The 56,162-nt window shown below is 69.0% G+C and carries 54 protein-coding genes and 1 pseudogene (2 of these 55 only partly in view); 38 read left to right on the plus strand and 17 right to left on the minus strand.

The window, feature by feature from the left end; all coding sequences use genetic code 11:
• Window positions 1-517 carry the beginning of a pyridoxal phosphate-dependent aminotransferase gene (locus OHB56_RS26860; RefSeq protein WP_326754474.1) on the minus strand. 695 nt of this gene lie to the left of the window's left edge, so 517 of the gene's 1,212 nt are visible here — the first part of the coding sequence; it begins with the start codon at window positions 515-517; its stop codon lies off the left edge, out of view.
• 370 nt (window positions 518-887) lie between these two features.
• On the opposite strand from OHB56_RS26860, the gene OHB56_RS26865 reads away from it, so the two are divergent.
• Window positions 888-1,856 (plus strand): trypsin-like serine peptidase, encoded by a 969-nt coding sequence (locus OHB56_RS26865; protein WP_406356078.1) that lies wholly within the window; start codon window positions 888-890, stop codon window positions 1,854-1,856.
• A 31-nt stretch (window positions 1,857-1,887) separates the two neighbouring features.
• Here OHB56_RS26865 and OHB56_RS26870 read toward each other — a convergent pair whose 3' ends face one another.
• Both OHB56_RS26870 and OHB56_RS26875 read right to left on the minus strand, forming a co-directional pair.
• Window positions 1,888-3,498, minus strand: coding sequence for an amidohydrolase family protein (locus tag OHB56_RS26870; protein WP_406356080.1), 1,611 nt, complete (start codon window positions 3,496-3,498; stop codon window positions 1,888-1,890).
• A gap of 10 nt (window positions 3,499-3,508) precedes the next feature.
• Window positions 3,509-4,786 carry an amino acid deaminase gene (locus tag OHB56_RS26875; RefSeq protein ID WP_406356082.1) on the minus strand — a complete coding sequence of 426 codons (1,278 nt, stop codon included), beginning with the start codon at window positions 4,784-4,786 and terminating at the stop codon, window positions 3,509-3,511.
• Window positions 4,787-5,022: 236 nt separating this feature from the next.
• On the opposite strand from OHB56_RS26875, the gene OHB56_RS26880 reads away from it, so the two are divergent.
• From OHB56_RS26880 to OHB56_RS26900, 5 genes and pseudogenes are all read left to right on the plus strand, one after another.
• Complete coding sequence (locus OHB56_RS26880; RefSeq protein ID WP_326754478.1) at window positions 5,023-6,114, plus strand: sugar kinase; 1,092 nt, start codon at window positions 5,023-5,025, stop codon at window positions 6,112-6,114.
• Entirely contained in the window at window positions 6,111-6,869 is a 759-nt protein-coding gene (locus OHB56_RS26885; RefSeq protein WP_055592401.1) for an IclR family transcriptional regulator, read from the plus strand. The genes OHB56_RS26880 and OHB56_RS26885 overlap by 4 nt, the downstream gene beginning before the upstream one ends.
• Window positions 6,870-6,891: 22 nt before the next feature.
• A complete protein-coding gene (locus OHB56_RS26890) occupies window positions 6,892-7,320 on the plus strand; it encodes a RidA family protein (RefSeq protein ID WP_326754479.1) in 429 nt (142 codons plus the stop codon).
• Window positions 7,321-7,470: 150 nt separating this feature from the next.
• Window positions 7,471-8,958 carry a gluconate:H+ symporter gene (locus OHB56_RS26895; protein WP_326754480.1) on the plus strand — a complete coding sequence of 496 codons (1,488 nt, stop codon included), beginning with the start codon at window positions 7,471-7,473 and terminating at the stop codon, window positions 8,956-8,958.
• 128 nt (window positions 8,959-9,086) lie between these two features.
• Window positions 9,087-9,797: pseudogene (locus OHB56_RS26900) on the plus strand (hypothetical protein); the annotation flags it as partial.
• 280 nt (window positions 9,798-10,077) lie between these two features.
• Here OHB56_RS26900 and OHB56_RS26905 read toward each other — a convergent pair.
• Entirely contained in the window at window positions 10,078-11,415 is a 1,338-nt protein-coding gene (locus OHB56_RS26905) for a M14 family metallopeptidase (protein WP_406356085.1), read from the minus strand.
• 205 nt (window positions 11,416-11,620) lie between these two features.
• Between OHB56_RS26905 and OHB56_RS26910 the strand changes: the two genes are divergently transcribed.
• Window positions 11,621-12,949: an Nramp family divalent metal transporter gene (locus OHB56_RS26910; protein WP_406356087.1), complete on the plus strand. Its 1,329-nt coding sequence runs from the start codon at window positions 11,621-11,623 to the stop codon at window positions 12,947-12,949.
• A gap of 25 nt (window positions 12,950-12,974) precedes the next feature.
• Here the strand turns inward: OHB56_RS26910 and OHB56_RS26915 are convergent, their stop codons facing one another.
• The 3 genes from OHB56_RS26915 to OHB56_RS26925 form a co-directional block, all read right to left on the minus strand.
• Window positions 12,975-14,234 (minus strand): hypothetical protein, encoded by a 1,260-nt coding sequence (locus OHB56_RS26915; protein ID WP_406356089.1) that lies wholly within the window; start codon window positions 14,232-14,234, stop codon window positions 12,975-12,977.
• An 85-nt stretch (window positions 14,235-14,319) separates the two neighbouring features.
• Window positions 14,320-14,829, minus strand: a complete 510-nt coding sequence (locus tag OHB56_RS26920) for a SigE family RNA polymerase sigma factor (protein WP_406356091.1) — start codon at window positions 14,827-14,829, stop codon at window positions 14,320-14,322.
• A 108-nt stretch (window positions 14,830-14,937) separates the two neighbouring features.
• A complete protein-coding gene (locus OHB56_RS26925) occupies window positions 14,938-15,708 on the minus strand; it encodes an SDR family oxidoreductase (RefSeq protein ID WP_406356093.1) in 771 nt (256 codons plus the stop codon).
• 78 nt (window positions 15,709-15,786) lie between these two features.
• Between OHB56_RS26925 and OHB56_RS26930 the strand changes: the two genes are divergently transcribed.
• Window positions 15,787-16,692: a helix-turn-helix transcriptional regulator gene (locus tag OHB56_RS26930; RefSeq protein WP_326757150.1), complete on the plus strand. Its 906-nt coding sequence runs from the start codon at window positions 15,787-15,789 to the stop codon at window positions 16,690-16,692.
• Here the strand turns inward: OHB56_RS26930 and OHB56_RS26935 are convergent.
• Together OHB56_RS26935 and OHB56_RS26940 are read right to left on the minus strand one after the other, a co-directional pair.
• Window positions 16,661-16,852: a hypothetical protein gene (locus tag OHB56_RS26935; RefSeq protein ID WP_326754486.1), complete on the minus strand. Its 192-nt coding sequence runs from the start codon at window positions 16,850-16,852 to the stop codon at window positions 16,661-16,663. The genes OHB56_RS26930 and OHB56_RS26935 overlap by 32 nt on opposite strands.
• Before the next feature lie 9 nt (window positions 16,853-16,861).
• Window positions 16,862-17,713 (minus strand): helix-turn-helix transcriptional regulator, encoded by an 852-nt coding sequence (locus OHB56_RS26940; protein ID WP_326754487.1) that lies wholly within the window; start codon window positions 17,711-17,713, stop codon window positions 16,862-16,864.
• Between the two features lie 258 nt (window positions 17,714-17,971).
• Here OHB56_RS26940 and OHB56_RS26945 point away from each other — a divergent pair, with 258 nt between their 5' ends.
• Window positions 17,972-18,475 carry an ATP-binding protein gene (locus OHB56_RS26945; RefSeq protein WP_326754488.1) on the plus strand — a complete coding sequence of 168 codons (504 nt, stop codon included), beginning with the start codon at window positions 17,972-17,974 and terminating at the stop codon, window positions 18,473-18,475.
• 143 nt (window positions 18,476-18,618) lie between these two features.
• Here OHB56_RS26945 and OHB56_RS26950 read toward each other — a convergent pair whose 3' ends face one another.
• Window positions 18,619-20,346: a chitinase gene (locus OHB56_RS26950; protein ID WP_406356095.1), complete on the minus strand. Its 1,728-nt coding sequence runs from the start codon at window positions 20,344-20,346 to the stop codon at window positions 18,619-18,621.
• A gap of 499 nt (window positions 20,347-20,845) precedes the next feature.
• Here OHB56_RS26950 and OHB56_RS26955 point away from each other — a divergent pair, with 499 nt between their 5' ends.
• From OHB56_RS26955 to OHB56_RS27025, 15 genes are all read left to right on the plus strand, one after another.
• Complete coding sequence (locus OHB56_RS26955; RefSeq protein WP_406359223.1) at window positions 20,846-21,751, plus strand: hypothetical protein; 906 nt, start codon at window positions 20,846-20,848, stop codon at window positions 21,749-21,751.
• A gap of 69 nt (window positions 21,752-21,820) precedes the next feature.
• Window positions 21,821-22,528 (plus strand): Flp pilus assembly protein CpaB, encoded by a 708-nt coding sequence (gene cpaB, locus OHB56_RS26960; protein ID WP_055596550.1) that lies wholly within the window; start codon window positions 21,821-21,823, stop codon window positions 22,526-22,528.
• A 9-nt stretch (window positions 22,529-22,537) separates the two neighbouring features.
• On the plus strand, window positions 22,538-23,806 hold the full coding sequence (locus OHB56_RS26965) for an AAA family ATPase (RefSeq protein WP_326754490.1): 1,269 nt from the start codon (window positions 22,538-22,540) through the stop codon (window positions 23,804-23,806).
• A 106-nt stretch (window positions 23,807-23,912) separates the two neighbouring features.
• Window positions 23,913-24,245 carry a pilus assembly protein gene (locus OHB56_RS26970; protein ID WP_326757152.1) on the plus strand — a complete coding sequence of 111 codons (333 nt, stop codon included), beginning with the start codon at window positions 23,913-23,915 and terminating at the stop codon, window positions 24,243-24,245.
• 1 nt (window position 24,246) lies between these two features.
• The gene (locus tag OHB56_RS26975) at window positions 24,247-24,696 is read left to right on the plus strand and encodes a TadE/TadG family type IV pilus assembly protein (RefSeq protein ID WP_406356097.1); all 450 of its coding nucleotides are present in this window, start codon (window positions 24,247-24,249) and stop codon (window positions 24,694-24,696) included.
• Between the two features lie 99 nt (window positions 24,697-24,795).
• On the plus strand, window positions 24,796-26,133 hold the full coding sequence (locus OHB56_RS26980) for a CpaF family protein (protein ID WP_406356099.1): 1,338 nt from the start codon (window positions 24,796-24,798) through the stop codon (window positions 26,131-26,133).
• A 10-nt stretch (window positions 26,134-26,143) separates the two neighbouring features.
• Window positions 26,144-27,088: a type II secretion system F family protein gene (locus tag OHB56_RS26985; protein WP_350848728.1), complete on the plus strand. Its 945-nt coding sequence runs from the start codon at window positions 26,144-26,146 to the stop codon at window positions 27,086-27,088.
• Window positions 27,089-27,136: 48 nt separating this feature from the next.
• On the plus strand, window positions 27,137-28,024 hold the full coding sequence (locus OHB56_RS26990) for a DUF5936 domain-containing protein (RefSeq protein WP_406356100.1): 888 nt from the start codon (window positions 27,137-27,139) through the stop codon (window positions 28,022-28,024).
• A 23-nt stretch (window positions 28,025-28,047) separates the two neighbouring features.
• The gene (locus OHB56_RS26995; protein ID WP_406356102.1) at window positions 28,048-29,649 is read left to right on the plus strand and encodes a histidine kinase; all 1,602 of its coding nucleotides are present in this window, start codon (window positions 28,048-28,050) and stop codon (window positions 29,647-29,649) included.
• 43 nt (window positions 29,650-29,692) lie between these two features.
• Complete coding sequence (locus OHB56_RS27000; RefSeq protein ID WP_406356104.1) at window positions 29,693-30,604, plus strand: response regulator; 912 nt, start codon at window positions 29,693-29,695, stop codon at window positions 30,602-30,604.
• Window positions 30,605-30,764: 160 nt separating this feature from the next.
• Complete coding sequence (locus tag OHB56_RS27005) at window positions 30,765-30,962, plus strand: Flp family type IVb pilin (RefSeq protein ID WP_388183505.1); 198 nt, start codon at window positions 30,765-30,767, stop codon at window positions 30,960-30,962.
• Window positions 30,959-31,561: a pilus assembly protein TadG-related protein gene (locus OHB56_RS27010; protein WP_406356105.1), complete on the plus strand. Its 603-nt coding sequence runs from the start codon at window positions 30,959-30,961 to the stop codon at window positions 31,559-31,561. The genes OHB56_RS27005 and OHB56_RS27010 overlap by 4 nt, the downstream gene beginning before the upstream one ends.
• 34 nt (window positions 31,562-31,595) lie before the next feature.
• Window positions 31,596-32,177 carry a hypothetical protein gene (locus tag OHB56_RS27015; protein ID WP_406356107.1) on the plus strand — a complete coding sequence of 194 codons (582 nt, stop codon included), beginning with the start codon at window positions 31,596-31,598 and terminating at the stop codon, window positions 32,175-32,177.
• 8 nt (window positions 32,178-32,185) lie between these two features.
• Window positions 32,186-32,833 carry an OmpA family protein gene (locus OHB56_RS27020; RefSeq protein ID WP_406356109.1) on the plus strand — a complete coding sequence of 216 codons (648 nt, stop codon included), beginning with the start codon at window positions 32,186-32,188 and terminating at the stop codon, window positions 32,831-32,833.
• Window positions 32,834-33,437: 604 nt separating this feature from the next.
• Window positions 33,438-34,151: a hypothetical protein gene (locus tag OHB56_RS27025; RefSeq protein WP_406356111.1), complete on the plus strand. Its 714-nt coding sequence runs from the start codon at window positions 33,438-33,440 to the stop codon at window positions 34,149-34,151.
• A 255-nt stretch (window positions 34,152-34,406) separates the two neighbouring features.
• Here the strand turns inward: OHB56_RS27025 and OHB56_RS27030 are convergent, their stop codons facing one another.
• The gene (locus tag OHB56_RS27030; protein WP_406356113.1) at window positions 34,407-35,939 is read right to left on the minus strand and encodes a S1 RNA-binding domain-containing protein; all 1,533 of its coding nucleotides are present in this window, start codon (window positions 35,937-35,939) and stop codon (window positions 34,407-34,409) included.
• Between the two features lie 134 nt (window positions 35,940-36,073).
• Between OHB56_RS27030 and OHB56_RS27035 the strand changes: the two genes are divergently transcribed.
• The 3 genes from OHB56_RS27035 (at window position 36,074) to OHB56_RS27045 (ending at window position 39,391) form a co-directional block, all read left to right on the plus strand.
• Complete coding sequence (locus OHB56_RS27035; protein WP_406359224.1) at window positions 36,074-36,376, plus strand: hypothetical protein; 303 nt, start codon at window positions 36,074-36,076, stop codon at window positions 36,374-36,376.
• Window positions 36,377-36,753: 377 nt separating this feature from the next.
• Entirely contained in the window at window positions 36,754-38,328 is a 1,575-nt protein-coding gene (locus OHB56_RS27040; protein ID WP_406356115.1) for a hypothetical protein, read from the plus strand.
• 559 nt (window positions 38,329-38,887) lie between these two features.
• Window positions 38,888-39,391: a hypothetical protein gene (locus OHB56_RS27045; protein ID WP_406356116.1), complete on the plus strand. Its 504-nt coding sequence runs from the start codon at window positions 38,888-38,890 to the stop codon at window positions 39,389-39,391.
• Here OHB56_RS27045 and OHB56_RS27050 read toward each other — a convergent pair.
• Both OHB56_RS27050 and OHB56_RS27055 read right to left on the minus strand, forming a co-directional pair.
• Window positions 39,292-40,149: an ABC transporter permease gene (locus OHB56_RS27050; RefSeq protein ID WP_406356118.1), complete on the minus strand. Its 858-nt coding sequence runs from the start codon at window positions 40,147-40,149 to the stop codon at window positions 39,292-39,294. The genes OHB56_RS27045 and OHB56_RS27050 overlap by 100 nt on opposite strands.
• The gene (locus tag OHB56_RS27055) at window positions 40,146-41,066 is read right to left on the minus strand and encodes an ABC transporter ATP-binding protein (RefSeq protein ID WP_406359225.1); all 921 of its coding nucleotides are present in this window, start codon (window positions 41,064-41,066) and stop codon (window positions 40,146-40,148) included. The genes OHB56_RS27050 and OHB56_RS27055 overlap by 4 nt, the downstream gene beginning before the upstream one ends.
• 133 nt (window positions 41,067-41,199) lie before the next feature.
• On the opposite strand from OHB56_RS27055, the gene OHB56_RS27060 reads away from it, so the two are divergent.
• Window positions 41,200-42,372 carry a sensor histidine kinase gene (locus OHB56_RS27060; RefSeq protein ID WP_406356120.1) on the plus strand — a complete coding sequence of 391 codons (1,173 nt, stop codon included), beginning with the start codon at window positions 41,200-41,202 and terminating at the stop codon, window positions 42,370-42,372.
• Window positions 42,369-43,025, plus strand: a complete 657-nt coding sequence (locus OHB56_RS27065; RefSeq protein ID WP_406356122.1) for a response regulator — start codon at window positions 42,369-42,371, stop codon at window positions 43,023-43,025. Before OHB56_RS27060 ends, OHB56_RS27065 begins: the two co-directional genes overlap by 4 nt.
• A gap of 361 nt (window positions 43,026-43,386) precedes the next feature.
• Here OHB56_RS27065 and OHB56_RS27070 read toward each other — a convergent pair whose 3' ends face one another.
• Complete coding sequence (locus tag OHB56_RS27070; RefSeq protein ID WP_388920149.1) at window positions 43,387-43,578, minus strand: hypothetical protein; 192 nt, start codon at window positions 43,576-43,578, stop codon at window positions 43,387-43,389.
• Window positions 43,579-43,588: 10 nt separating this feature from the next.
• On the minus strand, window positions 43,589-44,440 hold the full coding sequence (locus OHB56_RS27075; RefSeq protein WP_406356124.1) for a helix-turn-helix domain-containing protein: 852 nt from the start codon (window positions 44,438-44,440) through the stop codon (window positions 43,589-43,591).
• Between the two features lie 306 nt (window positions 44,441-44,746).
• Between OHB56_RS27075 and OHB56_RS27080 the strand changes: the two genes are divergently transcribed.
• Window positions 44,747-45,262 (plus strand): ATP-binding protein, encoded by a 516-nt coding sequence (locus OHB56_RS27080; RefSeq protein ID WP_406356126.1) that lies wholly within the window; start codon window positions 44,747-44,749, stop codon window positions 45,260-45,262.
• Window positions 45,263-45,319: 57 nt separating this feature from the next.
• Here the strand turns inward: OHB56_RS27080 and OHB56_RS27085 are convergent, their stop codons facing one another.
• Window positions 45,320-45,739: a DUF192 domain-containing protein gene (locus OHB56_RS27085; RefSeq protein WP_406359226.1), complete on the minus strand. Its 420-nt coding sequence runs from the start codon at window positions 45,737-45,739 to the stop codon at window positions 45,320-45,322.
• A gap of 33 nt (window positions 45,740-45,772) precedes the next feature.
• On the minus strand, window positions 45,773-47,317 hold the full coding sequence (locus OHB56_RS27090) for an alpha-1,2-mannosidase (protein WP_406356128.1): 1,545 nt from the start codon (window positions 47,315-47,317) through the stop codon (window positions 45,773-45,775).
• Between the two features lie 304 nt (window positions 47,318-47,621).
• On the opposite strand from OHB56_RS27090, the gene OHB56_RS27095 reads away from it, so the two are divergent.
• From OHB56_RS27095 to OHB56_RS27130, 8 genes are all read left to right on the plus strand, one after another.
• A complete protein-coding gene (locus OHB56_RS27095) occupies window positions 47,622-48,287 on the plus strand; it encodes a hypothetical protein (protein WP_406356129.1) in 666 nt (221 codons plus the stop codon).
• Window positions 48,275-49,312: a hypothetical protein gene (locus OHB56_RS27100; protein ID WP_406356131.1), complete on the plus strand. Its 1,038-nt coding sequence runs from the start codon at window positions 48,275-48,277 to the stop codon at window positions 49,310-49,312. The genes OHB56_RS27095 and OHB56_RS27100 overlap by 13 nt, the downstream gene beginning before the upstream one ends.
• Before the next feature lie 305 nt (window positions 49,313-49,617).
• Window positions 49,618-51,186, plus strand: coding sequence for an alpha/beta hydrolase (locus OHB56_RS27105; protein ID WP_406356133.1), 1,569 nt, complete (start codon window positions 49,618-49,620; stop codon window positions 51,184-51,186).
• 272 nt (window positions 51,187-51,458) lie between these two features.
• A complete protein-coding gene (locus tag OHB56_RS27110; protein ID WP_406356134.1) occupies window positions 51,459-52,124 on the plus strand; it encodes a hypothetical protein in 666 nt (221 codons plus the stop codon).
• Window positions 52,112-53,146 carry a hypothetical protein gene (locus tag OHB56_RS27115; protein ID WP_326754509.1) on the plus strand — a complete coding sequence of 345 codons (1,035 nt, stop codon included), beginning with the start codon at window positions 52,112-52,114 and terminating at the stop codon, window positions 53,144-53,146. Before OHB56_RS27110 ends, OHB56_RS27115 begins: the two co-directional genes overlap by 13 nt.
• Before the next feature lie 105 nt (window positions 53,147-53,251).
• Complete coding sequence (locus OHB56_RS27120) at window positions 53,252-53,575, plus strand: hypothetical protein (protein WP_055596751.1); 324 nt, start codon at window positions 53,252-53,254, stop codon at window positions 53,573-53,575.
• On the plus strand, window positions 53,572-54,927 hold the full coding sequence (locus tag OHB56_RS27125; protein WP_326754510.1) for a hypothetical protein: 1,356 nt from the start codon (window positions 53,572-53,574) through the stop codon (window positions 54,925-54,927). Before OHB56_RS27120 ends, OHB56_RS27125 begins: the two co-directional genes overlap by 4 nt.
• Window positions 54,928-55,664: 737 nt before the next feature.
• On the plus strand, window positions 55,665-56,162 hold the 5' portion of the coding sequence (locus OHB56_RS27130) for a hypothetical protein (RefSeq protein WP_406356136.1). 177 nt of this gene lie beyond the right edge of the window; only the first 498 of its 675 coding nucleotides appear in the window; its start codon is at window positions 55,665-55,667; its stop codon lies off the right edge, out of view.

Genomic DNA, 56,162 nt, shown 5'->3' on the forward strand with positions numbered 1-56,162 from the left:
TGATGACGATCGCCTTGGTGCGGTCGGTGACCTTGCGCTCCATGTCGGCGAGGTCCGGCATCCAGTCGGACTGCTCGTCGCAGCGGTAGTGCACCGCCGTGCCGCCGGCCAGCGAGACGGCCGCCGTCCACAGGGGATAGTCCGGCGACGGGACCAGTACCTCGTCCCCGTCGTCCAGCAGGGCCTGCATCGCCATCACGATCAGCTCGGAGACGCCGTTGCCGATGAAGACGTGCTCGACGTCGGTCTCGATGCCGAGGGTCTGGTTGTGCATCACGACCGCCCGACGCGCGGCCAGCAGCCCCTTCGCGTCGCCGTAGCCGTGCGCCGACGACACGTTGCGGAGGACGTCCTCCAGGATCTCGGGCGGGCACTCGAACCCGAACGCGGCCGGATTGCCGGTGTTGAGCTTGAGGATGCGGTGCCCTGCTGCCTCCAGCCGCATCGCCTCCTCGAGCACGGGGCCCCGGATCTCGTAACAGACGTTGGCGAGCTTGGTTGACTGGATCACCTGCATGAGGGGAGCTTACGGCCCGGTAATGCCGTTTGCGGCGTGTTATCCGCCACGTGAGGTGCTCCGGTTCGGGTGATATGTCCGGCGGCTTGCCCCGGAAGCGGCCCCGGGGCCGACATGGAGGCCGCCGTGGAAGCCTTCGTGGAGGCCGCTTCCATCGCCTCCGCACCGGGCCTCCCCGTCGCGGGCACCTCTCCCGCCGTCCGTGCGGGGAGGGTGGTCCGGGCGGCGGAATCTTCCGGCCGGAAGGCCGGAAACGGCGTCTTGTCCCCCGATTGCGACGCACTGACAATGTCCATGTCAATAAATCCTGTGGGTGGTCGGAGGAATCCCGCCGCTCTTCGCGGGATTCGTCGCAGGAGGGGACCCCCACATGAGAAAACCTCTCGTCGTCGCGCTCTGCGCCCTGGCCCTGGCCGGGGCGGGCGTGACCCCCGCGGTCGCCGCCGCGCCCACCCCCACGGGCGCGGACACGGCTACGGGTACCGGCGCGGGCGCGGGCGCGGGCGCGGGTTCGGGTTCGGGTTCGACCACGGTGCTCGACGCCGTCGACGGCGTCGCCGGCACCGCGGCGGACGCTCTGTCCGGTCTCACCGGGCCGAAGGCCGCCGCGGTGAACTTCGCGGGCACCGTCTCGCTGAGCAACTGCTCGGGCTCCGTCGTCCGCCTGCCCCGGTCGGCGGGCAGCGACCCCGCGCTGGTGCTCACCAACGGCCACTGCCTGGAGAGCGGCTTCCCCGCGGCCGGCGAGGTCCTCGTCGACCGGGCGTCCAGCCGTACCTTCGGACTGCTCAACTCCGCCGGCACCCGGGTCGCCACCCTGCGTGCCGACCGGCTCGTCTACGCGACCATGACCGACACCGACGCGGCGGTCTACCGGCTCAGCAGCACCTACGCACAGATCAAGAGCACGTACGGCATCGACGCGCTCACCCTCGACAGCGCCCGCCCGGCCGCCGGCACCGCCATCAGCGTGGTGTCCGGCTACTGGAAGCGGATCTACGGCTGCTCCGTCGACGGATTCGCGCACCGGCTGAAGGAGGGGAACTGGACCTGGAAGGACTCGGTCCGTTACACCCCCGCCTGCGACACCATCGGCGGCACCTCCGGCTCGCCGGTCGTCGACGACGCCACCGGCAAGGTGGTCGCCGTCAACAACACCGGCAACGAGGACGGTCAGCGCTGCACGGTCAACAACCCGTGCGAGGTCGACGCGAACGGCGTCGTCACGGTCCGGCAGGGCATCAACTACGCCCAGCAGACCTACCCGTTCACCGCCTGCTTCGGCACGGGCAGCAGGCTCGACCTCGGTGCGAGCGGCTGCACCCTGCCCAAGCCGTAGGCGAAGGACACGAGGCAGGCCGGACGGGCGGTCAGCGGGGAGACCTGCGGACCGCCCGCCCCGCCAGGACGTCGGTGCGCCGCCCGTCCTCGATCACGAACCGCCCGTCGACCAGCACGTACGGGATGCCCGTCGGCAGTGTCCGGGGCTGCTCGAAGGTGGAACCGGCGGCCACCGTCTCCGGATCGAAGAGGACCAGGTCCGCCCGGTAGCCCTCACGGACCAGCCCGCGGTCCGCGAGCCGCAGCCGGGCGGCCGGCCGGGACGTCAGATGCGCGACGCACTCCTCCAGCGACAGCACGCCCAACTCCCGTACGTACCGGCCGAGGTACTGCGGGAAGGTGCCGTACGCGCGCGGGTGCGGCTTGGCGCCCTGGAGGATGCCGTCCGAGCCGCCGGTGTGCACCCGGTGCCGCATGATCTCCCGCACGTTCTCCTCGTGGCCGACGTGCTGGAGGATCGACGGGGTCAGTCTGTCCTTGAGCAGTAGCTCGCGGGCGAGGGCCCACGGGCTCTCGCCGCGCAGCGCGGCCGACTCCTGGACCGTGCGGCCCACGTACTCCGCCAGCGCGGGGTCGCCGACACCGGAGATCTCGATGGTGTCCCACTCCATGGGCACGCCGTGGCAGCCGTCCGAGCCGGTGACCTCCAGGTGGTGCCGGATCCGTTCGGCCGTCGCGTCGTCCGCGAGCCGCCCGAGGGTCGCCTCGGGACCGCCCTCGCTCGCCCAGCTCGGCAGCACGGCGGCCAGCGTGGTGCTGCCCGGCGTGTACGGGTAGGTGTCGAGGCTGATGTCGGCGCCGGCGGCGAGCGCGTCGTCCAGCAGGGCCAGCAACTCGGGCGCCCTGCCCTTGTTCACGCCGAAGTTCATCGTGGCGTGCGCCAGGTGCAGCGGGCAGCCCGCCTCCCGGGTGAGCGTCACCATCTCCTCGTACGCCTGGAGCGCGCCCGCCCCGTAGGAGCGGTGGTGCGGGCAGTAGTAGCCGCCGTACCGGGCCACCACCCGGCACAGTTCGGTGAGTTCGGCGTCCTTGGCGTACATGCCGGGCGTGTACGTCAGCCCCGACGACATGCCGACCGCGCCCTGTTCCATGCCCTCCGCGACCAGCTGCCGCATCCGGTCCAGCTCGGCGGGGGTGGCCTCCCGGTCCTCCCAGCCGACGACGAGCGCGCGCACCGTGCCCTGCGGGATCAGGTACGCGGCGTTGACCGCGATGCCCCGGTCGAGCCGGTCCAGGTACTCGCCCACCGACCGCCAGTCGAAGTCGATGTCGTCCCCGCCGCCGTTCCATCCGGCGATCGCGCGGCGGACCTCGCCGAGCGTGCGGTCGTCGACGGGTGCGTACGACAGGCCGTCCTGGCCCAGCACTTCGAGGGTGACGCCCTGCGCGGCCTTGGCGCTGTGGTCGGGGTCGCGCAGCAGCGCCAGATCGCTGTGGGCGTGCATGTCGATGAAGCCGGGGGAGAGGACGAGCCCCTCGGCGTCCAGTTCGCGGCGGGCCTTCGGGCGCTGACAGCCCGCTGCCGCCGCCTCCTTCACGATCGAGACGATGCGGCCGCCGTTGACGACCACGTCCGCGCGGTACGCGCTGTCGCCGGAGCCGTCCACGACGTCGGCGTCCCGGATGACGAGTTCTTCCATGACAGGCCTCCTAGAAGAACGTACGGATGTAGTCGACCACCGTGCCGTCCGCCTCCGCCACGGGGATGAGCACCCATTTGTCGAAGGAGGTGCACGGGTGGGAGAGCCCGAGGCCCAGCCAGTCGCCGGTCTCCAGGTCGGCCTCCGGGTCGGTGCGCAGCCAGGCGTGCTGGTCGGAGAGGGAGACGACCGAGATCCCGGTGGCCGGGCGCTCCGTGCCGTCCCGGCGGACCACCTGGGCGAACGGCAGGTCGAGGTCGTAGGCCGCGTCCCGCTTGCCCGCGTTGGCGAAGGCCTGCCCCTCGGACGGCCGGGACACGATCTGCGTCCACAGCCGGAACGCCGGCTCCAGCGCGCCTTCCTCCGGTACCCGGTTGAACGGGGTCAGCTCGCGGTAGTGCCCGTCGTCGTGCGAGACGTACGCGCCCGAGCGCAGCACCTTCAGCGCCGGCAGGGAGAGTGCGGGGATCTCCGCGAAGACGTCGGCGACCGCGTCGAACCAGGCGCTGCCGCCCGCGCTCACCACGATCTCGTCGAGGCCCGCGAACCGTCCCGCCCGGTCGAAGTCCACCGTCAGGGCCACCAGGCGCCGCAGCCACGCCCGCACCCGCTCCGGGTCGGCGTCCGGCACCTCGCCCTCGTACCCGGCGACCCCGACCAGCCGCAGACCGCGCGCGCCCGCCACCGCGTCGGCGACGGCGGCGCACTCCGCCTCCGTCCGCACCCCGGTCCGGGCGCCCTCGCCCCCGGCGAGTTCGACCACGACGTCCACCGGGCGGGCGGCCCCGGCGAGGGCCGCGTCCATCAGCTCGACACCGCGCACGGAGTCGACGTAGCAGACGAACCGGAAGCCGGGGTCGGCGTCCAGCTCGCCGGAGATCCAGCGCAGGGCCGCCGGGTCCACCAGCTCGTTGGCGAGGAACACCTGCCGCACGCCGAACGCCCGCGCCACCCGCACCTGATGCGGCACGGCGAGCGTGATGCCCCAGGCGCCGTGCTCGATCTGGCGCCGGAAGAGCTGCGGGGCCATGGACGTCTTGCCGTGCGGGGCGAAGGCGAGGCCGTGCCGGGCCGCGTACGTCTCCATCAGCTTCAGGTTGTGCTCCAGCCGCTCCGCGGACAGCGCGAGCACCGGGGTGGTGAAACCGCCGGTGAACAGGTTCCGGCGCTGGGCGGCCAGCTCGCCGACGGTCAGCCCGTCGGCGTCCGGCGGGAGGCCCTTGAAACGGTGGTCGACGCGTTCCTCCGCGAGGAGCGTATAGGCGTCGGAACCGGGGTCGAGGACCATCAGAGCCTCCTGATCTGGCGTGTTGCACTCTCTGCAACACCCATTGCGTATGTCGCTTACCGCTGTCTAACATCTCGGCCACACGGGGTCAATGGAAACGGGTTCCGGCGGCCGACGAGGACAATGCGGGCAGACACCGACGATCCGCCCCCCTCCGGCCCCGCGCCACCCGTCCCGCCCCCCACCCGCCACCACCGACACCGCCCGACCCCGCCGCATCGAGGAGCCACTCCACCGTGACCGCCACCGGACCCCGCACCGCCCCCGACGTCGTGGAGACCGTCGATGTCGTCGCGCTGGGCGAGTCCATGGTGACGTTCCTGCCCTCCCGGCCGGGCCCCCTCGCCGACGTGCCCTCCTTCGAGCGGGCCATCGGCGGCGCGGAGTCCAACACCGCCTGCGTCCTCGCGGCGGCCGGCCACTCGACGCGCTGGGTCAGCGCGGTCGGCCGGGACGGCTTCGGCGACCACCTCCTGCGGGCGATCGGGGAGTACGGCGTCGACGTGTCGTCCGTCCGGCGCGACCCGCACCGCCCCACCGGCGTCTACTTCCGCACCGCCGGCGACCGCGCCACCGACGCCCACGAGGTCGCCTACTACCGGGCGGGCTCCGCGGCGTCCGCGATGACCGCCGCCGACGTCGACCTGGAGGCGGTGCGCGCCGGACGCGTCCTGCACCTGTCCGGCATCACGGCCGCGCTCTCCCCCGGCTGCCTGGAACTGATGCGGGAGCTCACCGCCCGTCGCCCCGGCCGCCCCCTCGTCTCCTTCGACGTCAACCACCGGCCCGGACTGTGGCGCGACAGCTACGCCCACGGCCCCGAGGTGCTGCTGGAACTGGCCCGCGGCGCCGACCTCGTCCTCGTCGGCGACGACGAGGCGCGCGAGGCCTGGGGCCTGCGGGACGCCGCCGCCGTGCGCGAGGCGCTGCCCGAGCCGGAGATCCTGGTCGTCAAGCACGGCAGCCGCGGCGCCACGGCCTACGGCCCGCACGGCGCCCGGACGTTCGTCCCCTCCCTCGGCGTCGACGTCGTCGCCGCCGTCGGAGCCGGGGACGCCTTCGCCGCCGGATTCCTCTCCGCCACCCTGCGCGCCCTGCCCGTACGGGACCGGCTCCGGCACGGCCACCTCATGGCCGCCGCCGCCCTCACCGTCCCCGGCGACCTCGCCGCACCCCCCGCCCGCGACCTGGCCGACCGGCTGGCCGCCCTGGACGACACGGCGTGGGGGAGACTGCGTCTCGGCCCCGGTTGGACCGAGACCGCCACCGCGGGCGCGCACACGGACGCGGGCGCGGACCGGGCCGAAGAGGAGGTACGTACCCCATGAGCCAGACCGTCGACCGCGCACTGAGCATCCTGCCGCTGCTCGCCGAAGGCCCCGCCGACCTCGGGCAGGTCGCCGACCGGCTCGGCGTGCACAAGTCCACGGCCCTGCGGCTGCTGCGCACCCTGCACGAGCACGGACTCGTCTACCGCCAGTCCGACCAGCACTACCGGCTCGGCGCCCGCCTCTTCGCCCTCGCCCAGGAGGCGATGGAGAACCTCGACGTCCGCGAGATCGCCCACGCCCACCTCGTCCGCCTCAACGAGCAGTGCGGCCACACCGTGCACCTCGCCGTCCACGAGGAGAACGAGGTCCTCTACATCGACAAGGTGGAGAGCCGCTACCCGGTCCGCATGTACTCGCGGATCGGCAAGCCCGTCGCCATCACCGTCGCCGCCGTGGCCAAGCTGCTCCTCGCCGACCTGCCCGAACACGAGCGCCGCGCCCTCGCGGAGAAGCTCGACTACCCCCTGTACACGTCCCGTTCGACGCCCAACCCGGCCGCGTTCCTGCGCGAGCTGGAGAAGGTGCGCGAACAGGGCTGGGCCACCGACCTCGGCGGCCACGAGGAGTCCATCAACTGCGTCGCCGCGCCGATCCGCGGCGCCGACGGCCGGGTGGTCGCCGCGATGTCGGTCTCCGCGCCGAACGTCGTCGTCACCGCCGACGAACTCCTCACCCTGCTCCCGCTGGTCCGCCGCACCGCGGACGCGATCAGCGGCGAGTACTCCGGCCGGACCCCGGCAGAACCCCAGTGACTCCAGCGAAGGACCGTCCCGCATGACCGAGAAGACAGAGAAGGCCGAGAAGGTCGCCCTCACCCCGAGCACGCACACCACCCCGCCCGCGAAGTTCTCCCACGGCGTGCGCAAGGGCAACATCCTCCAGGTCGCCGGCCAGGTCGGATTCCTCCCCGCCGAGGAGGGCCGGCCGCCCACGCCCGCCGGCCCCACCCTGCGCGAGCAGACCCTCCAGACCCTCGCCAACGTCAAGGCGATCCTCGAAGAGGGCGGCGCGACCTGGGACGACGTGATGATGATCCGCGTCTACCTCACCGACGTGGACCACTTCGCCGAGATGAACGACCTCTACAACACCTACTTCGAGGAGCAGGGCCTCACCCAGCCGCCCGCCGCGCGCACGACCGTCTACGTCGGCCTGCCCGCGGGGCTCCTCATCGAGATCGACGCACTGGCCGTACTGGGCTGACGCGCACTCACCCCGCACCCCGCACCCTTTCCGGCCACCACCCCGCACCCCGCACCCGTATGCCACGGCACGGCGTCCGCCACCCCTGTGACGCCGTGCCGCGATCCCCCATGCCCGAAAGCTTTATGCGCTCAAGCAGAGGACCTCCGCATGTCCCATCCGTCCCTTCCGCTCGCCGCCGACGCCGCGGCCGAGGCACCTCCGCACACCGGAGGACTGCTTCTGCTGATCGACGGCACCGCCGGTCTGCTGACCGTCGCCGCCATCGGTATCGCGCTGCTTCTCTTCCTGATCATCAAGGTGCGGCTCCAGCCGTTCGTCGCGCTGCTCGGCGTCTCCATAGCCGTCGGCCTGATGGCCGGCCTGTCGGTCACCGAACTCTTCGGCACGGTCCAGCGCTCGGACGCGGTGTCCACCATCGAGTCCGGCATGGGCGGCATCCTCGGCCACGTCGCGATCATCATCGGCCTCGGCACCATGCTCGGCGCGATCCTCGAGGTCAGCGGCGGCGCCGCGGTCCTGGCATCGCGGCTGCTCGGCCTGTTCGGCGAGAAGCGGGCCCCGCTCGCCATGGGCCTCACCGGCCTGATCTTCGGTATCCCGGTCTTCTTCGACGTCGGCATCTTCGTCCTCGCGCCGATCGTCTATGCCGCCGCCAAGCGCTCCGGCAAGTCGATCCTGCTCTACTGCCTGCCCCTGCTCGCCGGCCTGTCCGTCACCCACGCCTTCCTGCCCCCGCACCCCGGCCCGGTCGCCGCCGCCGGACTGCTCGACGTCGACCTCGGCTGGGTCATCCTCATGGGCGTCGTCACCGGCCTCCCGGCCGTCGTCGCCGCCTGGGTCTACTCCGCCTGGATCGGCAAGCGGATCTTCGTCGCCGTCCCGCAGGACATGGTCGAGGCCGCCGAGGAGTCCCGTCAGGCCGTCCTCGACGAGCAGCGCGCCGCAGGCGTGGCTCCGCGTGAGACGCCCGTGCCGCTCGGCACCGTCCTCGGCATCATCGGTACGCCCCTCATCCTGATCCTCGCCTCGACGTTCTCCTCGATCGCCCTGGACGAGTCCACGCTGCGCTCGGTCGTCGAGTTCTTCGGCCACCCGTTCGTCGCGCTCACCCTCGCCCTGTTCATGGCGTACTACCTGCTCGGCATCCGGCGCGGCTGGTCCCGCAAGTCCCTGGAGACCGTCTCGACGTCCTCGCTGAAGCCGGTCGGCAACATCCTGCTGGTCGTCGGCGCCGGCGGTGTCTTCGGCGCGGTCCTCAAGGGGAGCGGTGTCGCCCAGGCGCTGTCCGACACGTTCAACGACGTCGGCCTGCCGGTGATCGTCCTGTCCTACCTGATCTCCGTGGTGCTCCGGGTCGCGCAGGGCTCGGCGACGGTGGCGATCGTCACGACGGCGGGCATCGTCGCCCCGCTGCTGTCCGAGGGGAACCACTCCCAGGCGTTCGTGGCGCTGGTCATCATGGCCATCTCGGCGGGCTCCATCTTCGCCTCGCACGTCAACGACGGCGGGTTCTGGATGGTCGCCAAGTACTTCGGCATCAGCGAGCGGGACACGCTGAAGACATGGACGGTGCTGGAGAGCGTCCTGTCGGTGGCGGGCTTCGTGGTCGCGGCGGGACTCAGCCTGTTCGTCTGACGCCGGCCCGCGGTTCCGGTCGGATCATCGTCCGATTCGTACGAACGGTGGGACGCATGTAGGCGTCTGATAACGAAGTGAGGGGCTGGCTGTGCCTCACATGGGATCGTCGACCATACTCACCCGGTGTGGAGCAGCGCATAGGTTCGAACAGCCAGCCCCAGCCCCTCGAAGGCGCCGGATTCGACCCGGCCTTCATCCCCGGGCTCACCGCACCCGTGTCCGGCACGTCCGACCGCAAGGCGGACGTGAAGGACGTGAAGGGCGAGGAGGAGCCGGAGGACGCGGTGCCGGAGACGGACGCGGACGCGGACCCGGCCACGGAACCGGGGGCGACGACCTCGCTGGAGAAGCCCGGGACTTCCGAGGCCTCGGAAACTTCTGCGGCCTCCGAGTCCTCCGAGTCCTCCGAGGAGGAATCCGCTCCCGACGGCCCCATCTTCGAGGCGTCCGACCGCCGGGCCGAGATCGTCGCCGATCACAGCGGCGTACGGCTCCGGTTGGACGACCAGGCGTGCGAGTTCCGCTGGGACGAGATCGGCGCGGTGGAGACGGAGACCGCCCGCTTCGGCAAGCGGTACACCGTCACCGTCCACACCACGGAACGCCGTTGGTACCCGATCGAGATCGAGGCCGCGTCCCGCAGCCGCTTCGCCACGTGGGACACGGAACTGGACGCGGTCCTGGACGCCTACTTCGACGACGGGGCGCCCGAACCCGAGACGCCCGAGGCGGGCACTCCCGAGGCGGATGCCCTCGACACGGCCAAGCCCGAGACGGCCAAGCCCGAGACGGCCAAGCCTGAGACGGACGCCCCTGAGACGGACGCCCCCGAGGCGGGTAAGCCCGAGGAGGACGCCCCCGAGGCGGGCAAGTCCGAGGCGGACAAGCCTGAGACGGATGCCCCCGACACGGCCAAGCCCGAGACGGCCAAGCCTGAGACGGATGCCCCCGAGGCGGACAAGACCGACGCCGACTCGTCCGGCACGGACGCCGACGCCGGGAAGCCCGAGCCGGACGCCGACGTGGACTCGTCCGACGACCCGGACAAGCCCACGTCGGGCGCCGGCCCCGCGGCCTAGACGCCACGGGGACTCCTCGTGGCGGGCGGCGGCTCCGCTAACTGCAGTACTGCGCCGCCTTGCCGATGGAGCGGTACATGCAGTCCGCGTTCTCCAGGAGTTGCAGGACGGCGTCCCGGTTGCGGGACGTCTCCCGCTCGATGACCTCGTCGGGCGGGTAGAAACCGCCGCCCGACGAGGACCTCGGATACATCTCGTAGGTGTAGCCGAAGATCTTGTGCGTGCCCCACAGGTAGTCGTCGATCGAGCCGTCCGTGATGTACAGGTCGCTGGACTGCTGGGCCGTGTAGCCGTTGCTCGCGGCCATCTTCTGGCCGACCGTGCGGAAGGCGGCGTAATCGTCGGCCGTCATCCCGGTGGTGGTGTCGGAGTAGGTGTAGCCGAACGGCCACAGCACCAGCTCGCTGTACGTGTGGAAGTCGATGCCCGCCTTGATCTGCTGCACCCCGCCCACGACCCGGCTGCGCACGAAGTCGGCGACGACCTTCACCTCGGGCGCGGACTCGGGAGCCGAACCCCGGTAGGTCTCGGAGGACGTGGAGCCGGAGGAGCCGTTGCAGCAGCCCCAGCGGTAGTCCCAGTTGCGGTTCAGGTCGGTGCCGACGTACGACGAACCGGAGTTGGGCTGACGGTTCTTGCGCCATGAACGGTAGGAGCCGGTGGCGATGTCGTACTCGCCGCCGTCCGGGTTGAGGTCCGGGACGATCCAGAGCTCCCGGTTGTTGACGATGTTGGTGATCCGCGAGTCGCTGCCGTATCCCGCGCCGAGCTCGCGCAGCAGGTACAGCGCCATCTCCACGGTCAGGTGCTCACGCGCGTGCTGGTGGTGGGTGAACAGGACCTCGGGTTCGTTCTCGTCCGCCGTCACGTTGTCGCTGATCTTGATGGCGACGATGTCCCGGCCCTGGTAGGAGCGGCCGATCACCCGCTTGCTCATGATGTTCGGGTACGCCGACAGCCGCTGGTCGATCTCCGCGTTCATCTCGGCGTAGTTGTGGTAGCGGGAGTCGGCCGAGGGGAAGTCGAACAGACGCAGATCGTCGGCGGCGGACGAACGGTCGGGAGCGGAGCCCAACGGCTTCACTTCGTAACCCTGTTGGCGCAGGGTGCGAATCTGTTCCGCACGGCCGGAGACGACCACCGTCTCCTCGTCGGCCTCGTCCACGGTGACCCCGGACCGCTGGATCGCCGTACGGGTCACGGGAGTCGTGTGCTGATGGATCTCGTACTGGCGGATGTCGTCGGCCGAAGGCGCCGCCCGTTTGCCGCTGTCGGCGCCGGCCTCCGTGGCCGTCATCGACACGGGCGCGGCGAGGGCCAGGGCGAGGAGTGCGGCGAGCGCGGCGGAGCGTCTGCCGCGTAGGCGAAGTCGCATGAGTCTCCTTGTGGGAGGTGGAGGGTTGTTCGTGCGACGTACGAACTGCTGCATGCGTGCATGCGTGGTGCGGTGCCGCCATGGTCGACGTATGGCATGATCAGGTCAAGAAGGGGGAGTCGGCCGACCCTCGACCAGGTGTATCCGGTGAAGATCCCCGCACGCCCCCTTGTCCCGTCGGCACCCATCCGCTTTCTTGACCTTCATGGCGGACACCACGGGAAACACCCAGGACACCGGAGCGCCACCCCACGGCCCCGGCCCCCAGCCCCGCAAGTCCAGTTGGCGTTACATCGGCCCCGGCATCGTCGTCGCCGCGACCGGTGTGGGCGCCGGCGACCTGGTCGCCACCCTCATCGCCGGCAGCAGCTTCGGCTACACCCTCCTCTGGGCCGCGGTCATCGGATGCCTGGTGAAGATCTCCCTCGCCGAGGCGGCGGGCCGCTGGCATCTGGCCACCGGCCGCACCCTGTTCGACGGCTGGACGAGCCTGGGCCGCTGGACGACGTACTTCTTCGGCGTCTACGTCGTCATCTGGGGCTTCGTCTACGGCGCGGCGGCGATGTCGTCGAGCGCGCTGCCCCTGCAGGCCCTCTTCCCGGACGTGATGGACCTCGAAGGGTGGGGCATCGCCTGCGCCCTGGTGGGCCTCGCCTTCGTCTGGTTCAACAGGTACGCGGTCTTCGAGAAGGTCATGACGGTCTTGGTGGGCGTCATGTTCGTGGTGACCGTCTACCTGGCGGTCAGGGTGGCCCCGAACCTCGGGGACGCCTTCGCCGGACTGCTCCCGGTCCTCCCCGACGCGGACGACTCGGTCCTCTACACCCTGGGCCTGATCGGCGGCGTCGGCGGCACGATCACGCTGGCCGCGTACGGCTACTGGGTCAACGCCAAGGGCTGGACCGACACGGGGTGGATGAAGGTGATGCGCCTCGACAACCGCGTCGCGTACCTCACCACCGGCATCTTCGTCGTCGCGATGCTCTTCGTCGGCGCCGAACTCCTGCACTCGGCGGGGCTCGCGCTGGAGAAGGGCGACCAGGGCCTGGTGCAGCTGAGCGACATCCTGGAGGACAGGTACGGCGCCGCGACGGCGAAGTTCTTCCTGATCGGCTTCTTCGCCACGTCGTTCACGTCACTGATCGGCGTATGGCACGGGGTGAGCCTGATGTTCGCCGACTTCGTGACGCGCGGCCGGAAGAAGGTGAAGGTGTCGACGGGTGAGGCCATCGCGTCCGGCCGCCCGGAGAAGTCCTGGCCGTTCCGCGCCTACCTGCTGTGGCTGACCTTCCCGCCCATGATCCTCCTGTTCGAAGGCCAGCCCTTCCGTCTGATCATCATCTACGGCGTCCTGGGCGCCGCCTTCATGCCCTTCCTCGCCCTGACCCTGCTCTGGCTCCTCAACTCCGCCCGCACGCCCCGCGAATGGCGCAACGGGGCCCTCAGCAACAGCATGCTCGTCATCGCGGGCCTCCTCTTCCTGGTCCTGTGCGTCAAGCAGGTCTGGGACCAGCCGTGGTCGGAGTTCTTCTAGGGTCTTTCGTTCGGGTCGGGCCGGGTCAGGTCAGGTCGTCCCACCGGGGACTGAGGGCGATCGTCCGGAGTTCCTCCATGCTCAGCGCGGGGGCGTCACGTGTGGCGTCCTCGTGCTGGGCGCCGGTGTTGAAGGCGCTGATCACCACACGCCTGCCGTCGGCGCGCATGGTGTCGACGGTCCACATGACGACACCGGCGGCGCCCTTTTCACCCGGCCCTTGTCGGGTCGCGACCTGGGTTCCGTCGGGCAACGTCTCGGCGGAGCCGTAGAGCTGATGGGCGACATCGCGCATGTCACGCTGGACATTGATCTGGACGAAGCTCTTCCCCTCGCCGTCGTCGAGGACGAGATAGGCGTACTCCTCCTCCTGGCCGCCCTTCGACACCACCTCGAGACGGTCGGGGACGAGCCCGGCGAGTGTCTCCCGGACCGCCGATCCGTCGGCGCTCGGCGGCGGTGTGCTCGATGCCGCGGACGGCTTCCCGGCCCTCTCCGGAATGGCGTCGACGGCGGCCCGCCACTGCGGAGCCGTGGCGAGTTCCCTGAGCTGCGAGGCGGACAGCGGAGGCGCGGGCCGGCTGACGGGCTCGCCCTTCTCGGCGGCCGAGTTCCATTCGCCCGCACTGACCATCTGCCCCTGGGGGGTGACCAGTACGGCGCTCCACGCCCTGGTGTCCGTGTGCCGGTCCGGATCCATGTACCCCTTGAACATCATGAACTTCGACCCGTCCGCCAGAGTGCTGGTGGCACAACTGTCGTACGGGGCGAGTACCTTGTCCGGGCACAGAGTGGCCTCGCGGGCCTGGGAGCCTCCCGGCTCGACGCGTTGGAGACCGACGCCGACGGCCGCGGGTCCCTTGCCGTCGTCGTACACGACCTTGGCGAACGGCCCAAGGGGCGAGTCGGTGCCGCGCCCCTCCTCCCCGCTGAACCTCCCGTCGGGGAGGAGCCCCTTCAGCGTGCGGATGAGTTCCTCGCCGGAGACGGGCGCCGGAGTGTCCTGGGCGCCGGCGGTGACCTCGGCCCCCGAGGCCGCCGACGTCCGCCCGTCCTCTCCGCCACCGCTCCCGCCCGGCAGAAGGAGCGCCCCGCCCACCCCCACGAGAGCGATCCCGGCCGCGCCCCCGAGGACGGCGGCCCGCCGCCGCACCCGCATCCGCCTTCCCCATGTCCGTCCTCCGTCGGTGAGGGCGCTCCGGTCGGCCTCGAAGACGTTGCCGGTGTCGTGCAGAGCGGCGGAGAGCCGCTCCTCGAAGGGGTTGCTGGGCTGGTCGACGGACATGACGAACCACCGCTTCCGTGAGGTGAGCCTGGAGGAGAGTGAGGAGAGCGAGGAAAGGAGCGAGGAGGGGACGGCCCGCGGCCGGTCAGGTCCGGGCGTACTCACCGAGGTCCTCGCCGAGCAGTTCCCGCAACCGGGCCAGGGCGCGCACGCTGCGCGTCCGCACCGCCGCCGGGCTGACGTTCATCGCGTCGGCGGTCTCCTGGATCGAGCGGTCCTCCCAGTACCGCAGGACGATCACCGCGCGGTCCTTGGTGGGCAGCCCGGCGAGGGCGTCGAGCAGGGTGAGCCGCAAGGACGGGTCCTCGTCGGCGCCCGGCCGATCCGGGAACGCGGCGGTCGAGCGCTCGGTGCTGCTGCGCCGCCGCCGGTGGGCGAGGAACGCGCGGGTGAGCATGGTCTGCGCGTACCCGGCGGGGTTGTCCGCGCGGGAGACCCGCCCCCAGTGCACGTACACCCGTCCGAGGGTCTCCTGGACGAGATCCTCGGCGAGGTGCGTGTCCCCGGCGGTGAGCAGACACGCGGACCGGTACAGATGTCCGGCTCGCGCCGCCGCGAAGTCCCCGTACCCGTCCTCGCGACTGTTCTGCCCCATGCGAGCATCCCCCTAGGCTTTCCCCGTTGCTCTCACCTCATTGATGCGCCGGACCCCGGGAAATGTTTCACTCCCCTGTCACCTCGGGTGGTCGGTCTCGGAAGGTCGTCACACCAGGCCTCCGTTGGCCCGCAGGATCTGGCCGTTCACCCAGTGGCCCTCCGGACCGGTGAGGAAGGCGACCACCTCGGCGATGTCCTCCGGGGTGCCCAGCCGCTCCAGCGCGGGGGCCTTGGCGAGTGCATCGATCTGTTCGGGGGTCTTGCCCTCGAGGAACAGGTCGGTGCCCGTGGGCCCGGGGGCGACCGTGTTCACGGTGATGTCCCGTCCGCGCAGCTCGCGGGCGAGGATCAGCGTGATCGCCTCGACGGCGCCCTTGCTCGCCGTGTACGCGCCGTAGGCGGGGAGCTGTGTGCCGACCACGGAGGTCGAGAACCCCACGAACGAGCCGCCCGCCCGCAGCCGCCGCGCGGCCTGCTGGGCGACCACGAAGGTGCCGCGGATGTTGGTGCGGTGCATGGCGTCGAGCACCGCCAGGTCGAGGTCGGCGATAGGGGAGAGCGCGAGCCGTCCGGCGGCGTTCACGACGATGTCCACGCCGCCGAACTCGTCCTCCGCCCGGTCGAACAGTGCGGCGACCGCGTGCTCGTCCGCCACGTCGGCCCGTACGGAGATCGCCCGCCCGCCGGCCGCGGTGATCGTCTTCACCGTTTCCTCGGCGGCAGCCGTGTCGCCGACGTAGTTCACCACGACGGCCAGGCCGTCCCGGGCGAGCTTCAGGCAGACCGCCCGGCCGATGCCGCGCGATCCGCCGGTCACGACGGCGACGCGACCGGCCGACGGTGCGAAAGCCTCAGGAGCTTCAAGGTACGTAGTCATGTTCTCCACGATGCGCACGGACGACCGGTGGAACCAGGGGACGAGATCCCCTGTGTCGCTGACTCGGCCGAGCGCAGAATGGACGGCATGGGCTCTGCGAAGTACACCGAACTGGGAGCTTTCCTCCGCTCACGGCGCGCCCGCATCCGCCCCGGGGACGTCGGGCTCCCCTCCGGACCCCGGCGCCGGGTGCCGGGGCTGCGCCGTGACGAGGTCGCCCAGCTCGCCGGGGCATCGGTGGACTACTACAACGAGCTCGAACGCGGAGCAGGGTCCCAGCCGTCCGAGCAGATGATCGCCGCGCTGGCGAGGGCGCTGCGTCTGAGTGCCGACGAACGCGACTACCTCTGCCACCTCGCGGACCGCCCCGTCCCCGTACAGGGCGGGGCCGCCGCACACGTCCACCCCGGCATGCTCGACCTGCTCGGCCGGCTGACGGCGACCCCCGCACAGGTGATCACCGACCTGCACGTCGTCCTCGTACAGAATCCCCTCGCCGTGGCGCTGCTCGGGGACCAGTCCGGCTCGCGGGGGCACCGGGCCAGTTTCGTGTACCGGTGGTTCACCGACCCCGCCGCCCGGAACCTCTACCCCGAGGGCGATCACGACCGCCAGTCCCGCTCCTTCGTCGCCGACCTGCGCGCGGCCGCCGCCAGGCGGGACAGGAAGGACGCCGAGGCCGGCTCGCTGATCGGTGTGCTGCTCGACGCGTCCCCCGAGTTCGCCGCGCTGTGGGCCGACCACGACGTCGCGTTCCGGCGGGATGACCGCAAACGCCTCATCCATCCCGTCCTCGGCCCGATCGAGGTCAACTGCCTGCACCTGTTCAGCGAGGACGGCCGGCAGCGGCTGCTCTGGTTCACCCCGGCGGTCGGCACCGACAGCGCCGACCTCCTCGACCTGCTCGCGGTCATCGGCACTCAGGACGTCGCCGACCCGGCCGGCACCGGCTTCACAGCAGGTGGTCGGCCTTCCCCGCCTTGATGTCGATGATCATCCGCCGCAGGGCGTCACGGCTGTCGGTGAGGTGGTCGTCCTCGGAGCCGGCTATGGCGATGTAGCCGTTGCCATTTTGATCGGTACCGAGGCGGAAGCAACTGGCTCCCTCACCGCAGAAGGGATCTTCCCAGGTGATGTCGTCCATGCTGTCTCCTCACAGGCTGTCGGCGGCATCCCGGATGAAGTCGCGGGATGCTTGGGGCGAGAGGGCGATGCGCTCCATCCAGTCCAGATGCGTACGGTACTTCGCCAACTGTGCTTCACCGCTGAAGAATTCCGGGCCATGAGTGCTGTCCACCTGGATGGTGTCCAGTTGCGGGACCTGCCCTTCCAGGTAGGTGAAGATCTGCCCGGACCCGGGAAACGTGCCAGCGGTGAACGGCACGACCAACAGCCGTACGGCGGGCCGTTCGGACATGGCGATCAGATGCTCGAGTTGGGCTCGTGCACATTCCCGCCCGCCGAACTGCATCCGTACAGCGGCTTCGTGCACGACAGCGACGTACTCGGGCGGATCGTCCCGGTCCAGCACCTGCTGGCGCTCAACGCGGTACGCCAGCCGCAGCGCGGCCTCGTGCTCTGGGAGCGGCGGCAGGACGCTTCTGAAGAGTTCCAGGGCGTGGTCACTGGTTTGCAGTAGGCCAGGGATGTGGGCGATATGCACAGTGCGCATCCGCGTTGCCTGGGCCTCCGACTCGGCGATGTCCAGCAATCCTGCGGACAACGATCCCCGGTAGCGCTCCCACCAGCCACGTCCGTTGGGCCGGGCCATGGCGACCAGCGCCTCGATGTATGCCTCGTCCGAGCAGTCACAGTTGTAAGCAAGGGTGCGAAGTCGCTCGGGGCTGATGGCGCGGATACCTGTCTCGACGTTGGAGATCTTGGCCCGGTCGAGCCCGAGCAGCCCGGCGGCCTGGTCGGCTGTTATGCCTGCCGCGACCCGCATCTTGCGCAGTTCGTTGCCCAGACGTCTCTGGCGCTCGGTGGGCGTCGTCCTCGGAGGCATGTCCTTCCTTCCTGTGTGATGCGTCAGCAGTCTGCCGTCCTTCGGAGCCCGTTCACCACGATCGGGTCATTTTCTCGAACAGAGTGGTAATTGACCCATCTGTGATTCTACATTCAGTGATGCAAGGGTGACTGCACGCAGTCGGCAGTGCATCGCGTAAGCCTGCCCGCGCGACGGAGCCACCGACCGTCATCGACCACTGGCCGCCGACCACTGCCCATGGCAGGGCGCTGCCGTACCTCACCGAAGGAGCCACCGATGTCTCCGTCCCGCTGCCCCGTCGCGCCCACGCTCTCCGCCGATCCCGCGGCCCCCGTCCCCGAAACCCTGGCCTACAGCTTCACGCTGCCCGCACGGCTCACGAGCCCGGCGCTGGCGCGAGCGGCGTCGCGGGAGGTGCTGAGGGCACATGGACTGGCGGACCTGCTGGACCCCGCACTGCAAGCGGTGAGCGAACTGGTCGCAACAGCCTCTCAGTTCACGGAGTCGACGGACGTGTACCTCTCCCTGCGCTACCGTGCCTCCGCCCTTCGGGTGATCGCCTACGACAGCCACCCGCGCCACACCCACCCCAGGCTGGCCACTGCCTGCGACACGCGCCGCCGCGCGGCCCTGCGCTTCCTGGCCTGCGTCTGCCGCGCCTGTGACGGCACCTGGGGCTTCGGTGAGGTACGCGAACCGGGAGGCGGCACCCGCATGTGGGCAACGCTGCCCAGCGTGGGCGCGAGGGCATACGGCAGCCCACCCGCCGTGCCTCGCTGAAAAGCGTGAGCACTTGGCGGCCAACTGTCACGTGAGCGCTCAAGCGAGCGGTATTCGGACAGAGGCGGTCGAAGTGCTCACGCTTTGGGGAGGGCGTGCAGTGCTCGGTGCCCCTGAGGCGGGGCGATGGGGCGGGGCCTGGGTTACGGCAGGGCGTGGACGTGCGGGCCGACCGCGTTGGACCAGGCGTTGCCGGAGGTGGCGTCCCAGTTGGTGGACCAGGTCATGGCGCCGCGCAGGGACGGGTAGGTCTTCGACGGCTTGAAGGTGCCGCAGTTGGTGCCACGCGTCAGGCAGTTCAGCGCGTTGTTCACCACGGTCGGCGAGACGTAGCCGCTGCCCGCGCCGCGGGTGGAGGCCGGGAGGCCGAGGCCCACCTGGGACGGGTCGAGGCCGCCCTCCAACTGGATGCAGGCCAGCGCGGTCAGGAAGTCGACCGAGCCCTGGCTGTAGACCTTGCCGTCGCAGCCCAGCATCGAACCGCTGTTGTAGTACTGCATGTTGACGACCGTGAGGATGTCCTTCACGTTCAGCGCGGTCCGGAAGTAGGAGTTGGACGTGGACTGCATGTCGATGGTCTGCGGAGCCATCGTCAGGATCAGGTCCGGGCCCGCCTTCGCGGACAGCGACCGCAGCGCCTGCGTCATGTAGGTCGCGTTGAGGCCGTTCTCCAGGTCGATGTCGACGCCGTCGAAGCCGTACTCCTGCATCACGGCGTACACCGAGTTCGCGAAGTTCGTCGCGGAGGCGGAGTCGTTCACCGAGACAGTGCCCGTCTCGCCGCCCACCGAGATGATGACCTTCTTCCCGGCCGCCTGCTTCGCCCGTACGTCCGCCTTGAACTGGGCGACGGTGTAGCCGTTCAGGCCCGCCGAATCCAGGTTGAAGGTGACCGCGCCCGGCGTGCCCGTCGCGTCCGCGAAGGCGACCGCGATGATGTCGTACTGGGCCGGGACGTCCGAGATGCGCTGTACCGCCGCGCCGTTGTTGAAGTTCTGCCAGTAGCCGGTCACCGCGTGCCGGGGCAGTTCACCGCCGCCACCGCCGTTGCCCTCCGTCGTCCGGGCCGTCACCGCCGTCGACTTCGGTGATTCGCCCGCCGCGTTGGTCGCCGCCACCTGGAAGGAGTAGGAGGTGGAGGCGGCGAGGCCGGTCACCGTCGCGGACGTGCCCGTCACCGCCGTGACCTTCGTACCGTTGCGGTAGATGGAGTAACCCGTCGCTCCCGATACGGGGTTCCACCTCAACGACGCCGTCGACGACGTCGTACCCGAGACGCTGAGACCTCCCGGCGTGCCCGGAACGGTCGGATCCGGGTCACCGCCTCCGCCGCCGTCGGGGCCGAAGACCGACAGGTCGTCCGCGTAGTAGGGCTGCTGCCCGTACCAGCCGTGGGTGTAGACCGTGACGGACGTGGTCGCGGAGCCGGTGCGGAAGCTCGTCGTCAACTGCTTCCAGGTGCTGGAGTCCGGGGTCCAGGTGGAGACGTCCGTCGTACCGGTGCCGGTCACGCCCAGGTAGGCGTAGCCGCCCTGCACCCAGGTGCTCAGCGAGTACGTGGAGTCGGGCCGCACGGCGACGGTCTGCGTGCAGCGGGCGTTGTCCTGGCCGGCCGGGGTGGCCTTGAGCGCGGACGCGCCGCCGTGCACGGGGGACGAGACGGTCGTCCCGCTGTTCGCCGAACAGGTCCAGTTGCTCAGACCCGACTCGAAACCGGCGTTCCTGACGTTGTTCACGTCCGCCGCGGACGCCTGGCCCGCGCCCGCGAGGGGGAGGGTGAGAGCGAGGGCGGAGACGAGGGCACCTGCCCAGAAGCGGCCCTTGCCGCCGGCCGGGTTTCTGCCGGCGTCTCTTTTTCCGGTTTCGGTCATGGCTGATGCGCGGTCCACTGAAGCCTCCGGTGGGGGAAGGGGCGGGATACGGGGGTACAGAGGTATGGAGGGAGAGAGCGGGAGGGGAGAGAGCCGTGGGGATGGCGGACGTCGCCACTGAACCAACAAGGTGGTCCAGACCAATAGGGTTGTCAATGGGTCCAGACCAATTTCGGGAAGCCGGGTCGCTTTCGGTTGTCCGGCGTTCCGGGCCGTCGGTCACCTCCGTATCGGGGTTCCGGCGTCAAGGCGGTGCGCTGGATCTCCACCCTGCGAGGTGCGTCGAGACCGGCAAGATGCTCAACGTGCCCCGTTTTGGCGCAACTTGTGCAACGCCAGTTGCTTACGAGCTACACAAACGCTGTTCTCCAGCCATAAAGCCGTGGTTACAGTGCTCGCATAGTCACGCAGCGAAGTCATCAGGGTGCACCGGAGTGACTCCCGGTGGGCCGAGGGGCATGGGGAGAACGGGGAGCCGCGCGTGCCAACTGCCATTGCCGTGACCAGTGCCGACCTGGCGCTGCCACCGCAGGACGAACGGACCCTGCCCGCCGTGGTGCTGCGGGACATCGCCACCCTGCCGCTCGAACAGGCCCTGAGTGAACTCCAGGCGCTCATCGAGCAGCACGGGCACGTCATCGTGGTCTGCTCCCACGTGACACCCGTCGCCGTCCTGCGACGACTGCACACCCTGCGCTCCCTGCTGGAGACCGACCGGGTCGCCCTCTTCAGCCCCGATCTGCCCCCGCTCGGAGTCGCCGTACTGGCCCGTCAGTTGCGGCAGCTGGGCTCCTGCGACCTCAGCCCCGGCGTGCTCGCCTCGGCCGGCCGGCTGCTGGTCCACTACATCCACTCCGGTGCCGTGCTCGGCTCCGTCGCGCGCCTCGACCGGATCCCGGTGAACCTGAAGCAGCACGCCAAGTCCTGGATGCCCGGCAGCCAGTTCGCCGTCCTCGCCCACCCGCAGCCGCAACTCGTCCGGCTCGGCCCCGAAGCCGCCCTGGACGGACCGGAGTTCGGCACCTGGATGCTCGTCGCCAAGGGGCAGCTCCAGTCCGACTGGGTCACCGGCACCCTGGCGCCGTCCTGGAAGGTGCAGGGGCTGCGCGAGGCGCCGCTTCCCGCCGAGTCCCCGAGCTGGTGGGGGACCGGCAAGGTCATCGAGTTCTGCAGCTATCTGCCCGACCTCTCCGTCCTCTACCAGCTGGTCACGAGTGTGCGGCGCGGCATCTGTCACTGGTGCGGCATCGACGTCATCGGCGACCGATGCGTGTTCTGTTCGGCCACACCACCGTCCCTACCCGCCCACGACAACAGCAACAGAAGCAGCAACAGCAACAGCAACAGCAACAGCAACAGCAACAACAGCAGGAGCGCCAGTAGAGCCCTCGTCCGGCGCACCTGACCCGGACGGCCGCCCGACCGTCCCACTCGATCCGCTCGGCCCACATCCCCCAATGAGGTTGCCCGGTCTATGAACTCCCGTCAGCGCCGCGGCGTGATACTCCTGCTCCTGTCGATCCTGTGCGCCCTCGCCGCGTTCGCCGGCGTGCTCTCCGTCATCAACGACGTGGAGTCCAAGGTCGGCCCCGAGGTCACCGCATACCGGCTGAAAACCAATGTGGCGCCCTATACGCCGCTCAGTACGGGCCAGTTCGAGAAGATCGAGATGCCCGAGCGCTGGCTGTCGGAGAACGCGGTCACCGACCTCGGCGACATCCGGGGCAAGATCGCCGTCACCACCCTGCGCGAGGGCTCCCTGCTGCAGAGCGACATGATCGTGAACCAGCCCGCCCTGCAGCCGGGGCAGCAGGAGGTCGCCATCATGATCGACGCGGCCACCGGTGTCGCCGGAAAGATCACGCCGGGCTCGTCGGTCAACGTCTACGCCACCTTCGAAGGGGAACGCGAAGGCGCCCCCGCCCAGTCCAAGATCATCGTGACCAACGCCAAGGTCCTCGACGTCGGCCGGATCACCGCCCTCGAACCCGACGAGAACGACCGCGGCCGGCAGCCCACGGACGCCGTCCCCATCACCTTCGCGCTGTCCGCCATCGACGCTCAGCGCATCACCTACGCCGAGTCCTTCGCCCAGCGGGTCAGGCTCGCACTCGTCGCCCCCGGCGGCGACACCACGGTCCCCGAGCAGGACCGTACGTACGAACTCGCGAAGGACAAGTGAGAGGCCCGCATGCCCACGAGGATCCTCCCGGCAGTCGGTGACGCGGACGCCGTCCGGTCCATCACCACGCTGCTCAGCCAGCTCCCGGACGCAGAGCCGATGGCTCCGGTGGTCGACTCCACCCAGCTCGTCGACACCCTCGCGCGCCTGGCCGCCGAGTCGATCGACGAGCTGCCCGAGGTCGTGGTCGTGCACGAACGGATCGGCCCGGTCCCCGCGCTGGAACTGATCCGTGAAGTGGCCCTGCGCTTCCCCGCCGTCGGGGTCGTCCTCGTCACCTCCGACGTCAGTCCCGGCCTGTTCCAGGCCGCCATGGACTACGGAGCCCGAGGCCTGGTCGCCCTGCCGCTCAGCTACGAGGAACTCGCCAGCCGCGTCCACGCCGTCGCCCAGTGGTCGTCCGGCGTGCGCCGCCACCTCGGAGCCGGCGGCGACGTGTTCACCGGCGTCGGCGGCACGGTCGTCACCGTCAGCGGCGCCAAGGGCGGCGTGGGCGCCACCCTGACCGCCGTCCACCTCGCCCTCGCCGCCCAGGCGTCCGGCCGCAGTACCGCCCTGGTCGACCTGGACCTCCAGAGCGGGGACGTCGCCTCCTTCCTGGACGTCCAGTTCCGGCGGTCCGTCGTGGACCTCGCCACGATCACCGACATCTCCCCGCGCGTCCTGGCCGACGCCGTCTTCCGCCACGACACCGGCCTCACCCTGCTCCTCGCCCCCGCCGAGGGCGAACGCGGGGAGGACGTCACCGACCGGGCCGCCCGCCACATCATCGGCGCCCTGCGCTCCCGGTACGAGGTCGTGGTCGTCGACACCGGCGCCCAACTCGTCGGGGCCGGCGCGGCCGCCGTCGAGACCGCCGACACCGCGCTCCTGGTCACCACCCCGGACGTGGTCTCCGTCCGCGGCGCCAAACGGACGGTACGGATGTGGGACCGGCTCCAGATCCGCAAGGCGGAGGAGACCACGGTCGTCGTCAACCGCCACACCCGGGGCACGGAGATCCAGCCACCGCTCATCCAGAAGATCACCGGCACCGCGGTCGCGGCCACCGTGGTCCCCGCCAACTTCAAGGAACTCCAGCAGGTCGTGGACGCGGGCCGGGTCCACGACCTGGAGAACAAGAGCACGGTGAAGCAGGCCCTGTGGACCCTGGCCGGAGAACTCGGCCTGGTCAAGCCCACCGAGGGCGCCCACAAGTCCGGCCGGCTGCGGGGAGACCGACTGCGCGGCGACCGCGGAGCGGTGAGCATCCGACGACGCAAGGACGGAGGGGGATGAGGTGAAAGGGGAGGTGGCGCACACCCGCTCGGGCCGGGCCCTCGACCTCGACCTGGACCGGAGCCAGGACCGGGACCGGGGCCAGGTCACCATCGAGTTCCTCGGCATGATCCCGACGATCCTCGTGACGCTCGTGGTGCTGTGGCAACTCGTGCTGCTGGGATACACGTTCACCCTCGCGGGGAATGCTGCGGACGAAGCGGTACGGGCGGCCACCGCCGCGAACCCGGGCGCGCGCCAAGGCGCCTGTCAGGCGGCAGGACTGGACAAGCTGCCCGGCGCCTGGGAGGGAGCGGCGACGGTGAACTGCGGGACCGGGGGCGGCTTCGTCACCGCCGACGTGACGCTGCGCGTCCCTGTTCTTTTCCCCGGCACCGTCAACTTCCCCTTCGAGGTGAAGGGCCACGCGGGCGCGGTGGAGGAGGAGGTGGGGGACTGACATGGCGTACGACGACAGGCGGGTCGAACAAACCCAGACCGACTGTACGGGGGCCGACCGTACGGGGACCGACCGTACGCGGGGCGAGCGCACACGGGTCGAGCGCACATGGCACCGGGACCGCGGGCAGGTGGCGATCGAGTACCTCGGCTTCCTCCCGGTCCTGATCATCGTCGCCATGGCCGCCGTACAGCTGGGCCTGATCGCGTACACCGCCCAGCAGGCCGGCACCGCGGCCCGCGCGGGGGCCCGCAGCGCCTCGCTCGACGAGGCGGCCGGGCCGGCCTGCACCGTTGCGGTCAGCGGCTGGCTGGCCGGCCGTACCGACTGCGGAGAGTCCGGGGGCGGCGACGAGGTCACCGTCACGGCCACGATCACCATCCCGTCGATCGTGCCGGGCTGGGACTTCGGCCAGGCACGGAAGACCGCCACCATGCCCGTCGACCACTGACCACCCGACACTGACCACCCACCGCCCGCCGGAAACCGACCACAGCAGCAGGAACCACGAACCACGAACCACGAACCACGAACGAGGAGCACCGGACTCATGAGTCTGCGGGCACGTATCAACTCCCCCGAGGAGAAGGGCGACCGGGGCGAGGACGGCCATCTGGTCGCCTCCTACCGCGCCAAGCTCCTCGAGGAGATCGACCTCGCGGAGATGAGTTCGCTGGCCGCCGCCGAGCGCCGGGCGAGACTGGAGCGGGTGCTCGGGCACATCATCAGCCGTGAGGGCCCGGTCCTGTCGACCGTGGAGCGCTCGCAGCTGATCCGCAGGGTCGTCGACGAGGCACTCGGCCTCGGCATCCTGGAACCGCTCCTCGAGGACCCCTCCATCACGGAGATCATGGTCAACGGCCCCGACGCGATCTTCGTGGAGCGCGGCGGACGGGTCGAGCAGCTGCCGATGCGCTTCGCCTCCCACGACCAGCTGATGCAGACCATCGAGCGCATCGTCTCGACGGTCAACCGCCGCGTGGACGAGTCGAATCCGATGGTGGACGCGCGCCTGCCGTCCGGCGAACGCGTCAACGTCATCATCCCGCCGCTGTCCCTGACGGGTGCCACCCTCACCATCCGCCGCTTCCCGCGCTCCTTCACCCTCCACGAGCTGATCGGCCTCGGCTCGCTCGACGAGCACATGCTGTACCTGCTGGCGGGCCTGGTGCAGGCCCGCTTCAACGTGATCGTGTCGGGCGCGACCGGCACCGGGAAGACGACCCTCCTCAACGCCCTCTCCGGTCTGATCCCCGAGGGCGAGCGCATCATCACCATCGAGGACTCCGCCGAACTCCAGCTCCAGCAGCCGCACGTGATCCGCCTGGAGTCGCGCCCGCCGAACGTCGAGGGCAAGGGCCGCATCACCATCCGCGACCTGGTGCGCAACTCACTGCGCATGCGCCCCGACCGGATCGTCGTCGGCGAGGTCCGCGGCGGCGAGTCCCTGGACATGCTCCAGGCGATGTCCACGGGCCACGACGGCTCGCTCGCCACCGTCCACGCCAACAGCGCGGAGGACGCGTTGATGCGCCTCCAGACCCTCGCCTCCATGTCGGAGGTGGAGGTCCCCTTCGTCGCGCTGCACGACCAGATCAACAGCGCCGTCGACGTCCTCGTCCAGCTCACCCGCTTCGCCGACGGCGCCCGCCGCATCACCGAGATCGCCCTGCTGGAGAGCCACGGGGGCGAGCCGTACCGGCTGGCCACGGTCTCCCGGTTCAACGCGCAGCCGATGGCCTCCGACGGCCGTATCTACGGCGCGTACGAGCATCATCCGCTCCCGCGCCGGACCGCCGAACGCCTCTACATGGCGAGTCAGCCCGTTCCGCAGGCCTTCGGCATCGCCCGCTCCCTCGACCAGCTCACGACCCGGGAAGCCAGGTAGGACCGCCGCCATGGATCTGCAGAACCTGATCACGCTGACCACCGGCATCGCGCTGCTGACCTGCGTCCTCGCGGTGGTCGGCGTGCACCTGTACGCCGCGGGCAGGGCTCAGCGGCAGGCGCTGGTGGACCGGCTGGCGTACGCCGGCCAGGTCACGGTCAACGGGCGCCGACGGCACTTCCCCACCCTGGACCGCAGGCTGCGCCGTACGAGGTTCGGCAGGAAACTGGAACTGCGCCTGACGGCGACCGGCCTCGACATCACCCCGGGCGAGTTCTTCGCCTGCATGGTCGCCCTGGGCCTGGGCCTCCTCCTCACCGGTCAGGCCGTTCTGGCCCCGTTCTTCGGTCCGCTGGCCGGACTGCTCGGCATCTGGGCGGCGTTCCAGTTCCTCGACTGGCAACGCCAGAAACGCATCGAGAAGTTCATCAACCAACTCCCCGAACTCGCCCGCATCCTGGCCAACGCCACCCAGGCCGGCCTCGCCCTGCGGACGGCGATCGGCATGGCGGCCGAGGAACTGGAGGCACCGGCCGGCGAGGAACTGGCCAAGGTGGACAACCAGTTGGCCCTCGGAGCCTCGATGGACGACGCCCTGGGGGAGCTCGCGGAACGGCTCCCCTCCCGCGAGCTCGTCGTCCTCGTCACCACCCTGGTGCTGTCCAACCGGGCCGGCGGCCAGGTGGTCAGCGCCCTGCGGAACCTCACCGACACCCTGGAGGAACGCAAGGAGACCCGGCGCGAAGTCCGCACCCAGCTCTCCCAGGTGAGCATGACGTCGTACGCCGTCCCCGTCCTGGGGGTCGGCTCGTTGTTCCTGATGAACGGGGTGAAGGACGGCGCCCTGGAACGCATGACCGGTTCCCCGGTCGGCCAGGGCGCCGTGATCGTCGCCTTCGGCCTGTACGCGATCGGCTTCGTCCTGATCCGCCGCCTGTCCCGCATCGACGTCTGAGCAGCCTGACCGTGGAAGGCAGAGGAAGCAGAGGAGGGAGTGACTGACATGGGACTCCTGCTGGCGCTGGTCATGGCCGTCGCCGTATGGGGCGTCTTCGCCGGCGTGCGCATGTACCGCGCCGACGCGAAACTCCCCACCGACCTGGTCCTCGCCCTGGAGGTGGGCGCCACCCGCACCGGCGCGGTGGACTCGCTCGTCGACCGCATGGGCATGCGCTACGCCCCGGCCGTCCTGCGCCTCATGGGCCCCCAGCGGGTCGCCAAGTACCGCCGGAAAATCGACCTCGCGGGCAACCCCGGCGGCCTCACCATCGACCGCTACGCCGCCCGCCGCGCGGTCTACGGCTTCCTCGGCGGCCTCGGCTTCGTGGTCTTCCTCATGCGCGGGCAGTTCTTCGTCGCCCTGCTGCTGCTCGCCTTCGGCGCGTTCTGGACGGAGGTCGGCATCTGGTCGGCGATCCGCATCCGCCGGGACGTGATCGAACGGACCCTGCCGGACTTCCTGGACGTCCTCGCCGTCGTCGTCAGCGCCGGCCTCGGCTTCCGGCAGGCCCTGGACCGGGTCGCCACCAAGTACGAGGGCCCGTGGGCGGACGAACTGCGCATCACGCTCCGCCAGATGGACCTCGGCATGAGCCGCCGCCAGGCCTTCACGGAACTGCGCCGCCGCAACGACTCCGAGCAGGTCGCCATGTTCGTCACCGCGCTGCAGCAGGGCGAGGAACTCGGCGCCCCCATCGTGGAGACGCTGGTCGCCCTCGCGAAGGACATGCGCCGCACGGACGCGCAGAACGCCCGCCGCAAGGCGGCCCGCGCGGTCCCCAAGGCCACCATGATGATCACCACGTTCATGGTCCCGGCCACGATGATCCTCCTCGGCGCGGGCCTGATCCTGGGCTCCGGCACCGACTTCGGCTCGATCACGGGCGAGTAGGGGCAGGGACGGTGGACGGTGGGATGACGACGACCGGGGAACGCAGGCCCCGCTCAGGGCGTAAGGGCCGACGGAGGGGCAGAAGAGGGCTGTGGCGCCGCGTCCGGCCGACCCGGACCACCAAGCCCTCGGCGGGCATCCCGGTCCTCCCGGAATCCTCGGCCCTCCCGGAGCAGGTCGCCAGGGGCGTGCCGGTGTCACCGGTGACACCGGCTCCATCAGCACCCCCGGTGAACGACGGCCGCCCTGCCAGGGACCGGGGCACCTCTCCTCCACCCGCACCGGACGTCGACCTGCAGATCAACGCCCTCCAGGCCCTGTGCCGGCAGGTGTTCGGCTTCCGGCTGGCGATGATCGCACTCGCCGCCCCCGCCGCCCTCCTCAACGCGGGGCCGGGCTGGGGAGTGCGCCTGGTCGGCATCGCGGTCGTGGTCACCTTCATGGGGTCCTACGTCCTCGTACGGGACTGGGAACGCTTCGGGCCCCTCCTCCTGCGCCACCCCAGCCTGCTCGCCGTGGACACCCTCTTCGGCTCGCTCCTCCTGGTCTCCGCCGGCCCCGACAGCCTCCTCGCCTACGCCGGTGTCTGCACCCCGCTCCTCGCCGGTCTGGTCTACGGATGGCGGGGGGCGGCGGCGTTCGCCTCCCTCCAGGGCCTGATCCTGCTCCTGGTCCACGCGACCCTGGCGGACACGGATCCGCACCGGGGCCTCACGGAGACACTGTTCCTGCCGGGCCTCTGCGTCATCGCCGGCGCGGTCGGCTCCAGCCTCCGCAACCTCATGCTCCGCTTCGGCACGGCCACCCGGGCCCTGACCGCGGTCCAGGCCCGCCTGGCCGCCACGGAGGCGGTCGGCGAGGAACGCGCCCGCCTGGCCCGCGAGATGCACGACTCGGTGGCGAAGACCCTGTACGGCGTCGCCCTGGCCGCCGACGGCCTGGCCGGTTCGGCGAGCGCCGGGCACGTGGACGTGGCGCTGGTACGGCAACAGGCGGAACTGGTCGCCCGCTCGGCCCGCAGAGCCGCCGCCGAATCCCGCGAACTCCTGGCGGACCTGCGCGGCGAGCCGCCCCGGGGCGCGGCAGCGGGCACGGGAACAGGCAAGGGGGTGGGCACGGGAACGAACACGGGGCAGAACACGGGGAAGAACGTGGACCTACTGGCCGAACTGGCACTGTGCACACGCCACTTCAGCGCCCGCACCGGCCTCCCGGCGGCATTCGGCCGGACCGGCGACAGCGCGGACCAGTCGCACCGCCTTGCCGCGGTCCCCCTGCCGGTGGCCCGCCAGGTCCTCACCATTGTCGGAGAAGCCATGGAGAACGCCCATCGCCATGCCCGCCCGACCCGGGTCGCCGTCGGCGCGGGTGTTCACGGCGGCCTGCTCCGCATCATCGTCCACGACGACGGCCGCGGCCTCCCGCCCGGCACGAACCTCGAACAACTCAGCAGGAACGGCCACTTCGGCCTGGTCGGCATGGTCGAGCGCGCGGCGGCGATCGGCGCCCGCATCCGCGTCGGCCGAGGCACCCACCCACGCGGCACCGAGGTCCGCCTGGAACTCCCCTTGGCGCCCCCAAGCCCCCGCACCGGCACGTTCACGACAGCGGAAGCGGCCCGATGACCCCGCACCCCGTACCCCGTACACCTCGAGAGGAGGCACCCCGATGACGCGGATGACGCCGAACCAGGCGCCCCCGGCCACCGCGACCCTGCGGGTCCTCGTCGCCGACGACAACCCCGTGGTCCGCGCGGGCCTGACGGCCCTGCTCTCCGGCCGAGGGGGAATAAGGGTCGTGGCGGAGGCGGCAGACGGCAGGGAGGCCTGCATGGCGGCCCGCGACCACCACCCCGACGTCATCCTCCTCGACGTCCGGATGCCGGGCATGGACGGCATCTCGGCCCTCCCGTACCTGGTGCGGATCGCCCCGGTGGTGATGCTGACGTACAGCGGGGAGTCGGAGATCGTCGAGGAGGCCCTGCGCAGGGGAGCGGGCGGATACCTGGTCCACGGCGATTTCACGGCGGACCAGTTGGTGTCGGCCGTACGGGACGTCAGCCGCGGCCGCCCCCACTTCACCCCCACGGCGGCGGAAGCACTGCTGACCCAGCTCCGCAAGACGCCCTCGGGCCCGCCCCTGCCGGAAGGCCTGGGAGGCCGAACGGATGCGACTGCATACGAAGTTTCCATGGCGAAGCCGCCGTATATGAACCTCCAACAAGCAGCATCATCAGGGAAATTAGAGGCACGGCACTCCGCACTCCCACCTATTTCTTCACAAAACCTTTCGCAACTGCAACCGGATGTGGGACAGTCGTCGTCAGGATGGACGAGCGGTCGTCCGGCAGCCGCTCTCGACAGGTCGAGGTTCCCACTGAGCAGCAGGGAGGCGGAGATCATGAACCACATCGCGTCCGGCATGAACAACCGGCAGATCGCCGCCACTTGTTTCATCAGCGAGAAGACGGTCAAGAACCACATCAACCGCATCTTCGCCAAGCTCCACAGCACCAGCCGTTCCGAAGCCGCCGCGAAGTGGCTCGGCACGGCCCCGGACTCCGCACGAGAACTGGGGTGACCTGCGGTGACGACAAGGGGGACGAAGCGGCGGCCCGGCAACTGGGCCCGGGATTGGGCCCTGGGGCCCTCTGGCGGACCGGGAAATTCGCCGTACGTTGCTGATATCGAATGCGGCACCCTGAAGGAAGCCGCAACCGCGTCAGCCGGAGGGGAACACCATGAGCAACTGGATCAACACCACGGTCACCTACCTCCACTCCCGCACGGCCCGCAACGACAGGGGCCAGACGGCGGTGGAGTACCTGGGCATCATCGCGGTGGTGGTGGCGATCGTGCTGGCGATCACGGGGACGAGCATCGGGCAGACGATCTTCAATGCCATCACGGACAAGATCACCGAGGTCACTGGCGGTTGAGGCGGTTCCGCAGGTACGGCGACGCAGGGCAGGCTTTTCCCATCTACCTAACGGTGGTGGGGGGCCTGCTCTTTCTCGCGTTCGCGTACTTGGCGGTCGGGCAGGCCGCGGCCAACAGGAACGGCGCTCAGACGGCCGCGGACGCGGCCGCGCTGGCTGCGGCTCAGGACAGGCGTGACCAACTAGCGGGTGCATGGGTCGAGGACCTTCTGGATCCGACCAAGTGGCCGGCGATCTTTGGCGGCAGTGCCGAAGGGCTCGACGAGTCGTGCCCGCGCGCACAGCAACTCGCGGCGCAGAACGACGCGGCTGTCCTGGGATGCGGGCTGGACGGGCTGCTGGGCTACACGGTCGAGGTCGAGACGACCGACACCGTGGGGGACTCCATCGTGCCCGGTACCGAGGACATGAAGTCGCAGGAAAAAGCCACTGCGGTGATCGATCCTCGCTGCACCTTCGATCCCCTGGCGGAGGACGCTCCCGAGGACACACTGCCGCTGCTCACCTGCAAGGGCGAAAAGTGGGATCTGGATCCGAAAGATCCGGTGGAACTTCTTCCGCAGCCCGAGGACCTTTTCGATGTCCACCTGGCCGACTGACCGACGAACCACGAGCGACTAAGGAAGCAGAGGCATGAGCATTCGGTTCACAACGAAGGCCCAGAGGGGGGTGGTCGCGCTGACCGTTGTGGTCGGACTGGCCCTCGGGGTGGCTGGCTGCGGTGGAGGTGGAGACGACGGCAAGAGCCCGGAGAAGTCGGCATCTGCTTCCAAAGGCGACGGGTCCGCCCCGAGTGCTCAGGAGGGGCCGACGGACCAGGTCCAGATCGAATTGAAGGGACCTGGTGGCCTATTGCTTCAAGTCACTTCTGCCGAGCGGGATGCAGGGGGCTTCGTCACTGTCAATGGCACTTTGAAGAATGAGAGTGACAAGACGCTCACCCTGCCTGCGCAACTAAGCGGTAATGAGACCGAGGTAATCAGGAACGGCCAGTCCCTCGGTGGAGCGACACTGGTCGACTCCAAGAGCAAGAAGCGCTACTACGTTCTGCGTGACACAGAAGGTCGTCCTCTCACCACAACGGGAATCAGCCGTGTCAAGTCCGGCGAGACCGTACCGGTCTTCATGCAGTTCCCGTCGCCTCCGAACGAGACGACCGAAGTGACCTTCCAGTTGCCGATGTTCGCCTCCGGCAACATCACGATTGCTGGATGAGGTTGGCGATGACCCGCTCACGCACCCGACTGGAGGCCCCACGCCTCGCAGCCGTAGCAGCCACCGTCACCGTCCTGCTGGTCACCAGCCTCTACGGCGCCACCGGCGCTACCGCCGCCGACAACCCCAGCGTCCCCCCCGGCACCGAAGCCACCGCCTCCGCCCCGGTCGAACTCGACCCCAACGACCCGGATCTGAAGCTCCCCGACGGCGCCACCCTCGCCGAACCGAAGGTCCTGGACATCAAGCAGGTCGTCGAGGAGCAGAGCGGTGACGAGCGCCGCGAGGACACCAACGCGGAGGTGACGTTCGCGCTGCAGGCCGAGGTGCTGTTCGGCAAGGACAGCGCGAAGCTCGGCGCCCAGGCGAAGGCCCGCATCGGCACGATCGCCGAGGAGATCAAGAAGCAGAACGCGACGAGGATCCGCGTCTTCGGCTTCACGGACGACCTGGGCTCCTCGGCCCACGGCGACGTCCTGTCCCGCAAACGCGCGAACGCCGTGCACACCATCCTGGGCCAGGAGCTCAACGACCCCAACGTCACCTACGAAGTACGTGGATACGGCGAGCAGTACCCGATCGCCGACAACTCCACGGAGGCCGGCCGCAAGAAGAACCGCAGGGTCGAGATCACCTTCCCCCGCACAGCGAGCTGACGACCTGGGCCCCAGCCGTCGCCTGCACTTCAGGGTCTCAAAACTCGCTGCGTAATCTCAGCGAGAACTGCACGACGGCGGCACTTATGCCGCTCTCGGATCTGTCCTGGTCGGCGACGACCAGGCGGCATGTCGGGTTCGAGTCGTGGCTGGAGTGTGATCACACGATCTTGATGGATTTCGATCCGCAGGTCGTGGGGTTCGCCTCGCAGCCGTTCTGGCTGTTCTGGCGTGATGAGGCGTCGGGCCGGGGCGGTCGCACGCGTCGGACTTCTTCGCGCGGGCAGCGGAGGGGACCGTCGACTCGATGTTCTGAGCGAGGACCCGTTCGGTGATCCCCATTGTCCTTCCGAAACCAGGATCGAACTGGTCACCTATCCCGAAGCCGTCGTTCTCAACGGCCTGTTCGCCTCACCACACTGGCGCCCCCCAACTGCCCGCCGGAGCAGCGCGGCGTCTCGCCCTCGCTCCCGGTCGTCTGCCCTTGCCGACGATCAAGTAGTGCCCCGAGGGCCGGCTGATGGGCTTTCGGGCGGAGCTTCCCTCTGGCCGCGAGCGGAAAACCGTTCGACGGGCCGGGCCGGAGTCGTCATGATCCGCACTCGTGACGACTCCGAAGCAACTCCTGGTCCGGGCCGCTGCCCACAACAACGCCGAGTGGTGCGCAGCGATGAGCCGAGCGCACGGCTTGGCAGGCGAGTTCGGGGCGCAGGCGTGGACCGCTCCGTCTCGCGTGCCGCTCTACTACCCCGACGCGGTGACGCTGATGCCGGGCGTCGACCGGACCGCGCTGGCGGCCCGGATCGACACCACCGCACCCGGTGCCTCCATCAAGGACAGCTTCGCTGACCTCGACCTGACGGAGGTGGGCTTCCAGGTGCTGTTCGAAGCGCAGTGGATTCACCGCCCGGCGAGCACACCCGCCCCCGCGTCGGACCTCGGCTGGGATGTGGCGGGCGACCCGGACACGCTGCGGGCCTGGGCGCTAGCCTGGGACGACGGGAACGGCAACGCGGACCTCTTCCGGCCCGAACTGCTCGACGACCCCGCCACCTGGGTGCTCGCCGGACAGTCGGCCGACGGCCGGGTGATCGCCGGCGCGGTGGCCAGCCTCAGCGACCACATGGTCGGAATCTCCAATGTCTTCGCACTGGACGGCGGTCCTGACGCGGCCTGGCCGGTGGTGCTGGACGCAGTGAACTGGCTGTTCCCCACCCTGCCGGTGGTCGGCTACGAACAGGGCGACGACCTGGCGGCAGCCGTCCGCCATGGCTTCGAGCCGGTAGGTCCGCTGCGGATCTGGCTGCACGGCCAGTAACCCGACCGCTTCAGGGCCGCACGCCCCCATCGCGACCATCATCCCCATGAAAAGGCGTGACCGTCGGCACGGCTTCACCGACCCGGAAAATTCCGCTTTCGGCGAGAACTCCGGGTGCAGACATCTCACCGCCCCTGGCACAACCCAGCTCAGAACGCATCAGCGTCGTCATGATCGACGAGGCGTGTGCCGGACATCGTCACCACGTCCTCTGAAGCATCCCGACAAGCACGGCAGAAATCCCACTTCTGTCTGTCATACGTCGGGTTTGTCCTGGTCGGCGGAGATCGCTTGCCGGTGTGAGAGCGTGATGCGGCGCCGGACCGGGTCGATGTCCAAGATCTTGACCAGTAGAGCGTCACCGACGTGGAGGGCGGGATGCGAACTGTCCGAGGGCCCGTCCGTCAGTTCGGAGGTGTGGACCAACCCCTCGAAACCGTTCTCCACCTCTTCAATGCGTACGAACGCGCCGAACGGCACGAGCTTGGTGACGCGGCCGACGATGGTCTGGCCGATCCGCCCGGCCAGCAGTGGCATCGGATCTTCGGTCAGGGCCTTGAGTGACAGTGAGACGCGTTCGCGGATGGGATCGACGTCGAGAATTTCGGCGCTGATCTCCTGACCGACGGCAACGACGTCGGAGGGGTGGTTGATGGGACGCCATGACAGCTCGGGGATATTGATCATCGCCTCGAAGTCGCCGATGTCCACAAAAGTGACCCAGAAATCGGCGATCCGGGTCACCCGGCCGGTGACGATCTCACCTCGGTGAAGAGTCTTGAGGAAGGCCCATTTCCGGGTGCTCGGGGTGGGGTCGATCTCCCAGCGAGCCCGTACCACTCCGTTACTGTCGGGCAGGACGGCGGCGAGCAGTGGGACGCGTTCGTCGGCGTACATGGACAGGATCATTGCGGCGGAAGCGCCGGAGAGGCGGGCGGTCAGCTCCGGGAACTCGTCCTCGTCGGCGCTGGCGCTGTGCATCCGCCCATCCCTGTCCTGCCAGACACACTCGACGTGGCCCTCGGCGGGGAGCGTGGCGAGGACCGCGTTGATGTCGGAGGACAGGTCCGGCCATATGGCCATCCGGGCTCGGGGAGCGAGCCCGGCGCGGACCGTGTCGATGTTGTCGGGGGTGAGGCGGTGCCATCGCTCGGAGTTGTAGGCGTACTGCTCTTCCAGGACTCTGGCGTTGCTCCCATGCATCGACCAGCGCAGATGGGCCCAGAATTCGTCGTCGGCCGGCCGCTGGGGGCCTTCGTCCTCGGCTTCGAAGGCGTACGGAGAGGCGTCGGTCCGCTCCGGGAACAACCCGAGCGCGCGGGTCCGGGCCACCGCGGTTTCGCAGGGCCGACTGCTGCCGATGTACATGTACTGGTCCCAGCCCACGTGCACGGCGAAGGCGTCCTCCACCTCCAGCCGACACCAGGCGCCACCGTCGCGCAGCATGACCCGTACAAGATCCATCGCGGTACCGACCGACACCTCCGCACCGTCGTGGAAACCATCCGGCCCAGTCGGGAAGAGACCGTCCAGCCCGAAGCCGTCCATCGGCGGCTCCAGCCCGAAGCTCACGAATGGCACCGGGAGGTGCGGCTCGCGCACGGCCAGGTGCTCGATGCCGGTGTCTGAGGCGAACGCCTCGATCGCTTGAAGGTAGGCACCCTCGACCTGGCCGTGGTCGCTGACCGTTTCCTCGGCACCGGTGTAGTGGCCGTGTTCATCACGGTCGGCGGGGTCGTACTTGGTAACGCGATAGACGTAGGGCAGCACGCCCCCATCTTCCAGCATGGTTCGGACGCGGCCCTGCGCAATGCCACTACGTGCCAAGGGACCAAGCACTCAGTCCGCGAATTCCGAGTTGATGTTGTTCCACATGAAGTCGCTCCTCCAGTCCCTGGGACCATTGGCTGGTGACCACATGGATGCGCTGCTACTGGGACGAGGAAGACACCTGGTTCTACTTCGAGGTCGATGCCGCAGGCTGGGTGATCCGACAGATCGAGCTCGAAGGGCCTGAACTGACCCCGATCGCAGCGGCCTCCCTCGAGGAATGGCAGCGCGCCTACGACGCAGGCCGTCTCGACGAGTACGAGGGCAGGTTCGGGATCACCGCCGAACTGGCCGTCTCCGAGTGGGAAGGCCACGACCCACTGCCGCTCACCTCCGAGGAATTCGAAGGGGTCTGGAAGGCCGCCCGTCGGCAGATCGCCGACCGCCCGTCATGACTCCCGAAGCAGCCGTGGGGAATCGCCACCCGTCCTGAGACAAGAGCGCTCGGCCACTGCGTGAGACAGCCTGAGAAGCAGCTGGTCAGCACGACGTCCTATGACGTGTGCCGCGAGGCCCTACACCTCGGCCCCGATCTCAAGCCAGGGATCGGGGTTTGGCAGGTGCCCCAGTGGCCCCGACAAGCCAGAGGGGCCGTGCAGTCGGCGCACACCCGACGTGTCAGCAGGAATCCACGATCAGGTGTTGCGGCGACCGATTGAATCCAGCACAACGCGTTCCACGCCGTCCGTGCGTCGTTTCCCCGCTGCCCCCCTCTGTTGGCCATGCCTGGCTACTCTCCCCTCGCCCGGTCCGGTACAGGAGAGGTACGTCCATGAGCACCCCGGTCCACCGCACCTCACCTCGGCAGTCCGTGGCTGCCCTGGCGTCGACCCGGCAGCGCCGGGACCGGATCCGGGCAGGCAGTCCGTCCGGAAACCCGGCGGAGCGCGCCCTCTTGGAGATCCAGTCCAGCGCCGGTAACCGAGCCGCGACCGCGGTGGTGCAGCGCGCCAGGGGCGCGGCGAAAGGAAAGGCACCGGAGAACGGCAACGCGGCCGCCGGATCGAAGAGTTATCGCGACCGGATCGCCGCGATCCTCGACAGGCTCAAGAAGAATCTCGAATTGATCGACACCTTCGTCAAGGGCGTCCATGTCCCTGCCAACGCGGGCTTCTCCCAGCAGGCCTCCGCCACAGTCAACGACGGCCTCAAACACTCCGCCGGCTCCTCGGGGACCGCCGCCGCATCGGAGAACCTCGTCACGGAGACCGCCGGCGCCGTGCTCAGTGGCATGGAGGCGGCCAAAGCCAGGAAGGACGCCAAGAAGCACAAGAACGGGGCCGCCTTCCACACAGCGGGCAAGAAAGCCGGCTCAAAAGGGGCTGACGCGGTCGTCGGTGCCGCCGGCGCGGGAAGCTACGTCCTCGGTATCGCCAAGGAGCTGACCAAGGTCCAGAAGGCGGCGCACACCATGACAGCGGCCGAGGCGAGCGGTATCGGCTCCAGTGTCGTCGGCGCGGTGAAGGGCGGCCGTGCCGCCGGCCGCTTCGGGCTGACGGCCCGCAAATACCATGCCCTGAAAGGGCTCGGAAAGTCCGACCACATCGCCGAGGAGGCACTGGTCCGGCTGAACCAGGCGCGGAATGAAGCCGAATGGGCCGCGGCCGAGGCGTACGTCGCGCTGGATGCCCACTGGGACCACGAGGACGAGGGCCGGCTGGAGCGCGTTTCCGAGGCCATCGATGTGGCCTGGGCGGCGATGGGTGAGGCCCGTGACGCCGCCAGGGACGTCCGGCGCGCCGAAGATGTGAACACGATGAACACGGTGCACACGTACGCGCTCGGCAAGCAGCGCAACAAGATGGGCAAGCAGGCGTTCACCGCCGTGGGCGAGTCCACCAAGGCCGCGGGCGGCCTCGTGACGGCGGTCGCCGCCACAGCGGGAGTAGCCGGGCTGGCGAGCAACCCGGTCGGCTGGGGCCTCGCCGCGGGTGCGGCCGGCCTCATCCTCGGTGTTACCGCCTACAGGGCGGGCCGCGCGGGCAAGAAGCGCTACGACGGGGCCCGCCACCCCGAACGCTGGGCGGCGGAGGGAAAGACCCCGGTGGAGCCCGCCTCCCGCGAGGATGCGCTGAAGGAGGCCCTGAAGTTCTGGAAGAAGGTGGAGAACGGTGAACGCCAGGCCATGGCGCGTAAAATCTACGGACTGGCGGCGGGTGCTGACATCCAAGGGAGTGGCGACACAGCGGCCGAAATGCGGGACTCGGCCAGAGCCCTCCTCATCGCTCTCAAAGCAGGCCCCACCAACCACCGGATGACCCCCGACGAGTGGGCAGACTCTCTCAACGACCCGGCGAAGACCGCCGCTTGGGTCAAAGAGATAGCAGAGCAGCTGTCCTCGGCGTGACCGGGAGGCACTACCGCGCCCGGCAGCACGAGATCGGAACGAGGTGGCGAAGGTTGCTGGTGGGCCGGTGGGCCGGTGGGCCCTGCTGGTCCTGGCCCCGGCCCATTTGAGATGCGGTGACACTCCCTCAGCCTCCGGCCGGGGGTGCCCCCAACGCCCAGCTCACGGCCGGTTCCGCATCGGTGTCGGGACGGCCTACCGCTTCATGGTCGTCCTCCGCGAGCCGGAGGGAGGCCGTCGAATGCGTCAGACGACTGGCTGTGATCTTGGCTGTCAGGTCGCGGGTGGGTCCGTCACCGGTGTGCCGGGCCCTGGGCACCGCCTCCGCCCTGGTGGGCCCCGCCGACGGGGACGCTCCCGCGCTTTCGACGCGGGCTACCCCGGCTGGGAAGTGGAGCCCACCGAAGCTGCCGACCCGCCCGATTGTGAGACATCCCGTGAGTTTCCCTGAGCTTCGTTGATCGGCTGGCCTGCTGGTCTGTTGGCCTGGGTGTTCTCCCTCGTGGAGGCGCCTTGCCGTCGACTGACGTAACTTCGGGATTCCTGAAGCGTTCTCACCATGGCCGACTGGTCATCGGTCGGGGTGAAGGTGGGGAGGCTCGGGTTGGCGCCGGCTGTCGTACGCGACCTGCGCGAGTTCCGTGATCCGGTCTCGGCGGAGGAGCCGGAGCAGTTCGAGACCGACGTGCTGGCCGGGTTCGTTCTCGCGAGGGCCTCGGCGTGGCCGGCGGGCGGCACGATTCGCGGGGACGTCGGGCACCCGGAGCAGGTGCGGGCCTGGTTCGGCCGGCCGCTGTGGGAGATGGGACCGGCCGACGCCGACGTGTACTTCGGGAAGGTGCTGCGGGGCTCTTCGAGCGGCACCTGGCTGGCCCGCGCACAGGCGCTGACCACGTGCGAGTACGGGCCAAGAGCCTTCTGCAACGGTCCGGTGTACATCTTTGGCAGTCAGGCCCTGCGGGCTCACAGATCGTGCCGGCGGACGGCGACCACAGCGACGACTGCTGCGGTGAGGGGCCAGGCCGCGTACACGATCCACGACCCGCTGATGGTCGCCGGGTAGGGGGCCGATCCGAAGGGGTCGCCCATCTGCACCAGTCGTTCCCACGCACTGCGGGGCAGCGCGTGAAGGACGCCGGACGACCAGCGGTGGCGGTCGCTGAGGAGGAACGGCAGCAGCAGAAGAATGCCGGTGAACGTCACGACGGTGGTTGCGGTGTGCCGGATGAGGGCGCCGAGGCCCATGCCGACGAGCGCGCACACCGGAGCGAGCAGTGCGGACGCCGCGACGGCGCGGAGCGCGCCGGGGTAGCCGAGGGACAGGCCGATGCCCCGACCGGACAGGACGGCCTGTGTCACGCCGAACGAGGTCCCCGCGACGACCGCGCCGTAGACGAGCATGACTGCCGTCACGACGGCCATCTTGGCCGCTACGACCGAGCGGCGGGCCGGTACTGCCGCGAAAGTCGTGCGGATCTGTCCACTGCTGTACTCGCCGACGATCGTGAGGGCGCCGATGCTGCCGGTGGCGAGCATCAGGACCATGCAGGCACCGATGGTGAAGGCATCCCGCATGGCCCAGATCGGAACGAAGAGGGCCCGGATCCCTTCGTTGTAGGTCGGCCAGTTGTTGTAGTCCGCGATGGCCGCGCTGATGTTGATGGCGATGGTGATCAGTGCGCTGGCCCCGAACGCCCAGGAAATAGACCGCAGCGACCAGAGCTTGATCCACTCGGCGGCGAGTAGGTCCCGGAAGCGGGCACCGGGCTCGGCGGCGCGTACGGCGGTGGATGTGGCCGTCAGCGGCGTGGTCGGGGTCATCGGGATTCTCCTGCGAGGTATTCGACGCTGTCGGCGGTGAGTTCCATGAATGCCTCCTCCAGTGAGGAGGTGCGGGTGGCCAGCTCAAGGAGCACGATGCGGTGGTGGGAGGCGAGTTCCCCGATGCGGGCCGTGCTCAGGCCGGTCACGGTGAGTAACCCCTGTGCGCCCGAGTCGTCCGGCTGCACCGAAGCGCCCTCGGCTTCGAGTACAGCTGCCAGCGCTGTGGGGTCAGGCGTCCGCACGGTCACGCTCTGGCGGGTGCCGCGGGCCGCGAACTCCGTCACGCTCTCGTCGGCGATCAGCTCGCCCCGGCCGATGACGATCAGGTGCTCGGCGGTGTTCTGCATCTCGCTCATCAGGTGGCTGGAGACGAACACGGTGCGCCCCTCGGCGGCCAGTCGCCTGAACAGGCCGCGTACCCACCGCACGCCCTCCGGGTCCAGGCCGTTGACAGGCTCGTCGAACAGCAGCACCGGAGGGTCGCCGAGCAGAGCCGTGGCGATGCCGAGCCGCTGCCTCATACCCAGGGAGAACCCGCCGATGCGGCGCCGGGCCGCGGGAGCCAGTCCTACCTCCTCAATGACCTCGTCCACCCGGCGCCGCGGGATGCCGTTGCTGCGGGCCAGGGCGGACAGATAGGCCAATGCGCTGCGACCGCCATGCACGTTATGGGCGTCGAGCAGGGCACCGGCGTGACGCAGGCCGCGCGGGTGGTCCCGGAACAGGTGACCGTTGATGGTGGCGGTGCCGCTGGTGGATTCGGTCAGGCCGAGGAGCATCCGCAGCGTGGTGCTCTTGCCGGCACCGTTGGGACCGAGGAACCCGGTGACGTGCCCGGGGCGCACGGTGAAGGTCAGGCCGTTGACGGCAGTGGTCTTGCCGTATCGCTTAGTCAGTTCGTTGACTTCGATCACCCGGCCCACGGTGCCGGGAAGAGTGTCCACCCGGCATCGGTCCAGCGACTGCACTCGCGGGAGGGCTTGTATCCCGTGGGCGTACGCCCACGGGCCAATGTTCCGCCGCTGGTCAGGCGATTACGATCGCCTCATGTCCGCCAAGCCGCGTCCCCTGCTGTCCTGGCACCTGCGGCCGGCCGTGCGGGCGGCACTGGCCTGGTGCGGGGCGATCGCCTACCCGTTCGCACTGTTCTTCGCAGCACGCGGCACACCTTCCGACTCCCCCGGCGTTCCGTTCGTCTCGGCGGCCGCGGTCACGGCCCTGTCTCTCGGACTGCTGCGCCGCCGCCCACTGCCGGCCCTGGCGCTGATACTCCTGGGTACGTACGTCACGGCGACGACAACCCCGTTCTGGCAGGTCGTGTATCTGCTGGTTCTGGCGAACGATCTCGCCGTCGGATACATCGTGGCCACCCGGCCGCGCCGTGTCGCGGTCACCGCTGCCGTCATGACGCTCGGCATACAGGTCGCCTTCGCCGCACGCCTCGGGACCGGGACGGACGGCTTCGCCCGCACGGTCGTGGTCCTCGTTCTCGCGCTTGCCGCCGCCTGGATGACCGGTCATTCGGTTCGCGAACGCCGCGAGCACGCTGCGGCACTGCGCTCGCAGACCGCCGCTCAGGCCGTCGCGGCCGAACGGCTTCGGATCGCCCGTGAGCTGCACGACATGATCGCGCACAGTATCGGCGTCATCGCCATCCAGGCGGGTGTGGGCCGCCGGGTCATCGACACGCAGCCGGACGAGGCCCGCAACGCGCTGGCCACCATCGAAGACACCAGCAGGGAAACCCTCGCCGGGCTGCGGCGCACTCTGGGCGCACTGCGCCGCGCCGAACCGGGCCCCGGGGCGGAGGCCGCGCCGCGCGAGCCTGCCCCGGGGCTGGCCGATCTCGACCGGTTGACCGCGTCGACGAGGGACGCGGGCGTCCATGTCGACGTGCGATGGCTCGGAGAACGACGGCCCCTGCCCCCCGATATCGACCTGGCCGCTTTCCGGATCGTCCAGGAGGCCCTCACCAACGTCGTACGCCACGCGGGTACCCCCGACTGCCGCGTCACCATCGGCTATCAAGACGGCGAACTGGTCATCGAGGTCGCCGACGGCGGCCGCGGCGGCCTCACCTCCGGCACCGGATACGGCATCACCGGAATGCGGGAACGCGTCACCCTGCTACGCGGCCAGTTCACCGCCGGGCCGCGACCCGAAGGCGGCTTTCGCGTGATGGCCCGGCTCCCCCTCTCCGAAGGAGTGCACATTTCATGACGGTCCGCGTCGTGCTCGCCGATGACCAGCCACTGGTCCGCAACGGTCTGCGCGTCCTGATGGCCGACGCCCCCGACATCGACGTCGTGGGAGAGGCCGGAACCGGCGCCGAAGCGGTCCAGCTGGTCCGGGACACCGAGCCCGACGTGGCAGTGATGGACATCCGCATGCCGGGCATGGACGGCATCGAAGCCACCGCGCTGATCACGGCAGCCGCTGGGGTGACGCGCGTCCTTATCCTCACCACGTTCGACGACGACGAGTACATCTATGGCGCGCTCCGAGCGGGTGCGAGCGGGTTCCTCGTCAAGGACATGGCACTGGACGACATCCTCGCGGCTATCCGCGTGGTCGCCGCCGGAGACGCCCTGATCGCCCCGAGCGTCACGCGCCGCCTGATCGCAGAGTTCGCCGCCCGCCCCGAACCCGCCCCGCATCCACGACCGGTCGGGAACATCACCGAGCGGGAACGCGAGGTACTGACCCTCGTCGGACGCGGCATGTCCAACAGCGAGATCGCCGCCCACCTCTACATCAGCGTGGCCACGGCAAAGGCACACATAGCGCGGCTACTCACCAAACTCGAAGCCCGCGACCGAGTCCAACTTGTCATCACCGCCTATGAAACCGGCTTGGCAACACCACCTCGGTGAACATCAAGCACCTCAGTCGCCGAAGCTCGCCGGCCGAAGCGACGAGGCCCGAACTCTCATAAACGGTCCTTCGTCCGAGCAAGATCAAGGACGGGGCGCCGAACCCTTGATGATCTTGAATAAGTTCTCGGAACCCGTTCTCACTCAAAAATGGGAGCGAACCCCTTTGGTTCGCCGCTCGTCAACGGCATCCCACGGTGCAAAGTAGGCGTCGGCCTTCTGCACCCCCCGCCGGAACACCATTGTCCGTTTGCGGCAGCTTCGGGAGAACAGGCTCGATGTGGTCGCCGACTTCCTGGCGTACTACGAGGCCGATTGAGGAGGAGGCCGATCGGTCCGCCGGCCCCACCGTCCGAGCGGCCTACAGAAGGTGGTCGGCCTTGCCGGCCTTGATCTCGAGGATGAGGTCGCGGAGGGCTTCTCTGGTGTCGGTGAGGGGGGTGTCCTCCTGGCCGGCGACGGCGATGTAGGCGTTGCCGTCGGTGTCGGTGCCTATGCGGAAGCAGTTGGCGCCCTCGGCGCAGAAGGGTTCTTCCCAGGTGATGTCTGCCATGGGGTGCTCCTCAGAGGTCGCTGGCGATGGTGTGGATGAAATCGCGTGAATCAGCCGACGAGAGCGACGCCTCTTCCATCCAGTCCAGGTGAGCACGGTACTTGGCCAGTTGGGTCTGACCGTGAAGGAACTCTGGTCCGTGAGCCGAGTCCAGTTCCGCCGTGTCGAGTTGGGGGACTGCCGCCTCCGCATAGGTGAGACCCTGGCCGGCTCCGGGGAAGGCTCCGGCCTTGAAGCGGATCACCCGCACGTCGATGTTCGCGAGTTCCGAGAGGTCGCAGAGGTGGTCGAGCTGCGTGCGCATGGTCTTCGTGCCGCCGAACTCGACGCGCAGTGCGGCCTCGTGCACGTAGCCGACGTACGTGATCGGTGCTTCCCGGTGCAGGGCCTGCTGACGCTGCATGCGATGCGCCACTCGCAGTTCGATCTCGGCCGGTGACAGCGGTGGCAGGGCGGCGGCGAACAGCCTGCGTGCATAGGCGTCGGTCTGCAACAGGCCCGGCACATGCAGGGCCAGTCCGCCCCGGACTCGTCTGGCTCGCCACTCCATCTCGGCGATGTCCAGCAGTGCTGCGGGGAGTTGACCGCGATACGACTCCCACCAGCCCCGGGCCCGGTCGCTGGCCATGTCCGCGAGGGCCTCGACGTATTCCTCGTCGCGGCAGTCGTAGTTGCACGCGAGGGTCCGCAGACGTTCGGGAGTGATGGTCCGGACCCCTGCCTCGATATTGGAGATCTTCGCCCGATCGAGGCCGAGCAGCCCGGCGGCGTACTCCGTCGACACCTCTGCTGCGAGACGCATCTTCCGTAGTTCCGCGCCCAGTCGTCGCTGTCGTTGAGTGGGCGTTGCCCTCGGCGGCATCTGTCACCTCCTCCAATGGTCGCGGCGTCAGTCTCCCCCTTGTCGGTCCGGTAGGTCCACCCAGATGAGTGGCAAATTCAGCTGATTAGTGGCAATTTGCCACCATCGCCGCCTACTGTCGGCGATGCAGTAGTCGCGATCCGTGACGTTCGGAAGCGCATCACGCGAGTTCACCCGCACCCTCCTGCCCTGGGAGGGGTGTGCCCGCGTCAGGGAGACAGGCCACCGGCCGGACCGCGTCACAGACAGCAAGCAGCAAGCAGCAAGCAGCAATCAGCAATCAGTCGTCAGTCCTCGGGAGTTGTCATGCCTGATCCCTCGTCCCTCTGTCCGATTGCCGCGCCCGCCGACCGGCCGCCTGCCCCGCCTGCCCCCGACACCCTCGCCTACAGCTTCACGCTCCCCGCCGCCCCGCGGAGCCCCGCGATCGCCCGCTCTGCGACGAGGACGATCCTGCGGGCTCACGGCCTGGACGACGTGATGGACGCGGCGGTGCAGGTGGTGGGCGAACTGGCCGCGTGCTCATGCCGGTTGGCTCCCTCGGCCGAGGTGTACGTCTCCCTGCGGTACCGGGACGACGCCCTCCGCGTGGTCCTCTACGACTCCCACCCCCGCCACACGCACCCCCGGCTGCTCGCGGCCTGCGACGCCCGCCGCCGGGCGGCACTCCGCGTGCTGGCCTGCGTGGTCAAGGCCTGTGCGGGGGAGTGGGGCTTCGGGGACGCGCGGGAGCCGGGTGGCGGGACCCGGATGTGGGCGGTTCTCCCCAGGGGCGGCGCACGCGCGTACGCGGCGGGCGGGCCTCAAGGCTCCCGCTCGTGAAGTGCCGGGCGGCTGCCGCGACCAGGGCCTGATCCGGCCCGATTCGGACGAAAGAGCCTAGGCGTGCGGCGTGGAGGGCGTCGCCCGCCCGGTATCGGGGTCGGGAGGGCTCGTCACCACGGTCACCCGCACCTCGCTCCGCAACCCCCATCCCGCCATCGCCCCGGCCTCGGACTCGACGACATGCCGCGCCCGCACCCTCGGCAGTCCGAGTCGCCCCGGCGGCATGGTGCGTACGGCGATGACGCGGAGATGCCGGTCGAGATAGGCGACGTCGATGGGCATGCGCATACGGAAGGTGTGGATGCTGTTGGCGGGGGAGAGGAGCAGTGCGCCGTCGAGCGATGTCCGTCCCAACAACCCCTTGGTGCGGGCGCGGTAGGAGGCAGCGATTTCCAGAGGTACGTGCACGTCCGGTCGCCCCTTGTCACCCGGCACGACCAACTCTCCGTGCCCGTCCCGCCACGCCACCGCCACCACCCCCGCCTCTTCTGTTCCTTCCCCCTATGGTCAGTTGCTGCGGAGGCGGGCCGCAAGGGCGGCCAGGGACTGGGCGGTCTCGGTCAGGCTCGCCACGGCGGCGTCCAGGTCCGAGGCGAGGCGGGGCGCCGGAAGGGCGGCGGCCGGAGCGGAGGGGACCGGTGTGCCCCGATAGCCGATCGGACCCTCGTTGTAGCGCTGGTAGTAGCCGGTGAACCCCTTGCCGGCGGGAGCCTCGATGAAGCGGACCCCGGTGAGCTGGGTCTCGTTGCCGCCGGAGTTGCGGGTGATGTCGAGGCGGTAGAACCGGAAGGCGGGCATGTCGGTGTGGGGACGCAGGAAGAACTCCCTCGTCTCGAAGCGGTCGGTGAACCGCTCGCCGATGCGCACGTCCAGAGGAGTCCAGGCATCGCCGTCGTGGGAGCCGAGGAGGGTCCAGTCGCGCGGGTCGCGCTCGGCGAAGTCGTTCGCGGACGTCAGGGTGTACGAGGTGATGGCGGAAGGACGGGCGAGGGTGAAGTCGAGCGCCGCGACGTCGTCGCCGGCCAGCCACTTGTCCCGGGACTCGCCGATGAGGTTCTCCGCGATCTCTCCCGCTTCCTCGAACTCGTCGCTCGCCTCGACATCGGTGGCCTCGACCTCGTTCGACAGCGTGTGCAGCACGGCCACGCCGGAGTTGCCGCGCTGGTCGCGCCAGGTCACCCGCTCCACGGGGGCGGGGCCGCCGTCGTCCACCAGTAGCCGCAGTTCGTGGGAACGGTGCCAGCCGCCGCCCCAGCCCTCCTCGGTGTGGAAGCGGTGCAGGTGGTGCGAGCCGGAGACCGGGGCGTTCGGCATGCCCTCCGCGTACGGCCACCTGCCGGTGAGACGGCCCCTGTACTCGTACGCCGTACCGTCGGCGGCGCGGTGGACGCCGTGGAAGTCCGACATGTTGGACTGGAAGCTGATGGCCGTCTCGGTGCCGTTGTCGCCCTGCCAGCCGAGCTGCGCCGGCAGCGAGTGCTCGTCCCGGTCGATGTGGAACAGCAGCCGGGGAGCCGCCTGCCAGGAGCGGGACGAGGAGGCGTGGGCGCAGCGCCGTTCGGTCCGGTACGTGAAGACCGAGTCCCGAGCGGCCTCCGCAGTCCGCGCACGCTCGGAGCGGCCGCGCTCGACGACGGGGTCCAGTGTGATCCGGTAGAGCCAGAACATGCTGCGGGCCTTGGCGGAGGAGCGTATCTCCAGGGCGTTGGTGCCGGCCTTGAGCAGATGCCCGGGTACCGCGAAGACGTTGTCCTGCGGGAGGTCGCCGCCGCCGGGCACGGTGAGTCCCTCGACCAGCGTCTCCCCCTGGAGCAGGACGTCGACGGGGGCGTACCCCGGCTCGGGGCCGAGCTTGGAGACGAGGGCGGTCATGGTGAGCGTCGCCTGAGGGATGTCCGCCGGATCCTCCACCTCGAACTCCATGGTCACGGACCCGCCCGCACCGAGAGCCAGATGGGACCCGGCGAACCGGCCGTCCTCGTGCCGGACCTCGACGTTGGCCAGCCGGGGCGGGTGGACGGAGAAGTCAGCGAAGGTGGCTTCCATACTCATGACAACAACTCCTGATGAACCGTCAACACGGTGAGACGCAGGGCGTGATGACGACGAATACGCCACGGCCGACCCCATGAGCAGTGAACCTAGTGCCCCCCTGTGACAACGCCTTCGATCGACGGCGGCGCCTGGAGCGCCGGTGGTGCCGGTTTGCGTAACGGGTCCGTTCCAAGTGGGTCGGATGGCGGTGGTTTTGGCCCGATGTGCCCGGCAGGTCGTCACTCATCTCTCTGGTGTCGTCACGCATCGCTGGATAGCGTTGCTTCGCTCGAGAGAAGCCTCGCCCCACCGGGAGCCGACCGTGAACCGCCGCCCCACCCTGCTTGCAGCGCTCGCGCTGACCGCCACTGCAGCCCTGACGCTCTCCGCCTGCGGCGGCGGCGATGAAGGCTCCGCCGAGGACAAGGACAGCGATAAGATCGCGGGCGCGGACACGGGAGGCGAGAAGTCGGCCTCGCCGAGCGCGAGCGCTTCGGACTCCGGGGGACGCCCGAAGATCGAACTGCCGTCGGACCTCTCTTACGCCTTCGACTGGCCCAAGACCGGCGACAAGGAGAAGGACGCGATCCTGGCGGACAGTGAGCAGTCCATCAAGGCAGTGGATTTGGCAATTGCCAACCAGGATGCGTTGGACAAGGGGTACCTCTACTACTACGAAGGGGAGGGGGCGGCGGAGACGCAGAATTTCATCCAGAACTACGTGGACCACAAGGCCAGCCTTACGGGCTCCTACCGCTTCTACGCTCCTGTGGTGGCTGTCGGGAAAGAAGGAACGGGCTCCCTCAGCTATTGCGAGGACCAGGGCAAGGCGTATGTGAAGTACCTGGAGACCGGCAAGGTCAAGAAGACCGAGGTCACGGAGAAGAGCTACGTGATCTACCACACGTCCCTGAAGAAGAACGATGAGGGAGCGTGGGTGATTCACAAGATCGTGTCGGAAAGGGGGAGCGCTAAGTGCCAGCCGTGAAACGCGTTAGCCAGAGGCTCGCCATCACCGTTGCCTTTGGCCTGGTTGTCCCCCTCCTGGCGCTGCCGCACGCGGCCCACGCCGATGACGCGCTGGGTGAGGAGTCGCAGGGGTCGGAACAGAGTGCCGAAGTGGGTGGTGACGGCACTATGTCGGTCACGGTGGGTGGGGTGGTGTTCGATCGTTCGAAGAACGGGCGTGGTGGTTCCGCGGGTGCGTTGAGGTCGTCCACGTCGTGGGCGCCGCCGCCTTGTTGGTATGCGCCCAAGTACACGCCGGAGCAGTTGCAGAAGCACTTGGAGCCGATCTGGGAGGCCGGGTCGACGGGGCACGAGTGGGACGCCGCGCAGCGGGACCGGTATGTCGAGGGGAAGCCGTACGAGGACTTCAACAAGGACAAGGAGGGCGAGGGCTACTTCTGGGACTCGTTCGTCAACGAAGGCTTCCCGCCGGGCTGGGATTCCTGTGAGGAGCAGATCTTCTGGGTGGACCGGGGTGATCCTCCGCCGGCCGGGATCGAGGACGCGGTGACGCCGGAGGTTCTGGCGGAGCTCGCCTATGCGGAGATTCGTGTTCCGGGTACGGAGGTGATGTTGGCTCCTGCCGGGGAGGCCAAGGTGAATCTTCCGACGTGGGCGTGGCTGGACGGGGCGGAGTTCAGGCCGGTGTCGGTCACCGCGTCGGTGCCGGTGATCGGTATTGAGGCGACGGCGACGGCGGTGCCGGTGTCGCTGGAGATCGAGCCGGGCACGCCCGACGCGGAGACGTTCCCCGCCTCGGGTGTCTGCGAGATCGATGACGGGCGGATCGGTGAGCCGTATGCCAGGGGGAAGGCGGACCGGGATCCGCCCTGTGGGGTGAGGTACCTGCGGTCCTCGGGTGAGGGTACTTTTCCGCTCCGGGCGACGGTCACCTGGGAGATCGAGTGGACCGGTACCGGGGGTGCGGGCGGTGACCTTCCCGACGGCACCTTCGGTGCCACGCAGGACGTCGTCGTCCAGGAGATCCAGGCCATCAACCGCTGAATCGCACTCCTCCTTACCTGCGCGCAGATCCGCACTCGATCTGCCGGGGCAGGGCCGGTGGTGCTGGTCATCACCACGCGTGTCGCCGGGCTGCGGTAATTCGCCCATTCGGCCGCACTGCCTCGCGTGCGCTGCTGGATCGCTGTGTCGTTGACACGGACGCGTGCCGAGGGCCATGGCATTGGCGGCCTCGGGCGCTCAGCGACGAAGAGCGAGAAGGACGGAGTACGCCCATGCCTCCTATACGCGCTATACGCGGGTTCAGAGCGGGTTGCCGACGTCATACCGCGGTCATCGCAGCGCTGGTGACCTGCTCGACGGTACTGACCGGGCAGGACCTCGCCGTGACCGGAGGTGCTCCCACACCTTCCGTGCCCGTCCCGCAGTTGGAATGGAGCCCCTGCGTTCGGGGCAGCGCGTTCGACTGCGCGACCGCGAAGGTACCGCTGGACTACGACAATCCCAGTGGGCGCACCATCGAGCTGGCAGTCGTCAAACGGAAGGCCACCGACCCCGGCCGGCGCATCGGCACCCTCTTCTTCAACCCGGGCGGCCCCGGCGGGCCCGGAACGGTGCAGATGCCACAGAACTACGAGCGATTCCCGCGCGAGGTGCGGGAGCGGTTCGACATCATCAGCTGGGACCCTCGAGGGATCGGCAGCAGCACCGCGGTGAACTGCTTCGCGAGTCCCGAGGAAGCCGCTGACTGGAGCGCGGGCAAAGCGGCTGGCTTCCCGGTGGGAGAGAAGGAGCGGGCGGCCTTCATCGCCGCGTACAAGGATCTGGCCCGGCGTTGTGAGCGGCGTGACCCCGAGCTCCTACGCCACGTGTCGACCACCGACACCGCTCGGGACCTCGACCAGCTCCGCCGGGCGGTGGGGGAGTCACGCCTCACCTACCAAGGGATCTCCTACGGCACGATCCTGGGCGCCACCTACGCCAATCTCTTCCCCGACAAGGTCCGCGCCATGGTCCTCGACAGCAACATCGACCCCGAGGCATGGACGAACCACGCGTCCGACGACGACCCCCGGCTCACGACCTTCCTGCGCATGGGTTCGGACCGCACCGCGGCAGCAACCCTGGACCAGTTCCTCACCCTGTGCGGGTCCATCACCACCGCCCACTGCGCCTTCTCCGCCGGCAGCCCGCAAGCGACCCGGGACAAGTTCGACCAGCTGATGCAGAAGCTCCGCAAACATCCTGTGGGCGCCTGGACTTATGCCGGCACGGTCGCCGACGTGGTGAACAGCCTCTACATCGTCCACCCCGGGTGGACGGACCTCGCCGGCAGGCTGCAGAACCTGTGGCAGGGTCGCGCCGCGGAGCCGTCCCCGCTCCCGCCCCCACCCGCGGTCCCGCATCCGAATCCGTACCTGGGCGAGGAACAGGGCGCTGCGGTCCTCTGCGGCGACAGTCCCAATCCGCGCGACCCGAACGTCTACCACGGCCTGGAGGAGGCCGCCGCCGCCCGCGCGGGCGACGCCGGACGCTTCTGGACCTGGGCCGTCGAGGGGTGTTCGACCTGGCCTGCGGTCGCCGCCGACCGTTACCTCGGTCCGTGGAACAAGCCGACAGCGCACCCCGTCCTGGTGGTCGGCACCACCTACGACCCCTCCACTCCCTACACGAACGCGCAGGCCATGGCCAAGCAACTGGCCAACGCCCGCCTGCTCACCCACAACGGGTACGGGCACACCGCACTGCTCAATCCCAGCAGCTGCATCAACACGTACACCGGCCGCTACTTCATCGACGGCACGCTCCCGCCGGCCGGAACAACGTGCCGGCCGGACACGCCCCCCTTCTCCGCATCCAAGCCGATCGGCGGCGTCGCCACCGGCGGAGGCGGAATGGCCGGCACCGTCTCCTGAACCGGCCACAGCCCCCCGGCCTGGGTGCGGACTTTCGACCCAGGCCGGACGGGCCCCTGGTCCCCTGCCCTTTGTCCCGGTCCCCGTCCCATCGGTGCCCTGCCGACTGAGCCGCGCGGTCTTGCGTAACGGGTCCGTTCCAAGTGGGTTGAGTGGCGATGGATTTGGCCGGATGTGCCCGGCAAGTCGTCACTGATCTCTCTGGTTTCGTCACGCATCGCTGGATAGCGTTGGTTCACTCGAGAGAAGCCTCGCCCCACCGGGAGCCGACCGTGAACCGCCGCCCCACCCTGCTCGCAGCGCTCGCGCTGACCGCCGCCACGGCGCTGACGCTGACCGCCTGCGGCGGCGGCGATGAAGGCTCCGCCAAGGACAAGGACAGCGACAAGATCGCGGGCGCGGACACGGGAGGCGAGAAGTCGGCTCCGCCGAGCGAATCGGCTCCGGCCACTGAGGGGCGCCCGAAGATCGAGCTGCCGTCCGATGTCACGCTGGTCTTCGAAGGAGAGAAGACGGGTGATCAGGTCAAGGATGCCGTCCTGGCAGACAACGCAGAGCGTATGAGGGCGGTGGACGCAGCCATCGCAGGAACCGACACCAACGGCGAGGCTCTGGCCTTCTACAACACAGGCAAGGCTCTGGAAGCAGCTCTGTCCTGGGTCAACCAGTTCGAGGAAGCCGGAGCCACGATGACGGGCGAAGTCCGTTACTACGACCGCAAGGTGACCATCGAGGGCGAGAAGTCGGCAGTGCTCATTTTCTGCGCGGACGAGAGCAAGGGCTTCAGCAAGGACAAGAAGACCAACAAGGTCCATAAGACGCCGGTGACCAAGAACAGCTACGTGCTCTACAACACCAAACTCGACAAGAGCGCCGAGGGAGTGTGGCAGACCTCCCAGGTTGTCTCGTCGAGGGGAGCTGCTCAGTGCCAGCCGTAGTACGCCTGTCGTTGAGGGGACTTGTCCTGGCCGGCCTCGTTATGGGGGCCACCGTCACGACAGCCCAAGCGGATGTCGTTCCTGGCGGGGAAGGAACGGGATCCGAGACCCAGGTCGAAGGTGACCGGAAGGGTGAGAACATCTCGGCGACCGCAGGAGCGGTTGTCTTCGATCGCACTCGCAATGGCGCGGGCGAGGCGGCTGGTCCGGTGACGGCTGCCGCCCGTTGGACCCCGCCCGCTTGCTACTACGCGCCCAAGTACACCCCTGACCAGTTGCAGAAGCACCTGGAACCCATTTGGGAAGCCGAATCGACGGGCTATCAGTGGGATGCGGCGCAGCGTGATCGCTACGTCAAGGGTCACCCCTATACGGACTTCAACAAGGACAAGGCCGACGAGGGCTACTGGTGGGACTCGTACGTCACAGCGGGGCGTGAAGGCCAGCCCGGTGCCCTTGACTGCGACAAGCCCATCTTCTGGGTGGATGAGAACAACGACCCCCCGGCGGACATCCCGCAGGCGGTCACCCCGGAGATCCTCGCCCAACTCGCCTATGCCGAGATCCGTGTTCCCTCGACGGAAGTCGATCTCGCACCGGAGGGCACGACGAAGGTGAACCTCCCCACCTGGGCATGGCTGGACGCGGCACAGTTCAAGCCGGTGTCGGTGACGGCCTCGGTGCCGTTGCTGGGTATCGAGGCGACGACCACCGCCGAACCGGTCTCCGTGGAGATCGAGCCGGGCACGCCGGACGCCGAGACCTATCCGGCGTCCGGTGTCTGCGACATCCGGAACGGCCGGATCGGTGAGCCGTACGCCAAAGGCAAGGCGGACGGGACCCCGCCCTGTGGTGTGAAGTACCTGCGCTCCTCGGGAGACGACTCGTACGAGCTCACGGCCACCGTCACCTGGAAGATCGAGTGGACCGGCACCGGCGGCGCGGGCGGCGACCTCCCCGACGGCGACTTCGGCGCCACGCAGGACGTCGTCGTCCAGGAGATCCAGGCCATCAACCGCTGAACCGTGCGCTCCTCCTAAAGAGGGCCCTCCGCTCCGGATGCGCCACGAAAGACGGAACCTCTCGTTCCTTCCATGGGTGCAGATGGATCGGGAGAGGGCGGGCGTATGGCTGAGCCGCGGTTGGCGGTCGACGGGGACGAGCTCGGGCGCTTCATGAAGTCGCTGCGCAAGTCGTCGAGCTCGCTCAAGGGCGTACGGCAGGCGCTCGCCGACGGAACTGTCACCGGACTCGGCACGGACGACCTCGACCGTGCCTGTGAGTACTTCCAGGACGACTGGAAGTACGGGGCCGAGGAGATCGGCAAACAGACCGAGGACCTCGCCGAGATCATCGGCAAGAGCAAGGACAGCTACCTCGAGGTCGACAAGGCCCTGGAAGCGGCCCTCGAACGAGCCCGTGCCGGCAAGGGCGGGGGCGGGGGACGGTGACCGTCACCCAGATCGACGACACCGGCGCGGCTCTCGATCCCAAGTCGAGGGCCGACCTCGGCAAACCCCAAGGGCTCAAGTCGGCGCCCCGCATCCCGTACCCCGACTATCCGCACCTGGGATTCAACCCCGTACCAGGTGATACGGAGACCGTTCGCGGACTGCACAAGAAACTGAGCGGTTGCGCGAAGGTACTCGAGGACACCCACGAGCTGGTCACCAAACTGCTGGACGGCAGTTATTGGAAGGGTGACGCCGCCGTCGCCTTTCGCGAACAGCTCGACGATGGTCCGCTGCCGCTGAATCTGAGGAACGCCGCGCGGTCCATCCGCAAGGCGGCCAAGCAACTGAGCTGCTGGGAAAGTGAGCTGGACGACTTTCAGCGGCGTGCGAAGCGGTTGGAGAGCGACGCCGAAGAGGCGCAGACCGCTGTGGACCTGGCGAAGGGCCGGGCCACCAAGGCGGAGGGCCACCCCGACCTGGAGAAGAAGGGAGACGGGGACGGTGCGGCGCAACGGGCACTGACCCGTGCCCAAGCAGACGTCGAAGAGGCCCAGGCCGAACTCGACAAGGTCATCGGCAAGGCGAAGAGGCTGGCCGAGGAGCATGAGCGCCAGGCCAAGCATCGCGCGACGAAGATCCGCGAAGCGACGAAGAAGCTGGCTCCGCATGAGCCCGGCATGTTCGACAAGGCGCTCGACTGGCTGACGGACAACCTGCCGGACATCCTCAGTTTCACGGCGGGGCTGATCGTCGTCGCAGCCCTCCTCCTTTCCGGCCCTCTGGGGTGGAGCCTGGCGACTGTGGCGATGCTGATGCTTGCGTCTTCGGCGGTGAGTTTCGCGGCACTGGCGTTCAGGCTCTCAGATAGCGAAACGTGGGAGTCGCTGAAGGATGGATTCAGCAAGGGTGAGCTTGACGCTGATTTCTGGAGCAACTTTGTTTCAGTAGGTGCGGATTTCGTAGGGGTGCTGCCCGGGGTTGGAGCGGCTGGTAAGGGTGCGTACACGGGAATTCATGCCGCGCTAGGTGGCAGTACGGCAACAACCGTAGGGCAGAAGGTCGCCCTTCTTGGAGTGAATACGCTGGATGAGGCAAAGGCTGTCGCATCCTTGGAAAATCAGTTGGTGGCACGCGCAGTACGTGGCTGCACCAACCCAGGGATTGCCGCCAAGGTTGTCGAGGGTGCGTCCGGTCTGGTGGGCGTGGGAACCAGTGGCTTCGGCATCTACAACAAGATTGTGGATGCCGAAGACGATGGAGTGAAAGACGGCACTGTGGCCGGTATTGACGGTACGCGACTTGGTCTTGATGTCGGCGGAATTTATGGCCTTGTGCGTCACGTTTTCTGACGGCTGTGCAAGGAAGGAGAGTAATTGAATTACATCGAGCATCCTTCGGCGTGGGACCATCCGCCCACGCGTCGCGCTTGGAGAAGGCGTGGACTCATGGTGGCATTGGGGTTGATTGGCTGGCCTACCGCTTGGTTTGGCATGCTTTACGTGCTGATTTCTTTCTTGTCTCAGAGGTTCATTATCCCGTTCTTGCCGCTACTATGTTATGCGTTCTATCGAAGCGCACTCCAAATATTCCAAGTAGCCTTACTGTTTCGGATTCGATCAGTCATCAGAGAGTATCCGTGGCATGTGCTCTTCAAGGTTCGGTGCGGAATCGATGAACATCCCAAAGCGGAAGATAAAGGGATCTGGATCGAGCTCCCCGACCCCTCAAGCCGCTCAGGCGCAGGCATCCCCTTGGTGTTCGTGAAGCACCACCGGGCGTTCTGGTGGCTGCGGCGTATTGGGGGGCCACGTACGAAGCCTGCGCTCAAGGCGCAACTGGAACCTCTGTGGTTTGCGGGTGATCCGAGGTTCCTGGGTGTCGTGGCCGTTTCCTCCCGGGACGGTAAGGCGCCCAGGCGCCTGCACTTTCTCTATCAACCGTCTGCCTTCGACGAGCATGCCCCGCGAAGGAGTTGGGAGGGTGCGGACCCTGCCGACCTTGAGCGTGCCCGTCGTGCCGGAGCGCGGTTCGTCGATGCTGTGCCTCCTGCCGTCTCCGGCATCAGGGGGAACGAAGGGGCGGAGACTTGAGCGCACCCGTGATCATTTTCGATTCCTCCACGGCGGATCCCCTCGCCGAGCTGTGGTTCGTCGAACCAGCGGGATTTCTCCCACTGCCCCTGGACGCGCTGCTTCCCGACCCGAACTCCTCGGCAGAGGACAGGTTGCGGGCCGCAGCCGCACCGCTTCTCGATGCCGCGCCCGACGAGGCGTTCCGCCGGCAGTTCATTGCAGCCTTCGCCACCGGCCAGCAACTCCTCGCCGCCTTACGCGAAGTGGGCACCGTGCACTGTTCCGTGGGATTGCATCGGGATGATGTGGGTGGGGTGGGCGGTCGTGGGAGGGCGATGGAGGAAGGGCCGTTGTTCTCGTTGTTCACGATTTCCTGGCGGGAGACAGCCGCCGCGCCCCGGAGTGTCACCGCTGCCCGTGCCGTGACGGCCGTGGGAGGGCACACGGGCGTCGAGTTCGTCGAGTTGCCCGCAGGGCCGGCCACGTTCAGCGAGTCGACGTCCGCGCCCGGC

The organism is Streptomyces sp. NBC_01635, assembly GCF_045209715.1.
Lineage (GTDB): Bacteria > Actinomycetota > Actinomycetes > Streptomycetales > Streptomycetaceae > Streptomyces > Streptomyces hirsutus.

Coding starts and splice junctions, on each gene's coding strand:
- OHB56_RS26985 (WP_350848728.1), top strand. CDS start 26,144: ATGGATCTGCAGAACCTGATCACGCTGACCACCGGCATCGCGCTGCTG.
- OHB56_RS27090 (WP_406356128.1), bottom strand. CDS start 47,317: ATGAGTATGGAAGCCACCTTCGCTGACTTCTCCGTCCACCCGCCCCGG.
- OHB56_RS27035 (WP_406359224.1), top strand. CDS start 36,074: ATGCGCTGCTACTGGGACGAGGAAGACACCTGGTTCTACTTCGAGGTC.
- OHB56_RS26950 (WP_406356095.1), bottom strand. CDS start 20,346: ATGACCGAAACCGGAAAAAGAGACGCCGGCAGAAACCCGGCCGGCGGC.
- OHB56_RS27080 (WP_406356126.1), top strand. CDS start 44,747: ATGCCTGATCCCTCGTCCCTCTGTCCGATTGCCGCGCCCGCCGACCGG.
- OHB56_RS26895 (WP_326754480.1), top strand. CDS start 7,471: ATGTCCCATCCGTCCCTTCCGCTCGCCGCCGACGCCGCGGCCGAGGCA.
- OHB56_RS26885 (WP_055592401.1), top strand. CDS start 6,111: ATGAGCCAGACCGTCGACCGCGCACTGAGCATCCTGCCGCTGCTCGCC.
- OHB56_RS26925 (WP_406356093.1), bottom strand. CDS start 15,708: ATGACTACGTACCTTGAAGCTCCTGAGGCTTTCGCACCGTCGGCCGGT.
- OHB56_RS26905 (WP_406356085.1), bottom strand. CDS start 11,415: ATGCGACTTCGCCTACGCGGCAGACGCTCCGCCGCGCTCGCCGCACTC.
- OHB56_RS27065 (WP_406356122.1), top strand. CDS start 42,369: ATGACGGTCCGCGTCGTGCTCGCCGATGACCAGCCACTGGTCCGCAAC.
- OHB56_RS27070 (WP_388920149.1), bottom strand. CDS start 43,578: ATGGCAGACATCACCTGGGAAGAACCCTTCTGCGCCGAGGGCGCCAAC.
- OHB56_RS27015 (WP_406356107.1), top strand. CDS start 31,596: ATGAGCATTCGGTTCACAACGAAGGCCCAGAGGGGGGTGGTCGCGCTG.
- OHB56_RS27000 (WP_406356104.1), top strand. CDS start 29,693: ATGACGCGGATGACGCCGAACCAGGCGCCCCCGGCCACCGCGACCCTG.
- OHB56_RS26995 (WP_406356102.1), top strand. CDS start 28,048: ATGACGACGACCGGGGAACGCAGGCCCCGCTCAGGGCGTAAGGGCCGA.
- OHB56_RS26890 (WP_326754479.1), top strand. CDS start 6,892: ATGACCGAGAAGACAGAGAAGGCCGAGAAGGTCGCCCTCACCCCGAGC.
- OHB56_RS27040 (WP_406356115.1), top strand. CDS start 36,754: ATGAGCACCCCGGTCCACCGCACCTCACCTCGGCAGTCCGTGGCTGCC.
- OHB56_RS26980 (WP_406356099.1), top strand. CDS start 24,796: ATGAGTCTGCGGGCACGTATCAACTCCCCCGAGGAGAAGGGCGACCGG.
- OHB56_RS26935 (WP_326754486.1), bottom strand. CDS start 16,852: ATGGACGACATCACCTGGGAAGATCCCTTCTGCGGTGAGGGAGCCAGT.
- OHB56_RS27075 (WP_406356124.1), bottom strand. CDS start 44,440: ATGCCGCCGAGGGCAACGCCCACTCAACGACAGCGACGACTGGGCGCG.
- OHB56_RS27045 (WP_406356116.1), top strand. CDS start 38,888: ATGGCCGACTGGTCATCGGTCGGGGTGAAGGTGGGGAGGCTCGGGTTG.
- OHB56_RS27020 (WP_406356109.1), top strand. CDS start 32,186: ATGACCCGCTCACGCACCCGACTGGAGGCCCCACGCCTCGCAGCCGTA.
- OHB56_RS27060 (WP_406356120.1), top strand. CDS start 41,200: ATGTCCGCCAAGCCGCGTCCCCTGCTGTCCTGGCACCTGCGGCCGGCC.
- OHB56_RS26915 (WP_406356089.1), bottom strand. CDS start 14,234: ATGTCCGTCGACCAGCCCAGCAACCCCTTCGAGGAGCGGCTCTCCGCC.
- OHB56_RS26870 (WP_406356080.1), bottom strand. CDS start 3,498: ATGGAAGAACTCGTCATCCGGGACGCCGACGTCGTGGACGGCTCCGGC.
- OHB56_RS26930 (WP_326757150.1), top strand. CDS start 15,787: ATGGACGGCATGGGCTCTGCGAAGTACACCGAACTGGGAGCTTTCCTC.
- OHB56_RS26945 (WP_326754488.1), top strand. CDS start 17,972: ATGTCTCCGTCCCGCTGCCCCGTCGCGCCCACGCTCTCCGCCGATCCC.
- OHB56_RS26910 (WP_406356087.1), top strand. CDS start 11,621: ATGGCGGACACCACGGGAAACACCCAGGACACCGGAGCGCCACCCCAC.
- OHB56_RS26975 (WP_406356097.1), top strand. CDS start 24,247: ATGGCGTACGACGACAGGCGGGTCGAACAAACCCAGACCGACTGTACG.
- OHB56_RS27030 (WP_406356113.1), bottom strand. CDS start 35,939: ATGCTGGAAGATGGGGGCGTGCTGCCCTACGTCTATCGCGTTACCAAG.
- OHB56_RS27050 (WP_406356118.1), bottom strand. CDS start 40,149: ATGACCCCGACCACGCCGCTGACGGCCACATCCACCGCCGTACGCGCC.
- OHB56_RS26920 (WP_406356091.1), bottom strand. CDS start 14,829: ATGGGGCAGAACAGTCGCGAGGACGGGTACGGGGACTTCGCGGCGGCG.
- OHB56_RS26875 (WP_406356082.1), bottom strand. CDS start 4,786: ATGGTCCTCGACCCCGGTTCCGACGCCTATACGCTCCTCGCGGAGGAA.
- OHB56_RS26865 (WP_406356078.1), top strand. CDS start 888: ATGAGAAAACCTCTCGTCGTCGCGCTCTGCGCCCTGGCCCTGGCCGGG.
- OHB56_RS26970 (WP_326757152.1), top strand. CDS start 23,913: ATGATCCCGACGATCCTCGTGACGCTCGTGGTGCTGTGGCAACTCGTG.
- OHB56_RS26965 (WP_326754490.1), top strand. CDS start 22,538: ATGCCCACGAGGATCCTCCCGGCAGTCGGTGACGCGGACGCCGTCCGG.
- cpaB (WP_055596550.1), top strand. CDS start 21,821: ATGAACTCCCGTCAGCGCCGCGGCGTGATACTCCTGCTCCTGTCGATC.
- OHB56_RS27120 (WP_055596751.1), top strand. CDS start 53,252: ATGGCTGAGCCGCGGTTGGCGGTCGACGGGGACGAGCTCGGGCGCTTC.
- OHB56_RS26990 (WP_406356100.1), top strand. CDS start 27,137: ATGGGACTCCTGCTGGCGCTGGTCATGGCCGTCGCCGTATGGGGCGTC.
- OHB56_RS27005 (WP_388183505.1), top strand. CDS start 30,765: ATGAGCAACTGGATCAACACCACGGTCACCTACCTCCACTCCCGCACG.
- OHB56_RS26940 (WP_326754487.1), bottom strand. CDS start 17,713: ATGCCTCCGAGGACGACGCCCACCGAGCGCCAGAGACGTCTGGGCAAC.